Annotated in this window: 59 protein-coding genes, 1 pseudogene and 1 riboswitch (1 of these 61 running past the window's edge); of the genes and pseudogenes, 47 read left to right on the top strand and 13 right to left on the bottom strand. The window is 35.3% G+C overall.

All coding sequences use genetic code 11. The annotated features are described in order from the left end of the window. The 10 genes from Q0977_RS10845 to Q0977_RS10800 form a co-directional block, all read left to right on the top strand. Window positions 1-361: the 3' portion of a 3-hydroxyacyl-CoA dehydrogenase/enoyl-CoA hydratase family protein gene (locus Q0977_RS10845; RefSeq protein WP_299513637.1), read on the top strand. The gene continues 2027 nt to the left of window position 1, outside the view; only the last 361 of its 2388 coding nucleotides appear in the window; its start codon lies beyond the left edge, outside the window; the stop codon is at window positions 359-361. Between the two features lie 29 nt (window positions 362-390). After that, window positions 391-1563 carry an acetyl-CoA C-acetyltransferase gene (locus tag Q0977_RS10840; RefSeq protein ID WP_119416347.1) on the top strand — a complete coding sequence of 391 codons (1173 nt, stop codon included), beginning with the start codon at window positions 391-393 and terminating at the stop codon, window positions 1561-1563. A 57-nt stretch (window positions 1564-1620) separates the two neighbouring features. Further along, window positions 1621-3405: an acyl-CoA dehydrogenase family protein gene (locus Q0977_RS10835; protein ID WP_124217942.1), complete on the top strand. Its 1785-nt coding sequence runs from the start codon at window positions 1621-1623 to the stop codon at window positions 3403-3405. Window positions 3406-3545: 140 nt separating this feature from the next. After that, entirely contained in the window at window positions 3546-3902 is a 357-nt protein-coding gene (locus Q0977_RS10830; protein WP_119416349.1) for an arsenate reductase family protein, read from the top strand. 77 nt (window positions 3903-3979) lie between these two features. Next, a complete protein-coding gene (gene gcvH / locus Q0977_RS10825) occupies window positions 3980-4360 on the top strand; it encodes a glycine cleavage system protein GcvH (RefSeq protein WP_119416350.1) in 381 nt (126 codons plus the stop codon). A gap of 123 nt (window positions 4361-4483) precedes the next feature. Continuing rightward, window positions 4484-4825 (top strand): hypothetical protein, encoded by a 342-nt coding sequence (locus Q0977_RS10820; RefSeq protein ID WP_119416351.1) that lies wholly within the window; start codon window positions 4484-4486, stop codon window positions 4823-4825. A 12-nt stretch (window positions 4826-4837) separates the two neighbouring features. Further along, window positions 4838-5146: a thioredoxin family protein gene (locus Q0977_RS10815; protein WP_119416352.1), complete on the top strand. Its 309-nt coding sequence runs from the start codon at window positions 4838-4840 to the stop codon at window positions 5144-5146. A 57-nt stretch (window positions 5147-5203) separates the two neighbouring features. Further along, a riboswitch (SAM riboswitch) is annotated at window positions 5204-5307 on the top strand. 124 nt (window positions 5308-5431) lie between these two features. After that, window positions 5432-6457 (top strand): methionine ABC transporter ATP-binding protein, encoded by a 1026-nt coding sequence (locus tag Q0977_RS10810; RefSeq protein WP_299513629.1) that lies wholly within the window; start codon window positions 5432-5434, stop codon window positions 6455-6457. Continuing rightward, window positions 6450-7118 carry a methionine ABC transporter permease gene (locus tag Q0977_RS10805; protein ID WP_119416354.1) on the top strand — a complete coding sequence of 223 codons (669 nt, stop codon included), beginning with the start codon at window positions 6450-6452 and terminating at the stop codon, window positions 7116-7118. The genes Q0977_RS10810 and Q0977_RS10805 overlap by 8 nt, the downstream gene beginning before the upstream one ends. Before the next feature lie 53 nt (window positions 7119-7171). Further along, window positions 7172-8002, top strand: coding sequence for a MetQ/NlpA family ABC transporter substrate-binding protein (locus Q0977_RS10800; protein WP_119416355.1), 831 nt, complete (start codon window positions 7172-7174; stop codon window positions 8000-8002). Between the two features lie 122 nt (window positions 8003-8124). Here Q0977_RS10800 and Q0977_RS10795 read toward each other — a convergent pair whose 3' ends face one another. After that, window positions 8125-9027 carry a LysR family transcriptional regulator gene (locus Q0977_RS10795; protein ID WP_119416356.1) on the bottom strand — a complete coding sequence of 301 codons (903 nt, stop codon included), beginning with the start codon at window positions 9025-9027 and terminating at the stop codon, window positions 8125-8127. Window positions 9028-9150: 123 nt separating this feature from the next. Between Q0977_RS10795 and gltB the strand changes: the two genes are divergently transcribed. The 15 genes from gltB (at window position 9151) to Q0977_RS10720 (ending at window position 28356) form a co-directional block, all read left to right on the top strand. Then, the gene (gene gltB, locus Q0977_RS10790) at window positions 9151-13671 is read left to right on the top strand and encodes a glutamate synthase large subunit (protein WP_299513624.1); all 4521 of its coding nucleotides are present in this window, start codon (window positions 9151-9153) and stop codon (window positions 13669-13671) included. A gap of 13 nt (window positions 13672-13684) precedes the next feature. Further along, window positions 13685-15166: a glutamate synthase subunit beta gene (locus Q0977_RS10785; protein ID WP_299513621.1), complete on the top strand. Its 1482-nt coding sequence runs from the start codon at window positions 13685-13687 to the stop codon at window positions 15164-15166. 504 nt (window positions 15167-15670) lie between these two features. Further along, window positions 15671-16462, top strand: a complete 792-nt coding sequence (gene sufC, locus Q0977_RS10780; protein ID WP_299513711.1) for a Fe-S cluster assembly ATPase SufC — start codon at window positions 15671-15673, stop codon at window positions 16460-16462. 18 nt (window positions 16463-16480) lie between these two features. Continuing rightward, entirely contained in the window at window positions 16481-17788 is a 1308-nt protein-coding gene (gene sufD / locus Q0977_RS10775; protein ID WP_119416360.1) for a Fe-S cluster assembly protein SufD, read from the top strand. Then, the gene (locus tag Q0977_RS10770) at window positions 17788-19020 is read left to right on the top strand and encodes a cysteine desulfurase (protein ID WP_119416361.1); all 1233 of its coding nucleotides are present in this window, start codon (window positions 17788-17790) and stop codon (window positions 19018-19020) included. Before sufD ends, Q0977_RS10770 begins: the two co-directional genes overlap by 1 nt. Then, window positions 19007-19444, top strand: coding sequence for a Fe-S cluster assembly sulfur transfer protein SufU (sufU, locus tag Q0977_RS10765; protein ID WP_199670748.1), 438 nt, complete (start codon window positions 19007-19009; stop codon window positions 19442-19444). Before Q0977_RS10770 ends, sufU begins: the two co-directional genes overlap by 14 nt. A 32-nt stretch (window positions 19445-19476) precedes the next feature. Further along, window positions 19477-20874 carry a Fe-S cluster assembly protein SufB gene (gene sufB, locus Q0977_RS10760; RefSeq protein WP_119416362.1) on the top strand — a complete coding sequence of 466 codons (1398 nt, stop codon included), beginning with the start codon at window positions 19477-19479 and terminating at the stop codon, window positions 20872-20874. Between the two features lie 360 nt (window positions 20875-21234). Continuing rightward, window positions 21235-21606 (top strand): VOC family protein, encoded by a 372-nt coding sequence (locus Q0977_RS10755; RefSeq protein ID WP_119416363.1) that lies wholly within the window; start codon window positions 21235-21237, stop codon window positions 21604-21606. A 204-nt stretch (window positions 21607-21810) separates the two neighbouring features. Next, the gene (locus Q0977_RS10750; RefSeq protein WP_299513607.1) at window positions 21811-22659 is read left to right on the top strand and encodes a DUF72 domain-containing protein; all 849 of its coding nucleotides are present in this window, start codon (window positions 21811-21813) and stop codon (window positions 22657-22659) included. Between the two features lie 2 nt (window positions 22660-22661). Then, window positions 22662-23486 carry a sulfite exporter TauE/SafE family protein gene (locus Q0977_RS10745; protein ID WP_119416365.1) on the top strand — a complete coding sequence of 275 codons (825 nt, stop codon included), beginning with the start codon at window positions 22662-22664 and terminating at the stop codon, window positions 23484-23486. Window positions 23487-23504: 18 nt separating this feature from the next. After that, window positions 23505-24863 (top strand): bifunctional UDP-sugar hydrolase/5'-nucleotidase, encoded by a 1359-nt coding sequence (locus tag Q0977_RS10740; RefSeq protein WP_299513602.1) that lies wholly within the window; start codon window positions 23505-23507, stop codon window positions 24861-24863. Between the two features lie 44 nt (window positions 24864-24907). Further along, window positions 24908-26011 carry an HD-GYP domain-containing protein gene (locus tag Q0977_RS10735; RefSeq protein ID WP_119416367.1) on the top strand — a complete coding sequence of 368 codons (1104 nt, stop codon included), beginning with the start codon at window positions 24908-24910 and terminating at the stop codon, window positions 26009-26011. Between the two features lie 50 nt (window positions 26012-26061). Further along, complete coding sequence (gene yunB / locus Q0977_RS10730) at window positions 26062-26874, top strand: sporulation protein YunB (protein WP_119416374.1); 813 nt, start codon at window positions 26062-26064, stop codon at window positions 26872-26874. 110 nt (window positions 26875-26984) lie between these two features. Continuing rightward, window positions 26985-27902, top strand: a complete 918-nt coding sequence (gene lipA, locus Q0977_RS10725; RefSeq protein ID WP_119416368.1) for a lipoyl synthase — start codon at window positions 26985-26987, stop codon at window positions 27900-27902. A 28-nt stretch (window positions 27903-27930) separates the two neighbouring features. Continuing rightward, window positions 27931-28356, top strand: coding sequence for a YutD family protein (locus tag Q0977_RS10720; RefSeq protein ID WP_119416375.1), 426 nt, complete (start codon window positions 27931-27933; stop codon window positions 28354-28356). A gap of 94 nt (window positions 28357-28450) precedes the next feature. Here the strand turns inward: Q0977_RS10720 and Q0977_RS10715 are convergent, their stop codons facing one another. After that, window positions 28451-28717 (bottom strand): DUF3055 domain-containing protein, encoded by a 267-nt coding sequence (locus Q0977_RS10715; protein ID WP_119416369.1) that lies wholly within the window; start codon window positions 28715-28717, stop codon window positions 28451-28453. An 88-nt stretch (window positions 28718-28805) separates the two neighbouring features. On the opposite strand from Q0977_RS10715, the gene Q0977_RS10710 reads away from it, so the two are divergent. Together Q0977_RS10710 and Q0977_RS10705 are read left to right on the top strand one after the other, a co-directional pair. Continuing rightward, complete coding sequence (locus tag Q0977_RS10710) at window positions 28806-29255, top strand: type VII toxin-antitoxin system HepT family RNase toxin (RefSeq protein WP_119416370.1); 450 nt, start codon at window positions 28806-28808, stop codon at window positions 29253-29255. Continuing rightward, the gene (locus Q0977_RS10705; RefSeq protein ID WP_299513593.1) at window positions 29255-30019 is read left to right on the top strand and encodes a TIGR01457 family HAD-type hydrolase; all 765 of its coding nucleotides are present in this window, start codon (window positions 29255-29257) and stop codon (window positions 30017-30019) included. The genes Q0977_RS10710 and Q0977_RS10705 overlap by 1 nt, the downstream gene beginning before the upstream one ends. A gap of 48 nt (window positions 30020-30067) precedes the next feature. On the opposite strand, the gene Q0977_RS10700 is transcribed toward Q0977_RS10705, so the two are convergent. Continuing rightward, on the bottom strand, window positions 30068-30304 hold the full coding sequence (locus Q0977_RS10700) for a YuzB family protein (RefSeq protein WP_124217948.1): 237 nt from the start codon (window positions 30302-30304) through the stop codon (window positions 30068-30070). Between the two features lie 186 nt (window positions 30305-30490). Here Q0977_RS10700 and Q0977_RS10695 point away from each other — a divergent pair, with 186 nt between their 5' ends. From Q0977_RS10695 to Q0977_RS10680, 4 genes are all read left to right on the top strand, one after another. Further along, complete coding sequence (locus Q0977_RS10695; protein WP_299513583.1) at window positions 30491-31555, top strand: NAD(P)/FAD-dependent oxidoreductase; 1065 nt, start codon at window positions 30491-30493, stop codon at window positions 31553-31555. A 421-nt stretch (window positions 31556-31976) separates the two neighbouring features. Then, window positions 31977-32963: an aliphatic sulfonate ABC transporter substrate-binding protein gene (locus Q0977_RS10690; protein WP_299513580.1), complete on the top strand. Its 987-nt coding sequence runs from the start codon at window positions 31977-31979 to the stop codon at window positions 32961-32963. Between the two features lie 13 nt (window positions 32964-32976). Then, on the top strand, window positions 32977-33819 hold the full coding sequence (locus Q0977_RS10685) for an ABC transporter permease (protein ID WP_299513577.1): 843 nt from the start codon (window positions 32977-32979) through the stop codon (window positions 33817-33819). Window positions 33820-33822: 3 nt separating this feature from the next. Beyond that, entirely contained in the window at window positions 33823-34557 is a 735-nt protein-coding gene (locus Q0977_RS10680) for an ABC transporter ATP-binding protein (RefSeq protein ID WP_299513574.1), read from the top strand. A 34-nt stretch (window positions 34558-34591) separates the two neighbouring features. Here Q0977_RS10680 and Q0977_RS10675 read toward each other — a convergent pair whose 3' ends face one another. Then, the gene (locus Q0977_RS10675; RefSeq protein WP_119417427.1) at window positions 34592-34918 is read right to left on the bottom strand and encodes a YuzD family protein; all 327 of its coding nucleotides are present in this window, start codon (window positions 34916-34918) and stop codon (window positions 34592-34594) included. A 25-nt stretch (window positions 34919-34943) separates the two neighbouring features. Here Q0977_RS10675 and Q0977_RS10670 point away from each other — a divergent pair. Continuing rightward, window positions 34944-35242: pseudogene (locus tag Q0977_RS10670) on the top strand (NifU family protein). A gap of 106 nt (window positions 35243-35348) precedes the next feature. Here the strand turns inward: Q0977_RS10670 and Q0977_RS10665 are convergent. Beyond that, entirely contained in the window at window positions 35349-36032 is a 684-nt protein-coding gene (locus Q0977_RS10665) for a DUF2225 domain-containing protein (RefSeq protein ID WP_299513570.1), read from the bottom strand. Window positions 36033-36176: 144 nt separating this feature from the next. On the opposite strand from Q0977_RS10665, the gene Q0977_RS10660 reads away from it, so the two are divergent. The 4 genes from Q0977_RS10660 (at window position 36177) to Q0977_RS10645 (ending at window position 39093) form a co-directional block, all read left to right on the top strand. Next, window positions 36177-36539, top strand: coding sequence for an iron-sulfur cluster assembly accessory protein (locus tag Q0977_RS10660; RefSeq protein WP_119417430.1), 363 nt, complete (start codon window positions 36177-36179; stop codon window positions 36537-36539). Between the two features lie 264 nt (window positions 36540-36803). Next, window positions 36804-38024, top strand: coding sequence for an NAD(P)/FAD-dependent oxidoreductase (locus Q0977_RS10655; protein ID WP_299513567.1), 1221 nt, complete (start codon window positions 36804-36806; stop codon window positions 38022-38024). A gap of 145 nt (window positions 38025-38169) precedes the next feature. Further along, the gene (locus Q0977_RS10650) at window positions 38170-38661 is read left to right on the top strand and encodes an NUDIX domain-containing protein (protein ID WP_119416874.1); all 492 of its coding nucleotides are present in this window, start codon (window positions 38170-38172) and stop codon (window positions 38659-38661) included. A gap of 102 nt (window positions 38662-38763) precedes the next feature. Further along, window positions 38764-39093 carry a YuiB family protein gene (locus Q0977_RS10645; protein ID WP_119416875.1) on the top strand — a complete coding sequence of 110 codons (330 nt, stop codon included), beginning with the start codon at window positions 38764-38766 and terminating at the stop codon, window positions 39091-39093. Window positions 39094-39154: 61 nt separating this feature from the next. Here the strand turns inward: Q0977_RS10645 and Q0977_RS10640 are convergent, their stop codons facing one another. Continuing rightward, window positions 39155-39625 carry a divergent PAP2 family protein gene (locus tag Q0977_RS10640; protein WP_299513561.1) on the bottom strand — a complete coding sequence of 157 codons (471 nt, stop codon included), beginning with the start codon at window positions 39623-39625 and terminating at the stop codon, window positions 39155-39157. Window positions 39626-39960: 335 nt separating this feature from the next. Between Q0977_RS10640 and Q0977_RS10635 the strand changes: the two genes are divergently transcribed. From Q0977_RS10635 to Q0977_RS10625, 3 genes are all read left to right on the top strand, one after another. Then, entirely contained in the window at window positions 39961-41472 is a 1512-nt protein-coding gene (locus tag Q0977_RS10635) for a leucyl aminopeptidase (protein ID WP_299513559.1), read from the top strand. A 55-nt stretch (window positions 41473-41527) separates the two neighbouring features. Next, window positions 41528-41716 (top strand): hypothetical protein, encoded by a 189-nt coding sequence (locus tag Q0977_RS10630; protein WP_119416878.1) that lies wholly within the window; start codon window positions 41528-41530, stop codon window positions 41714-41716. Window positions 41717-41892: 176 nt separating this feature from the next. Beyond that, a complete protein-coding gene (locus Q0977_RS10625) occupies window positions 41893-42453 on the top strand; it encodes a DUF5366 family protein (RefSeq protein WP_124217956.1) in 561 nt (186 codons plus the stop codon). Between the two features lie 44 nt (window positions 42454-42497). Here the strand turns inward: Q0977_RS10625 and Q0977_RS10620 are convergent, their stop codons facing one another. After that, complete coding sequence (locus Q0977_RS10620) at window positions 42498-44354, bottom strand: transglycosylase domain-containing protein (RefSeq protein WP_299513553.1); 1857 nt, start codon at window positions 44352-44354, stop codon at window positions 42498-42500. A gap of 410 nt (window positions 44355-44764) precedes the next feature. Here Q0977_RS10620 and Q0977_RS10615 point away from each other — a divergent pair, with 410 nt between their 5' ends. Further along, window positions 44765-45355, top strand: coding sequence for a peptidylprolyl isomerase (locus Q0977_RS10615; RefSeq protein WP_119416881.1), 591 nt, complete (start codon window positions 44765-44767; stop codon window positions 45353-45355). A 15-nt stretch (window positions 45356-45370) separates the two neighbouring features. Then, entirely contained in the window at window positions 45371-45574 is a 204-nt protein-coding gene (locus tag Q0977_RS10610; RefSeq protein WP_124217958.1) for a hypothetical protein, read from the top strand. A gap of 172 nt (window positions 45575-45746) precedes the next feature. On the opposite strand, the gene Q0977_RS10605 is transcribed toward Q0977_RS10610, so the two are convergent. Next, window positions 45747-46928 carry a MalY/PatB family protein gene (locus Q0977_RS10605; protein WP_299513541.1) on the bottom strand — a complete coding sequence of 394 codons (1182 nt, stop codon included), beginning with the start codon at window positions 46926-46928 and terminating at the stop codon, window positions 45747-45749. Window positions 46929-47009: 81 nt separating this feature from the next. Between Q0977_RS10605 and Q0977_RS10600 the strand changes: the two genes are divergently transcribed. Further along, window positions 47010-47270, top strand: coding sequence for a DUF1871 family protein (locus tag Q0977_RS10600; RefSeq protein ID WP_119416884.1), 261 nt, complete (start codon window positions 47010-47012; stop codon window positions 47268-47270). Between the two features lie 172 nt (window positions 47271-47442). Here Q0977_RS10600 and Q0977_RS10595 read toward each other — a convergent pair whose 3' ends face one another. Continuing rightward, complete coding sequence (locus Q0977_RS10595) at window positions 47443-47682, bottom strand: helix-turn-helix domain-containing protein (RefSeq protein WP_367269470.1); 240 nt, start codon at window positions 47680-47682, stop codon at window positions 47443-47445. Window positions 47683-48026: 344 nt separating this feature from the next. Between Q0977_RS10595 and yugI the strand changes: the two genes are divergently transcribed. After that, the gene (yugI, locus tag Q0977_RS10590) at window positions 48027-48404 is read left to right on the top strand and encodes a S1 domain-containing post-transcriptional regulator GSP13 (RefSeq protein WP_119416885.1); all 378 of its coding nucleotides are present in this window, start codon (window positions 48027-48029) and stop codon (window positions 48402-48404) included. 44 nt (window positions 48405-48448) lie between these two features. Here yugI and Q0977_RS10585 read toward each other — a convergent pair whose 3' ends face one another. Next, window positions 48449-49756: a sigma 54-interacting transcriptional regulator gene (locus tag Q0977_RS10585; RefSeq protein WP_299513535.1), complete on the bottom strand. Its 1308-nt coding sequence runs from the start codon at window positions 49754-49756 to the stop codon at window positions 48449-48451. Window positions 49757-49893: 137 nt separating this feature from the next. Here Q0977_RS10585 and pruA point away from each other — a divergent pair, with 137 nt between their 5' ends. From pruA to Q0977_RS10570, 3 genes are all read left to right on the top strand, one after another. Then, window positions 49894-51438: an L-glutamate gamma-semialdehyde dehydrogenase gene (pruA, locus tag Q0977_RS10580; protein WP_119416887.1), complete on the top strand. Its 1545-nt coding sequence runs from the start codon at window positions 49894-49896 to the stop codon at window positions 51436-51438. 111 nt (window positions 51439-51549) lie between these two features. After that, window positions 51550-52743, top strand: coding sequence for an ornithine--oxo-acid transaminase (locus tag Q0977_RS10575; RefSeq protein ID WP_119416894.1), 1194 nt, complete (start codon window positions 51550-51552; stop codon window positions 52741-52743). 99 nt (window positions 52744-52842) lie between these two features. Then, window positions 52843-54087, top strand: a complete 1245-nt coding sequence (locus Q0977_RS10570) for a Glu/Leu/Phe/Val dehydrogenase (protein WP_119416888.1) — start codon at window positions 52843-52845, stop codon at window positions 54085-54087. Between the two features lie 156 nt (window positions 54088-54243). Here Q0977_RS10570 and Q0977_RS10565 read toward each other — a convergent pair whose 3' ends face one another. The 3 genes from Q0977_RS10565 to Q0977_RS10555 all read right to left on the bottom strand — a co-directional run bounded on the left by Q0977_RS10565 (window position 54244) and on the right by Q0977_RS10555 (window position 56328). Beyond that, window positions 54244-54489: a DUF378 domain-containing protein gene (locus tag Q0977_RS10565; protein WP_299513531.1), complete on the bottom strand. Its 246-nt coding sequence runs from the start codon at window positions 54487-54489 to the stop codon at window positions 54244-54246. A 121-nt stretch (window positions 54490-54610) separates the two neighbouring features. Continuing rightward, complete coding sequence (locus Q0977_RS10560; RefSeq protein ID WP_119416890.1) at window positions 54611-55591, bottom strand: cation diffusion facilitator family transporter; 981 nt, start codon at window positions 55589-55591, stop codon at window positions 54611-54613. A gap of 11 nt (window positions 55592-55602) precedes the next feature. Beyond that, on the bottom strand, window positions 55603-56328 hold the full coding sequence (locus tag Q0977_RS10555) for an MgtC/SapB family protein (protein ID WP_119416891.1): 726 nt from the start codon (window positions 56326-56328) through the stop codon (window positions 55603-55605). Window positions 56329-56458: 130 nt separating this feature from the next. Here Q0977_RS10555 and Q0977_RS10550 point away from each other — a divergent pair, with 130 nt between their 5' ends. Further along, on the top strand, window positions 56459-57358 hold the full coding sequence (locus Q0977_RS10550; protein ID WP_299513700.1) for a DMT family transporter: 900 nt from the start codon (window positions 56459-56461) through the stop codon (window positions 57356-57358). The last annotated feature ends 313 nt before the right edge of the window (window positions 57359-57671 follow it).

Genomic DNA, 57671 nt, shown 5'->3' with positions numbered 1-57671 from the left:
TAGTGTAAACCCTGACCATCAGTTATATGATGCAAAACAAGCAGTATTAGCATTATCAGCTGCTGGTTATAAACCACCAGTACGAGAAAAAGTTCCAGTAGTAGGTGAGCCAGGTTATGCAACATTGTTACTTGGTGCTCAAAACTTATTACAATCAGGATATATAAGCGAACATGATTTACACATTGCTAAAAAATTGGCATATGTCATTGCAGGTGGAAATGTTCCATACGGTACGTTAGTTGATGAACAGTATCTTTTAAATCTTGAAAGAGAAGCGTTCATTAGTCTTGTACAACATCCAAAATCACAAGCGAGAATGCAACACATGCTCATGAAAGGAAAACCGCTACGCAACTAATGGTTGTGTAGCGAAAGGGGGAAAATCATATGCGTGAAGCTGTAATCGTAGCAGGTGCTAGAACACCAGTGGGAAGAGCCAAAAAAGGTTCCTTAGCAACTGTGAGACCTGATGATTTAGGTGCATTAGTTGTGAAAGAAACATTAAAAAGATCAGGATATGAAGGGCCAATAGATGATTTAATCTTAGGTTGTGCAATGCCAGAAGCAGAACAAGGTATGAATGTTGCGCGTAATATCGGTGCATTAGCTGGTTTACCAGATACAACGCCGGCTATTACTGTCAATCGTTTTTGTTCATCAGGGTTACAATCGATTGCTTATGCAGCAGAGAGAGTAATGCTTGGACACTCAACAGCTATTATTGCTGGCGGTATTGAATCGATGAGTATGGTACCGATGATGGGAAATGTGATTCGTCCAAATGCGAAGCTTGCAGAAGAAGCTCCTCAATATTACATGAGTATGGGGCATACAGCGGAAGAAGTTGCTAAGAAATATGAAGTAAGTCGTGAAGAACAAGATGCTTTTGCTGTAAGATCCCATGAACGTGCTGCTAAAGCAATCGCTGAAGGGAAATTTGTAGATGAAATCGTTCCTGTGGAAGTTGAAAAACATTATGTTGATGAAAACAACAAACCACAAGTGAAAAAATTCACTTTTGCTATGGATGAGGGTGTTCGAGTTGGTACATCAACGGAAACACTGGCAAAATTACGTCCAGCCTTCGCTGTAAAAGGTAGTGTAACGGCAGGAAACGCTTCACAAACTTCAGATGGTGCAGGTGCAGTACTAGTAATGGACCGTGAAGAAGCTGAAAAGCAAGGCCTTCAACCAATGGCGAAATTCCTAGGTTTTGCAGTAGGTGGAGTACCTCCAGAAGTGATGGGGATTGGACCAATTGTAGCTGTTCCAAAAGCATTGAAAATCGCTGGATTATCAATTGAAGATATTGATCTATGGGAGATTAATGAGGCATTTGCTTCGCAATCTATTCAAGTAGTTCGTGAATTAGGTATAGATTTAGAAAAAGTAAACGTCAATGGTGGTGCAATTGCTTTAGGACATCCATTAGGTGCAACTGGTACCATCTTAACGTTAAAACTAATCCATGAGTTAAAACGTCAAGGCAAAAAATATGGTGTTGTAACAATGTGCATCGGTGGCGGTATGGGTGCTGCTGGCGTATTTGAGATTCTTTAAGAAGTATTATTCGTAAGTATTAGATGAAAAACCTATCAAACAAAGGGGAGAATTGATATGACAGAAAATACTTTAAAACTTATTAAAGGCGGTAGCTTTTTAACGGAAGATATTGACGCTGGACGCGTATTTACACCAGAGGATTTTACTGATGAGCAAAAAATGATTGCAAAAACAACTGAAGATTATGTACAAACTGAAGTATTACCAGTTGTCGATAATTTAGAAAATCATGAATTTGAACACTCTGTTCGACTATTGAAAAAAGCTGGTGAGCTTGGCTTACTAGCAGCTGATGTACCAGCAGAATATGATGGTCTTGGCTTAGATAAAATTTCTTCAGCATTAATAACTGAAAAAATGGCTTTAGCAGGGGGCTTTTCTATTACACATGGTGCGCATGTTGGCATTGGTTCATTACCAATCGTATTATTTGGTAATGACGATCAAAAGCAAAAGTACCTACCAAAACTAGCATCTGGCGAACTAATTGCAGCTTATGCTTTAACAGAGCCTAGTTCAGGGTCTGACGCATTAGGTGCTAAAACAACTGCAAAGCTAAATGCAGAAGGAACACACTATATTCTAAATGGTGAGAAACAATGGATTACAAACTCAGGTTTCGCAGATGTATTTGTAGTCTATGCGAAAATTGATGGCGATAAGTTTTCAGCATTTATCGTAGAACGTGGTTTCCCAGGTGTATCAACTGGTGCTGAAGAAAAGAAAATGGGTATTAAATCTTCTTCTACACGTACATTAATTTTAGAAGATGTGCCTGTACCTGTTGAAAACTTATTAGGTGAAGTAGGTCGCGGTCATGTCATCGCATTTAATATTCTTAACATCGGTCGTTATAAATTGGGTGTTGGGGCAATCGGGGCTTCAAAACGAGCACTTGAATTAGCAATTTCTTATTCAAATCAACGCCAACAATTTAATACACCTATTTCATCTTTCAACCTAACTAAAGAAAAACTATCTACAATGGCTGCTAAATTGTATGCATCTGAATCTTTAATCTATCGTACAGTTGGATATTTCGAAGATCGTATGAGTCAACTAAGTGAAGAAGAAAAGAATGATGGTAAAGCTGTTGCAGCTTCAATAGCAGAATATGCAATTGAATGCTCTATCAACAAAGTATTCGGCTCTGAAACACTTGACTATATCGCAGACGAAGCAGTTCAATTACATGGCGGATATGGCTATATGCAGGAATATGAAGTTGAGCGTATCTATCGTGATTCACGTATCAACCGTATTTTCGAAGGAACAAACGAAATTAACCGTCTAATTGTACCAGGAACTTTCGTGAAAAAGGCGATGAAAGGTGAGCTACCACTTCTTCAACAAGCACAAAGCCTACAATCTGAATTGCTATCAATGTTCCCTGAAGAAATCGGTGACGAACCATTAGCGCAAGAAAAACACTTAGTGAAGATGGCAAAGAAAATTGCATTATTAGCAGCAGGAACAGCAGTTCAACGTTTCGGTACAAAACTAGAGCAAGAACAAGAGATTTTAGTGAATATTGCTAATATCGCTAACCAATTATTCGCGATGGAATCAGTTGTTCTTCGTACTGAAAAAGCACTTGCTCGTGACGGATTCGATAAAGCTGCACAAAAAGTTTTATACACAGAAATTTTCGTTCAAGAAGCATTTGCTGAAATTGAAAAAGAAGCAAAAGAAACAATTATTGGTTCTGTAGAAGGTGACAATGCTCGCATGTTACTATCTGCTCTACGTAAACTTACACGATTCACTCCATATAATTTGATTGCTAAAAAACGTCAAGCTTCTGTAAAACTAATTGCTGCAGAGAAATATACAGTATAGTATTTGAAGAATTTGTATAACGTAGAGAAATCCGGTCATCCTAATAGAGTGATCGGATTTCTTTCTTGAATAAGAAAGTCATCATACAATACAATGAAGAGAAGGGATGTAGTTATAAAACATATAAAAGGAGCATTCTTATGACGATCAGATTAATTCAATACCCAAAATGTACAACATGTAAAAAAGCACAAGCTTGGTTAAAGGAAAATGGAATCGAGTTTGAATTACAACATATAGTTGAACAAACACCTACAAAAGAAGAATTAACAAATTTTTTGAAAATGAGTGGCCTGCCATTGAAAAAATTCTTTAATACTTCTGGGATGAAATATCGCGAACTACAATTAAAAGATCGCTTAAAGGAAATGTCTGAAGATGAGCAACTTGAATTGTTAGCATCAGATGGAATGCTCATTAAAAGACCGATTGTTACCGATGGTCAAAGAATCACATTAGGTTTTAAAATTGATGACTTTGAAAAGACATGGAAATAGTTATACATTTGCTTGTTTTTAAATACGGAATATGTCAAAATTGAAGTGAATTTAAATACATATTTGGAGGGTTAATGATGAGCATACCAACAGATTTACGTTATACAGAAGAACATGAATGGGTAAAAGCAGAAGATGGAAAAGTACGCATCGGAATTACAGAGTTCGCACAATCAGAACTAGGTGATATCGTATTCGTTGAACTTCCACAAGTAGGTGACGATCTAGTAGCAGATGAACCATTTGGTAGTGTTGAATCTGTAAAAACTGTATCTGAACTTTATGCACCTATTTCAGGTAAAGTTGTAGAAATTAATGAAGAACTAGAAGATAGCCCAGAATTTGTTAACGAATCTCCATATGAAAAAGCATGGATGGTTGTGATTGAACCTTCTGACGTATCACAAATTGAAGAATTACTTACACCAGAAAAATACCAAGAACTAATCGAAGAATAATCTTGCCAATAAAAGCGCCACACTTTTTGTGTTGGCGCTTTTACGTACATCAAGCAGTTCACACTATTAAGTTAAGGTTTTTACTGCACTCAATGCGGGATAAAACTGTAAGGAGGAATTAGCTTGTCTGATAAAGTGCTTATTGTAGAAGGTAGGCAGGATAAATTGCAAATTCACCCCATATTAGCAGAAGATATTCCAATTCTATGTACGAATGGAACGATTAGTGCGAGTAATTTAGAAGAACTTATCTATCCCTATGAAGAATATGATTTATATGCTTTTTTTGACGAAGATTATTCAGGCGATTGCCTTCGTGCTTTGATGAAGAGAGAATATCCTGAGACGTATTTTTTACGAACCCTTTCTTTATATAAACAAGTGGAAGTAACGCCAAGAAAATATTTAGCTAGAATATTATTGGCTGCTGATTTTAAAGTAAATCCAGCTTATCTTATAGAATAGGAATGACAAGTTATGCAAGAATGGTCAATTGAAGAATGGGAGAATATGAAGGAAAGTAAAGAACAATGTACTTTCTATTTATACACTTCAATGTGTGGAACGTGCCAAGTAGCTTCTAAAATGATGGAGATTATGGAAGCAACCTTTCCAGACATTCCAATGGGAAAGGCTAATATCAATTATGTGGAACAATTAGCCATAGACTATAAAATTGAAAGTGTCCCATGTTTGCTAATTACTGAAAATGGAAAAGTAAGAGATAAAATCTATGCATTTCAATCTGTTTCATACTTATTTGAAAAAATTCAGAAAAAAGATTGACGATGTTAACATAGAGTGGTAAAGTAACAAACATAAATTAAATAATTATTTACGTTACTCTTATTTAGAGAGGTGGAGGGAAGTGCCCTATGAAGCCCGGCAACCGTCACAATGTGACACGGTGCCAATTCACGCAAAGTGAGAACTTTGGAAGATGAGAGAACGGTTTTCGTATATTACGTGGACCCTTCTGTTAATCTTACAGAGGGGTCTTTTATATTATAAGCGAAAGAGGCTGTTCAGACCCGAGCGGTAATGACGTAAATATAAAAGGTGGTTTTGAGTATGATTCAACTAGAAAATGTCGTAAAAAAATACAAAACCGCTAATGGATCTCTAACTGCAGTTAATGATGTTAACCTATCAATAAATGATGGCGAGATTTTTGGCATTATCGGTTATAGTGGTGCTGGTAAAAGCACAATGATCCGTTTACTCAATGGCTTAGAAAAGCCTACATCAGGTAAAGTCACAGTAAATGGACAGAATATTTCATCGATTAAAGGGAAAGAACTTCGAAATGCACGCCATAAAATAAGTATGATTTTCCAACACTTCAACTTATTATGGTCGAGAACAGTCGAAGAGAATATAGCATTTCCATTAGAGATTGCTGGTATTAGTAAAGCAGAACGTCAGAAACGTGTACTTGAACTAGTAGAGTTAGTCGGCTTGAAAGGAAGAGAAAAAGCATATCCTTCCCAACTATCAGGTGGACAAAAGCAACGTGTAGGTATTGCTAGAGCGCTAGCAAATAATCCAGAAGTGTTACTTTGTGATGAAGCAACCTCAGCCCTTGACCCAGAAACAACGGATGCAATCTTAGATTTACTTGTAAGTATCAATGAAAAACTTGGACTAACAATTGTTTTAATCACACATGAGATGCATGTCATCCGAAAAATTTGTCATCGTGTAGCAGTGATGGAAGCTGGGAAAGTTGTTGAGCAAGGAAATGTTCTAGAAGTTTTCCAATCTCCAAAAGCAGCTGTAACAAAGAAATTCGTTTCTCAAGTTACTGAAACAGCTGGGCACAAAGAGTCCATTTCACAAATGTTGGATGATTACCCGAATGATCAGTTGATAAAGTTATTCTTTGTTGGTTCTAAAACTGAGCAACCTGTAATCTCTTATTTGATACGAGAGTTTGGTGTCGATGTGAATATTGTGCATGGCAATATATCTCCGACAAAGAGTGGTCCATATGGTACGTTAATCGTCCGAATTGTTGGAAATGATAGCGACGTATCAAATGCGATTCAATATTTAGATGAACAAGGTATTAAAACGGAGGTGATCAAGAATGCTTAATGATCTCTTTCCGAATGTCGATTGGGAAATCATGTGGGAAGCTACAAGAGAAACCATTTACATGACGGCTGTTTCAACAGTTCTTACATTCATAATTGGTTTAGTTCTTGGGATTCTGTTATTCCTTACAAGTCCAACACAACTTTGGGCGAACAAAGTTGTCAACTTACTAACGGGCTCTGTTGTGAATATTTTCCGATCAATTCCATTTATCATTTTAGTTATTCTTTTAATTCCATTTACAAACTTTTTACTAGGAACAATTCGTGGAGCTAATGCAGCGTTACCAGCTTTAATCATAGGAGCTGCGCCATTCTATGCTCGAATGGTTTTGATCGCTTTACGTGAAATTGATAAAGGTGTAATTGAAGCGGCACGTTCTATGGGAGCTAAAACTTGGACGATCATTTATAAAGTTTTAATCCCAGAGTCATTACCAGCTTTAATATCAGGTATTACCGTAACAGCAGTAGCATTAGTTGGTTACACTGCAATGGCAGGTGTAATCGGTGCTGGTGGTTTAGGAAACTTAGCGTTTATGGATGGCTTCCAACGAAGTCGTAACGATGTAACATTTGTCGCAACTGTATTAGTGTTAGTGATTGTATTTATCATTCAATTTATAGGTGATTTTATTACATCCAAAACAGATAAACGATAGTTTGGTGTATACGTATTAACGTTCACATATTTGAAAAGAAAAGGGGAAAAAACATGAAGAAACTTGTAGCAGGAATTCTAACAGCATCATTAGCGTTAAGCTTAGCAGCTTGCGGATCAGACGAAAAAGCATCATCTGGTGATTCAAAAGAAACAAAATTAGTAGTAGGTGCTTCTAATGTACCTCACGCAGAAATTTTAGAAAAGGCAAAACCAATTCTTGAAAAAGAAGGCGTAGAATTAGATATTCAAAAATATCAAGATTATGTATTGCCTAATAAGGATTTAGATTCCGGCGATTTAGATGCGAACTATTTCCAACACATTCCATACCTAGAACAACAAATCAAAGATAATGGTTACGACTTTGTAAACGCTGGTGGTATTCATATCGAACCAATCGGTATTTACTCTAAAAAATATAAAAAACTAGATCAACTTCCAAAAGGAGCGACAATTTTAATCAGTAACTCTGTAGCTGACCAAGGTCGTATTCTAACATTACTAGAAGCTAAAGGCTTAATCACATTAAAAGAAGGCATAGATAAAGCTTCAGCAGAAATCAAAGATATTGCGAAAAATCCAAAAAAATTAAAAATCGATGCAAAAACTGCTCCTGAAATGTTAGTGCAAATGTATAAAAACGAAGAAGGAGATGCAGTAGTTATCAATTCTAACTTTGCAATCGATGCAGGTTTAACACCAACAAAAGATGCAATTGCTCTTGAAGACAAAGATTCACCATATGTAAACGTTATTGCAGTGAAGAAAGAAAACAAAGACAATAAAGCTGTGAAAAAATTAGTGGATGTCCTACATTCAAAAGAAATTCAAGACTTCATCAATGAAGAATGGAAAGGTTCAGTAGTTCCTGTATCTGAATAATAAAGATGAAAAAAGACGTTAGAGCGAATTTCGTTCTAGCGTCTTTTTGTGTATATTGAAATAGTTTTCGATATTTAACTCCAAAATATAAAATTATCAATCTTATAATCTATTCTGAGAAATTATTTAAACTGCGTCAATCTAGAGAAGAAGTTACTTACAAAGTCTAAGAAAATTTGTTCCGAAGGTGCTAGCTCGCGGTTTATAGGATAAATAACACCGACATTACGTGTAAATGGAGGTTCCACCAATGCTAGTTTTTTTGTTCGACGAGGGGTAGCGTCATAGAACGCACTTTCAGGTAATAGGGTAACTCCGATACCTGCTGCTACTAATCCTTTTAATGCATCCATATCTTCACCTTCAGAACTAATCTTTGGTGTAAATCCAACTGATTTACATGCTTCTACCGCTACTTTGTTTAATATAAATCCTTCTGGAAATAATGCAAATCCTTCATTACGTAATTCTGTTAATTGGATCTGATCTTTTTTGGCTAGACGATGTGATGAAGGGACAAGTGCTGCGATATTTTCTGTAAACAGGATTTTTTGATCGATACTGTCATCCTTACCGGGGACAGGTCCTAAAAAGGCTAAATTCAGTTCACGTTCCTTTACAGCTTTAATAAGATATTTGTAAGAACCTTGTCTTAAATGAAACGAAACATTTGGATGTTCTTTTTTGAATGCAGAAATAACTGTTGGTAGAAGAAAGCTTGCTAGACTTGTTGGAAATCCAATTTTAATCGTTCCTTCTTCAGGGTTTAAATACTCATCAACCTGTCTTTTTGCAAAATCGATTGCTTGAAGAGCTGCAACTGTATGTTCAAGGAATGTTCTTCCAATTGGTGTAAGTTTTACGTTACGCCCTACACGTTCAAATAATTCAATACCCAACTCTTCTTCTAAATTGGCAATTTGACGGCTAACAGCTGATTGTGCGACATGTAAAACTTCTGCGGCTTCAGAGATATGTTCCCTTTCTGCAACTGCTACAAAATACCTCAGTTGTCTTAATTCCATATCATGTCATCTCCTACTTATCTATTTTTTAGATTAATCCTATCCAAATTATATATTGTTTATATGAATTTGAAAAACTAAAATATACTTAAGACCCGTTATATATATAAAGGAGGGAATCGTATGACATTTCACCAAATTCCAACAGCGCAAGGTTTATACTCTCCACAATTTGAGCATGATGCATGTGGTATTGGTCTTTACGCACAATTGCAAGGCAAGCCAACACATGACATTGTTTTGAAAGGCTTAGAAATGTTATGTAGATTAGATCATAGAGCCGGTCGCGGTAGTGATGGGAAAACAGGAGATGGATCAGGATTGATGGTCCAAATTCCAGATGCCTTCTTCCGCGAAGTTTGTATAGATTGGACATTACCTGCTGTAGGAAATTATGGAGTAGGAATGTTATTTTTTGATAAAGACAGTCAAGCGCAACAGGAAATCGAAAATAGATTAAATAATTTCATCGAAGCAGAAGGTCAAGAATTGATTGGTTGGCGTACAGTACCTACTAATCCAGAACCACTAAGTGAGATTGCTAAAAAAACAGCCCCGGTTGTTCGACAAGTGTTTATCAAAGCGAAAGACGTAAATGATTCTTTAGCTTTTGAAAGAAAATTATATTTGATTCGTAAACAAACAGAATTATGGGCTCGAAATAATGGCAAAGATTTTTACTGTGCAAGCATGTCAAGCAGAACAATGGTATTTAAAGGCTTGTTAGCACCTGAAGAAGTAGTAGAATTTTACCTAGACCTACAAGATGAACATTTCACATCAGCTTTTTCGATGGTTCATTCACGTTATAGTACGAATACATTTCCTTCTTGGGAACGCGCGCATCCAAACCGTTACATTATCCACAATGGTGAGATTAACACCCTACGAGGTAATATTAACTGGATGAAAGCGCGTGAGCAACAGTTTATCTCCGAGGCATTTGGGGAAGACCTCGATAAAGTGTTGCCGATTGTAGACCAAAACGGTAGTGACTCATCAATGCTAGATAATGCATTTGAATTTTTTGTTTTAGCGGGACGTACTCCTGCACAAACGGCGATCATGATGATTCCAGAACCTTGGTCAGAAAATCCGCATATCTCAGCTGAAAAGAAAGCTTTTTATAAATATCAAAGCTGTTTAATGGAACCTTGGGATGGACCAACAGCTATTTGTTTCACAGATGGAAAACAAATTGGCGCGATATTAGATCGTAATGGTTTACGACCTGCACGCTATTATGTCACAAAGGATGATTATATTATCTTCTCATCAGAAGTTGGTGTAGTTGATATTGAAGAGGAGAATATTGTTTATAAAGAACGACTAAGTCCGGGGAAAATGTTGCTTGTAGATTTAGAACAGGGACGGATTATTTCAGATGATGAGTTAAAATCTGAAGTTGCAAAGGCAAAACCATATGCTAAATGGTTAGAAGAAAACTTAGCAGTGGTGAAGCCAACAGAAGAAAAACCAGAAAAGATAGACGATCTTTTGTTTAGACAAAAAGTTTTTGGTTATACACATGAAGACGTACAGAAGTATATTGTACCGATGGTGGCAGGAGGAAAAGACCCGCTTGGTTCAATGGGGAATGATGCACCACTAGCAGTCTTATCTGATAAACCACAATCGTTATTTAATTATTTTAAACAATTATTTGCACAAGTTACTAACCCACCAATTGATTCCATTCGTGAGCATATCGTGACTTCGACGATGACTATTCTTGGTGCAGAAGGCGACTTATTACATCCAACTGCAGAAAATTGTCATCGACTCTATTTAGAAACACCTGTGTTGACGAATAGTCAATTCGTAGAGTTGCAAACACAGGACCAATTTGATATGGCTGTTATCGATCTTTCAATGTCAGAAGATTTAGAAAGAGATTTAGCGAGATTAGCAAAAGAAGCTGATGAAGCAATTGCAAATGGCGTTCAGTTGCTTGTTTTATCAGACAAAGCTCTAAATGTTGAAACACCAATGATTCCAATTTTACTTGCGGCTAGTAGCGTTCACCAACATCTTGTAAAAACAGGTCAACGTACAAAAGTAAGTATCATTGTTGAAACTGGTGAAACAAGAGAAGTCCACCATTTCGCTACATTAATCGGTTACGGTGTAGATGCTATATATCCATATCTAGCATTTGCTACTTTAGCAAAAGCAATTGAAGATGGGCATATCAATTATAGTTATGAAGAGGCAATTAGACGTTATGCAAAGGCAGCTTCAGAAGGTGTCGTAAAAGTAATGTCGAAGGTGGGAATTTCAACAGTCCAAAGTTATCGTGGAGCACAAATCTTCGAAGCTGTTGGTATTAGTAAAGAAGTAATTGAAAAATACTTCACTGGAACAGTATCAAAATTGGGTGGTATCGATTTACCGACAATTGCAAAAGAAGCATTGAAAAAACATCAAGAGGCAGTTCAATCGATTGATCGTGTATTACCAGCGGGTAGTGATTTCCAATGGAGAAGTTCGGGTGAACATCATGCCTTCAATCCAAAAACTATCCACACGTTGCAACAAGCAACTCGTAAAGGCGATTTTGGATTGTTCCATCAGTTCTCCGAAATGGCAAATGAAGAACAAATTGGTTTCTTAAGAAATTTATTATCGTTCAAAAAATCAGAATATAAAATATCTTTAGACGAAGTAGAGTCAGCTGAATCTATCGTAAAACGTTTTAAAACAGGGGCTATGTCTTACGGTTCAATTAGCCAAGAAGCGCATGAAACATTAGCAATCGCTATGAATCGAATTGGCGGTAAAAGTAATAGTGGTGAAGGTGGAGAACACCCAAGTCGCTATGTTTTAGATGAAAATGGAGATAACCGTAGAAGTTCGATTAAGCAAATTGCTTCTGGACGTTTTGGTGTTAAAAGTCACTATTTAGTAAATGCTTCTGAGTTACAAATAAAGATGGCTCAAGGTGCAAAACCTGGTGAAGGTGGTCAATTACCAGGCAATAAGGTTTACCCGTGGGTAGCGGATGTTCGTGGATCAACAACTGGTGTCGGACTTATTTCACCACCTCCACATCATGATATTTACTCAATTGAAGATATGGCGGAGTTAATACATGATTTGAAAAACGCTAACCGTGATGCGCGAATTAGTGTAAAACTTGTAGCGAAATCAGGGGTAGGTACTATTGCAGCTGGTGTAGCAAAAGGTGCAGCTGATGTAATCGTCATCAGTGGTTATGATGGAGGTACAGGAGCTTCACCAAAAACAAGTATTAAACACACAGGTCTTCCTTGGGAATTGGGATTGTCAGAAGCACATCAAACATTGATGTTAAATAGACTTCGAGATCGTGTAACACTTGAGACGGATGGTAAGTTAATGACTGGGAAAGACGTTGTAATGGCAGCGCTCTTAGGTGCAGAGGAATTTGGTTTTGCGACAGCACCTTTAATCGTACTTGGATGTGTCATGATGCGTGCTTGTCATTTAGATACGTGTCCAGTTGGTATTGCTACACAAAACCCTGAATTACGTAAAAAATTCATGGGAACAGCTGAGCATGTTGTGAATTTCATGATGTTTGTAGCAGAAGAAGTTCGAGAATATATGGCAATGCTTGGTTTCAGAACTTTTGATGAAATGGTTGGCCGCACAGATGTTTTAGAAGTAAGTGACCGCGCAAAAAATCACTGGAAAGCAGGTCAACTAGATTTAGAAGCAATCCTTCACCAAGTGGAAGGGCCAAGAACAAAAAAAGTTCAACAAAATCATAAATTAGATGAGTCACTTGATCTAAGAGAAATTTTAGATAAAGTCAAAGATTCTATTATAGAAGAAAAAGCGATTTCGTTGCATTATCCTATTAAAAATACCGACCGAGTAGTCGGCACAATCGTAGGTAGTGAAATTTCAAAACGTTATGGAGCGAGGGGTCTTGCGGACGATACGATAACATTAAACTTTACTGGATCAGCGGGGCAAAGCTTTGGTGCGTTTATACCAAAAGGTATGCTAATGCACGTTGAGGGCGATGCAAATGATTACTTCGGTAAAGGGTTGTCCGGGGGGAAAGTAGTTGTTAGCTCACCAGTACGAGGACAAGCAGAAACGAATGTTATTGCAGGAAACGTTTGTTTATATGGTGCAACAAGCGGAGAAGCATATATTAATGGTCGAGCAGGAGAACGATTCGCAGTACGTAATAGTGGCGCTAATGTAGTTGTTGAAGGTATTGGTGATCATGGTTGTGAATATATGACTGGTGGTCGTGTAGTAATCTTGGGCGATGTTGGTAAAAACTTCGGTGCAGGTATGTCTGGTGGTATTGCTTATGTATTACCACAGGATATCCAAGAATTTAAAACGAAATGTAACCAAGAAATGATTGGCTTTGAAGGTGTTCATTCAAAAGAAGATGAGGCCATTCTCCATCAACTATTAGAACAACATGTTCACTATACGGAAAGTACTAAAGCAAAACAGATATTAACAAACTGGTCAGACTATGTAGGGCGTTTTGTGAAAGTTGTTCCGACAGATTATAAAAAAATGTTAGATCGCATTGACGAATTTGAAGCTCAAGGTTTATCAGAAGAACAAGCAACGATGAAAGCATTTTTAGCAAATTCAATTAAAAAAAAGGATTTAGTGCTTTCCAATAAATAAGGAGGTGTTCTAGTTGGGGAAGAAAACAGGATTTATGGAATATAGTCGAGAAAAAGGGAAAGAACAGCCACCACTAGAGCGTATAAAAAATTGGAAAGAATATGCTTCACGGCTAACAGACGAAGCACTTCAAATCCAAGGTGCACGTTGTATGGATTGTGGTACACCGTTTTGTCATATGGGAATGGAAATCCGTGGCTCTGCTGCGGGTTGCCCAATTCATAATGTAATTCCTGAATGGAATGATTTAGTTTATCACGGGAAATGGAAAGAAGCTCTTGATCGCTTACTATTAACAAATAATTTCCCGGAATTTACAGGTAGAGTTTGTCCTGCTCCTTGTGAGGGATCTTGTACACTAGCTATTTCAGATCCTGCAGTTGCAATTAAAAGTATCGAACGCGCAATTATTGATAAAGGATTTGAAAATGGTTGGATTACACCTCGTATTCCTGTACATCGAACTGGCAAAAAGGTCGCTGTTGTTGGATCGGGTCCTGCAGGCTTAGCAGCTGCAGACCAACTAAATCAGCTAGGTCATTCTGTAACAGTATATGAAAGATCTGACCGTGCAGGCGGCTTACTTACTTACGGTATTCCGAACATGAAGTTAGACAAAGATGTTGTAGAAAGACGTGTACAATTACTTTCAGACGAAGGTGTTCACTTTATCTTAAACACAGAAATTGGAAAAGACGTAACTGCAGATGAACTTAAAAAAGAATTTGATGCTGTAATTCTTTGTACCGGAGCAACAAAACAAAGACATTTACGCATTGAAGGTAGCGATTCTGAAGGTGTTGTCTTGGCGATGGATTATTTAACTTCTACTACAAAAAGCTTACTAGATTCAAATTTTGAGGATGGTCAATATTTAGACATGAAAGGCAAGAATGTCATCGTTATTGGTGGTGGTGATACAGGTGCTGACTGTGTCGCAACAGCCATTCGCCAAAATTGTAAGTCAGTCTATCAATTTGGTAAACATCCACAGTTGCCAGAACATCGTGCAGTTGATAATCCTTGGCCAACTAATCCACAAGTGTATAAATTGGATTATGCCTATGCTGAAGCAGATGCAAAGTATGGTAGAGATCCTCGCGAATATTGTATTCAAACAAAGAAAATCGTTGCAGATAGCAATGGTCATATAAAAGAATTGCATACTATTCAAATGGAAAAAGTGATTAGTGATGAAGGGTATGTATATTTTAACGAACTTCCAGGGACTGAAAAAGTTTGGCCAGCAGACTATGTGTTTGTTGCAATAGGCTTTGAAGGTACCGATAGTGGTGTCGCTGAACAATTTGGTGTGAAAGTGACAAACAATCGTATTACCGCAAAAGTAACGAACTATGCTACAAATGTAGAAGGTATATTTGCAGCGGGTGATGCAAGACGTGGTCAAAGTTTAGTTGTATGGGCTATCAATGAAGGAAGAAATGTAGCAGAAAGTGTTAACTCATTTCTTCGCACCCAAGCAATAGCACAATAATAATTTCATTAAAATTAAGAAGAAAAGCTAACTCCGGTTTAAAATGTTGCCTTTAAGGAACATTTTAAATGAAGGGAGTTAGCTTTTTTAGTGATTTAATCTTGAAAAGATAATTTGTATCAACGGAAAAGTATCTTATATAAGGTGAGAAAATGTATTTCGTGATAGTAATTTAGCTATATACATTCGCTATATTTAAATGGATATATCAAAAGCCATGTTGTAGAAAAAGGTTATAAATCTACTGAGAATTTATGTTATTACGGTGTGCGTAGTGAAATCCATTCTCAATTAAAAACTGTTTATTGAAAATCAGTCTATTTTCAATAGACAGCTGGAATTGCTTGTCTAATAGGTTTCAGAATAGATATATACCAACCTTCTTAGATTAAATTGAGAAACATTTTCAAATGATTTGCAAAGCACTTTTTTTTAGGCTAAAATTAGAATGATATTAAATTAGAAATGCATTATACATTTCATTCATTGAGATTATATGGAGGTATTAGAATGTCAACATTAGTCATTAAAGATCTTCACGTCGCTATCGATGGTAAAGAGATTTTAAAGGGTGTTAACTTATCACTCAATACAAACGAAATTCATGCAATCATGGGGCCAAATGGTACAGGTAAATCTACTTTAGCTTCTGCTATTATGGGTCACCCAAAATATGAGGTTACTTCAGGTTCTATCACTTTAGATGGTGAAAATGTTCTTGAAATGGAAGTAGACGAACGTGCAAAAGCTGGTCTATTCCTAGCAATGCAATATCCATCAGAAATTTCAGGTGTTACAAATGCTGATTTCTTACGTTCAGCTATTAATGCACGTCGCGGTGAAGGTAACGAAGTTTCACTTATGAAATTCATCCGTGAATTAGATGAAAAAATGGACTTCTTAGAAATGCCTGAAGAAATGGGACAACGTTATTTAAACGAAGGTTTCTCTGGCGGTGAAAAGAAACGTAACGAAATTCTTCAATTAATGATGATTAAACCTAAATTTGCAATCCTAGATGAAATCGACTCTGGTCTTGATATCGATGCTCTAAAAGTCGTATCAAAAGGTATCAACGCTATGCGCGGTGAAGGTTTTGGTTGCGTAATGATCACTCACTATCAACGTTTACTTAACTATATTACTCCTGATCATATTCATATTATGATGCAAGGTAAAGTAGTTCGTTCTGGTGGTGCTGAATTAGCAGAAAAACTTGAAGCAGAAGGTTATGACTGGATCAAAAAAGAATTAGGTATCGAAGACGAAGAAGAAACAACAGGACAAGAAGCATAATAGGGAGGGCGAGCAAACATGACGGTTGAAACAAAATTATCAGTAACCGCTCAAGATGTACGCTCTTTCTCTGAAGCTAACAATGAACCTAGCTGGTTGACTGAGCTTCGTGAACGTGCATTAGCGGATGTAGAAACACTGCCAATGGTAAAACCAGATAAAACAAATGTTGAAAAATGGAACTTTACAGAATTTCCTACACATACAGTTGAAAGTACAACATATGCTAGTCTTGAAGAACTTCCAGAAGAAGTAAAGGCAATTGTTGATGCTGAAGGTCAACAAAATGTTTATATTCAACACAATAATACACCAGCTTATTTAAAAGTTTCTGAAGAATTAGCTTCAAAAGGTGTTATTTTAACAGATATTTTAACAGCAGCTCGCGAACATGGCGATCTAGTTCAAAAATATTTTATGACTGAAGGCGTAAAAATAGACCAACATAAGCTAACAGCTTTACATGCAGCTTTAGTAAATGGCGGTGTATTTGTATATGTTCCTAAAGATGTTATCGTAGAAGAACCTATCCAAGCTGTATTCCTTCATGATAATGCGGATGCATCATTATACAACCATGTATTAGTTGTGGCTGAAGCAAATAGTTCTATTACTTACGTAGAAAATTATCTTTCTACAGTAGAAGAAGCTAAAGGACAAGCAAATATTATTTCAGAAGTAATCGTAAATGATAATGCTTCTGTTACTTATGGTGCTGTTGATGTTCTTGCTAAAGGCTTTACTACTTATGTGAATCGTCGTGCTATTCTACATCGTGATGCAAAAGTGGATTGGGCTTTAGGCTTAATGAATGATAGTGATACAATTTCAGAAAATGTTACGTACCTAAAAGGTGACGGTTCATATGCTGATACTAAATCTGTAGTTGTCGGTCGTGGAGATCAAAGCCAAAACTTTACTACTGAAGTTAGACACTGGGGTAAAGCTTCAAATGGTTATATCCTAATTCATGGTGTTATGAAAGATTCTTCACGTGGTATTTTCAATGGTATTGGTAAAATTGAACACGGTGCTACTAAAGCTGATGCAGAACAAGAATCACGTGTCCTTATGTTAAACAAAGACGCACGTGGGGATGCAAACCCAATTCTATTAATCGATGAAGATGATGTAACAGCAGGTCACGCTGCTTCTGTAGGTCGCGTAGATCCCGTACAACTATATTATTTAATGAGTCGTGGGATTTCTAAAGCAGAAGCTGAACGTTTAGTAATCCACGGATTCCTTGCACCAGTTGTTAATAAGCTCCCTATTGACGGAGTAAAAAAACAACTGACGGAGGTTATTGAAAGGAAAGTTCGCTAATGATAAAAACTAATATTCGAGGCTATTTTCCAATTTTAGATCAAGAAGTCAATGGACACCCTCTAGTTTATCTAGATAGTGCAGCTACTACACAAAAACCTATTCAGGTTTTGGAAGCTGTAAAACATTACTACGAATTCGAAAATTCTAATGTTCACCGTGGCGTGCATACATTAGGAAATCGTGCAACAGATGCTTATGAAGGTGCACGTGAAAAAGTTCGTAAGTTTATCAATGCAAATTCAACTGAAGAAATTATTTTTACAAAAGGTACTACAAACTCATTGAATATGGTTGCTTTAAGTTACGGCCGTGCAAATGTTGGTGAAGGCGATGAAATCGTCATCACTTATATGGAACACCATTCAAACCTGATTCCATGGCAACAATTAGCGAAAGAAAAAAATGCAACTTTAAAATATATTGATATGAATCCAGATGGTACATTGTCAATGGACAAAGTCAAAGAGGCTATTACAGATCGTACAAAGATCGTCGCTATTGCATATGCATCAAATGTTCTTGGTACTCTTAACCCAGTAAAAGAAATTGCAGCAGTAGCACATGCACATGGTGCAGTGATGGTCGTTGATGGCGCACAAGGTGTACCACATTTTAAAACAGATGTTCAAGATTTAGATTGTGACTTCTTAGCATTTTCTGGTCATAAGATGTGCGGGCCAACAGGTATTGGTGTATTATATGGTAAAAAAGAGCACCTGGAAGCCATGAACCCAATCGATTTTGGTGGGGAAATGATTAGTATTGTTGGTTTGTATGAGTCAACTTGGGCTGACCTTCCATGGAAATTTGAAGGTGGTACCCCTAATATAGCTGGAGCTATTGGTTTAGGTGCTGCAATCGATTTCTTAGAAGAAATAGGTATGGACAACATCATTGAACACGAACAAAGATTAACTCGTTATGCAATTGAGCAACTTAGCGCAATCGAAGGAGTTTCTATCTATGGTCCACAAGATGCAGCAAAACGTTCTGGTCTTGTTACATTTAACTTAGATGGCGTACATCCACATGATGTTGCAACAGTACTTGATATGGAAGGTATTGCTGTTCGTGCAGGACACCACTGTGCTCAACCATTGATGAAATGGCTTGAATGTTCAGCAACAGCTCGTGCAAGCTTCTATATTTACAATACAGAAGCTGACATTGACCGACTTGTTGAAGGGTTGCGTAATGCGAAGGAGTATTTTGCTGATGTCAATGAATAAACTAGATCAACTATATCGTTCTGTTATTATGGATCATTATAAAAAACCTCGTAACAAAGGTGTAATTGATGATTCTAATGTATCAATCGATATGAATAACCCAACTTGTGGAGATCGCATACACTTATCTATAAAAGTAGAAGATGGTATTGTCGTAGATGCTAAATTTGAAGGAGAAGGTTGTTCAATTTCAATGTCTTCTGCTTCAATGATGACACAAGCGATTAAAGGTAAAACTACTGAAGAAGCTGTTAAATTAGCACAAGTCTTCTCAGAAATGATGTTAGGCCATGATCACGATGATTCACTAGACCTTGGTGATGTTGAAGCGTTATCTGGTGTATCACAATTCCCTGCACGTATTAAATGTGCAACACTTTCTTGGAAAGCTATGGAAAAGGGCATAAAAGAAGCGAACTTATAAAATAGATGAAATTACAGAACGGAGGAGAAAAAATGGCTAAAAAAATGCCTGAAATTGGCGATTACGAGTACGGCTTCCATGATAAAGACGTATCCATTTTCCGTACAGAACGTGGGCTAACTCCTGAAATCGTTAAAGAAATCTCTAAAATGAAAAATGAGCCACAATGGATGTTAGATTTCCGTCTAAAATCATTGGATGTGTTCTATTCAAAACCAATGCCACAATGGGGTGGCGATTTATCTGCACTAAACTTCGATGAAATTACGTACTATGTAAAACCATCTGAAGCTACTCAAAAATCTTGGGATGAAGTACCAGCAGAAATCAAAGCAACTTTCGATAAACTTGGTATTCCAGAAGCAGAACAAAAATACCTTGCAGGTGTATCTGCACAATATGAATCAGAAGTTGTTTACCACAATATGAAAGAAGAACTTGAAAGTATGGGTGTTATCTTCAAAGATACTGACTCAGCTCTTCGTGAAAACGAAGATATCTTCAAAGAATACTTTGGTAAAGCAATCCCACCTAACGATAACAAATTTGCAGCTCTAAACTCAGCTGTTTGGTCTGGTGGATCATTCATCTATGTACCAAAAGGCGTTGTTCTTGAAACACCGCTACAAGCTTACTTCCGTATTAACTCTGAAAATATGGGACAATTTGAACGTACTTTAATTATTGTTGATGAAGGTGCAAGTGTACATTATGTAGAAGGATGTACTGCACCAGTTTACACAACAAGCTCTCTTCATAGTGCTGTTGTAGAAATCTTCATCAAAAAAGATGCTTATTGCCGTTATACAACAATCCAAAACTGGGCAAACAACGTTTATAACTTAGTTACAAAACGTGCTACATGTGAAGAACATGCTACAATGGAATGGATTGATGGTAACATTGGTTCTAAACTTACGATGAAATATCCAGCTTGTATCTTAAAAGGTGAAGGCGCTCGTGGTATGACATTATCAATTGCTATCGCAGGTCGTGGTCAAAACCAAGATACAGGTGCCAAAATGATTCACTTAGCACCAAATACATCTTCAACTATTGTTTCTAAATCAATTTCAAAACATGGTGGTAACGTAACATACCGTGGTCAAGTGAAATTTGGTAAAAAGGCAACAAATGCACGTGCAAATGTTGAATGTGATACATTAATCATGGATAACCAATCTACTTCTGATACAATTCCATATAACGAAGTCATGAATGACCAAATTGCTCTAGAGCATGAAGCAAAAGTTTCTAAAGTGTCTGAAGAACAATTATTCTACTTGATGAGCCGTGGTGTTTCTGAACAAGAAGCAACAGAAATGATCGTTATGGGCTTCATCGAACCATTCACAAAAGAACTTCCAATGGAATACGCAGTAGAAATGAACCGTCTGATCAAATTCGAGATGGAAGGTTCAATCGGCTAATCCTTTAGTGTATAAGGTGTTTTAAAAGGAATTGAAATAATTCCCTGCACACGAAAATCGAATTTAGTATTAAATATGGGTAGAAATCATCTCATTCAATATGATTGAATGAGGTGATTTCTACTCTTTTTTATAAATTTTTGATCTAATTATGAGAAAAGTTACAGTAAAGTCAGAAGTAAAGTCATATCGTTCAAACCCTACTAAAAATAAGGATAACTCGTGTCTGCTGATTATAAGTTTTTTCATAAAAAATTGTATATTTAGCAAGAAAAACGTGATATGATGTAATAGTTGAAAAATGTTCTGATTATTCAGAACTAGATAACAAACTCTTTATAATGGGGTGTAGTATTTTTTATGCATTTACTTTCATCTGTAAGTGTACTACTCGTGTCTGATATTGAATTAGCAAGACTTTTTTATCAAACTGTATTAAGTTGTCATGAGGTCGATGGAATTCTTTTTCGCAGAGATTGTGGACTAGCTATAAAGTTAGTACAAGCTGAAAAAATAGAGGATGTAAAACCAAATCGAAATCTGTGGAATGTGTTTAGTTATGTCGAAGATGAAGAAAGATTAGATAAATTGTTTCATGAAGCAAAAGCTCATGGCGCTCTTTTTGCCTATTATCCAAAAATAAGAGAAATAGGGGACGAAAAACTAAAAGAGTTTGCTATTCGTGATTTAGATGGTTATTTAATTGGATTTGGGCTAGCGATTGAAAGATAAATATGTTGGAGAGATATACACAGCAATGTTAAATTTGCGGTTATATCTCTTTTTGTTTATCTCATAATCTGCATTATTATAAAAAATATTTAACAAGATGAAAGAAGAGCATTGTTACAATTAATATAATTTCAATGGATTTAATATGGTTTCTGATTGATGCTATGATATGATGAATATACTTAACCAATAGGAGGGAGACCTATGATACACATCGGATTAACTGGATGGGGCGATCATCCAAGTCTATATCGTTCTTTATCAAAAGATAAGTTATTTGATTATAGCGGTCATTTTCCAATAGTAGAATTAGATACTTCTTTCTATTCCATTCCTTCTATTGCAAATGTACAAAAATGGATTGCTGAAACGCCTAATCACTTTCAGTTTGTGGTGAAAGCCTATCAAGGAATGACCGGACATTTACGAGATGATAATCCCTATGGAACGGTAGATGAGATGTTTAATGTTTTTAAAGAATCTATACATAAATTCCAAGAAACCGGAAAATTGGCACTTGTACTTGTGCAATTTCCACCATGGTTTGATTGTCAACAAAAGAATGTTCAGTATATACGTTATATTAAACAGCAACTTAACGATTTCCCTATAGCTATAGAATTCCGAAATCGCACTTGGTATAGTGAGAAATTTATGGATGGAACATTGAGCTTTTTAAGGGGTCAGCAGCTCTTTCATACAGTTTGTGATGAGCCACAAGCTGGAGAAGGGTCAGTACCTTTAGTGCCGGTTGTGACAGGTGACAAGGTGTTACTTCGAATACATGGACGAAATGTACACGGATGGCGAAATCCAGGTAATAACGAACAATGGAGAAAAGTTCGATTTTTATATGATTATACAAACGAAGAACTAATATATTTAAAAGAAGTTGTAGAAAAATTGCAACAGCCTGCAAAAGAAGTGTATGTATTATTTAATAATAATTCAGGTCATCACGCAGCTTCAAACGCAAAGACATTACAGAAAATGCTTGGTGTTGAGTATCACAATCTATCCCCAAAACAATTAGATTTATTTGAAGGAGAGTAGTAATGGTATATATTTTACTAGCTGTAATAGGTGTGTGTTCAGGAATAATTGGTGCACTTGTTGGGCTTGGTGGTGGAGCCATTCTTGTACCGGCTACGTTATATATTGGTACTACACTTGGAATGATTCCTGATTTAACACCACAAAAAGTTGTAGGCCTATCTGTTATTATGATGATCGCGACAGGATTAGCTTCTACACTGTCGTATATGAAATCAAAATTGGTGGATTATAAGAGTGGGTTGATATTCTTTATAGGGAGTGCGCCAGGTACAATTTTAGGTGCCTATATTAATAAGGGAATAGATTTGCCTTCTTTTAACTTATACTTTGGTATATTACTTATTATTTTAGCAATCATACTACTTATTCGTGACTATCTAAAACCAATTGATTGGTTTGTAAACCGTGGAATGAAACAAACATTCTCGGATTTAAAAGACGATAAAGAGTATGTGTATGGGTATCCAATTTGGTTTGCTATACTATTAACATTTCTAATTGGGATGGCATCAGGCCTATTTGGTATCGGTGGTGGATCGATGATTGTACCAGCAATGATTATTTTGTTTGCATTTCCACCACATGTTGCAGTGGCAACGTCTATGTTCATGGTGTTTTTATCATCCATTATTAACTCAGCAAGTCATATTTACCTGGGACATGTACCTTGGTTATATACACTTCCAGTAGTGCCAGGTGCTTATATTGGAGCCAAGTTGGGTGCTGCTGTGAATAAAAAAATAAATTCAAATACATTAGTATTTGCTTTACGAATAATATTATTGTTACTTGGAATACGCTCTATTTATGAGGGATTGTTCTAAGCATAGAGAGGTGTCACCATGTTAGAAACGATTCATTTATATCATACGAATGATGTTCATAGCCATTTTGGATATTGGCCACGTATTCAAAAGTTACTAACGGATCGAAAAAAATGGCATAACGAAATGGAAGATAGTTGTTATATTTTTGATATCGGAGATTTTATTGACCGATCACATATTTATACAGAGGCAACTCTAGGAAAAGGAAATATTGAGCTATTAAATGATGGGCTATATGATGCAGTGACGATTGGAAATAATGAAGGAATTACATTGTCAAAAGCTGATTTAAACAAATTGTATGATGATGCAAAATTTGATGTGATAGTAGGTAATTTAAAAACGGAAAATAAAGTGCCGAAGTGGGCGAAACCGTTTAAAATCTTTAAGACTGCACAGGGGACAAAAATTGGTGTTATTGCTGCAACTGCAGAATTCCGAACTTATTATGAGCCATTAGGATGGACAATTGAAGACCCATTACCTGTATTGCAGGATATTGTAAATGAAATACACCCTTTAATCGATATCTTACTTTGTATGTCTCATTTAGGTATTCAAATGGATGAACAATTAGCTATACAATGTCCGCAAATAGATGTGATTTTCGGTTCTCATACTCATCATGTATTGCATGAAGGTAAAATAGTTGGAAATACATTATTAACAGGTGGAGGCAAATTTGGCTTTTTTGTAGGGCATACAGAAATTCAATTTGACGATGAATTGGATAAAATTGTTCAGAAAAAGACAGAGTTATATAGAACGTCAGATTTACCACCAGTTAAGGATGAGGAACAATTTGATCAATCGTTAATACAAAAAGGAAAGGAACTCTTAAATTATCCGGTATTTGAGGCAGATCATTATTTAAATAAAGAATGGTATCATCACTCAACATTATCTCGCTTTTTTGCCAAGGAATTATTACAATTTTCAAAAGCAGATTGTGCGATGTTCAATGCCGGAATATTTTTAAGGGATATTCCCAAAGGGACAGTTACAGCCTTTGACATCCATCAATGTCTACCTCATCCCATCAATGCTTGTGTCATTGAAATGACAGGTGAAAAACTTAAAGAAGTTTTAGAGCTTGCACAGAAATCATTAGATTGGCCAAGAACAGAGTTAAAAGGATTGGGCTTTAGAGGGGTAATTCTTGGCAAAATTTTGACATATGGATTTTCGCTTAATTCTGATGGAGAACTATTGGTAAATGGAAAGAAAACAAGTGATACTAACGTTTATAAGTTAGTGACGTTAGATATGTTTACTTTCGGTTATTTCTTCCCAGAGTTAAAAAAATTACCAAAAACCTACTTGTTACCAGAATTTCTACGTGATATTCTGATGTCATATAGAAATAAATCATAGTTGTTTTAATATACTGATTTTTGAGATGATTGGGGAAGAACAGCATGCGGTTGATATCAACGGAAGTATTACAAACGGGCATGGTAATAGGTAGGACAATTTGGAATGAGATTGGTAGACCATTATTACAAAAGGGTGTAAAAGTATCAGATCTGATTATCAAACGATTACAAGAATTGAATATACAATATGTATACATTGACGATAGTATATCAAAAGATATCGAAGTAAAAGAAGCCATACCTAGAACAGTAAGACAACATGCGGTACAGCAAATAACGTCATCTTTTAATCAGTTAAAAATGCTGAAAGGAAAAGATGTTACATATTGTCTGGACCGTCAATCGAAGCAATTTACATTAATTATTGATGATTTGTTGAATAATATTATGAATAACAAAGAAATTTTAACCATTCTAAGTGATGCTTTTCTTTATGATAACTATATCTATCAGCATTCCTTGCAAGTAGCGGTTTACTCGATTGCGATTGCAAAGGAAATGAAATATAATGCGGTTGAAATTCGTCAAATAGGAATAGGTGCTATACTACATGATATCGGAAAGATGATGATTCCTCAGGAAATACTTAAAAAACCAGGAAGATTAACAAACGAAGAATACGAAATCATGAAACAGCATACTAAGTACGGTTTTGACATTTTGAGAAATTTACATACGATTTCCCTATTATCTGCACATTGTGCATTTCAACATCATGAACGATTAGATGGCAGTGGTTATCCAAGAGGATTGCTGGATTTCGAAATCCATCCATATGCAAAAATTATTGCAGTAGCAGATGTATTTGATGCGGTTACTTCAAATCGAGTGTATCGAAATAAGATGCTTCCTTCACTAGGGATGGATATTATTAAAGAAGGCAGTGGTACATTATACGACGAAAAAGTAGTAAATGCTTTAAGACGTTGTGTAGCATATTATCCTAATGGAACTGTCCTATTATTATCTGATGGTCGTAGAGGGATTGTTTGTAAGCAAAATAAAGAAAACACAGAGAGACCATGGGTTCGGATATTCGAGGAAAATAACGAAATACTTAAAGCTACATATGAAATTTTATTAGCTGATGAAGTAGACCTATCCGTCAAAAAGGTTGAAGTTGAATATTTATCACAAGTCGAATAATGGCAACCTCCTATTCATATTATTGATTAGGAGGTATTTTTGTGCGATTGATGAAAAAGAGAAAGCAACTATTCAGGCGATCACGTCTATTCCCAATGGTATTGGTTAGTCTTTTAGGTTGCGTATTGCTATTTTTTTATTACATTAATGCTCAACTTATGCCCACATTTATGCGGTATGCTGAAGTTGAAACCAATAAAATCGCATCTTATGTAATTAGTAAGGCTATAACATCAAGAACTTCAAATGTACTTGATAGCAATGAAGTAATTGAAAGTGTAGGAGAAGGAGAAAATCAGGGGCTAGTCGATTCAAAGTTGAATACAGAAGTGATTACTCGAATTATGGCAGAAACACAAACATTAGTTCAATCACATTTAGAAGAAGCGGAAAAAGGAAATTTAGATCATTTACCAAAATATGAAGATATCGAATATGATGAGGAATCCATGCAGAGAGATGGCGGAATTGTATTTTACGTACCAATTGGACTTGCCACAGGTTTGCCGTTACTCGGAAATCTAGGTCCGAAAATCCCTATCCGTTTCCATGTGATAGGGAATGTTCAGGTTAATATGGAACAAGAAATTCAAGAGTTCGGTATTAACAACGCTGCTGTCAAATACAGTGTGCGTACAACAGTTAATGTCCAAATAATTGTTCCTTTTGATAGTATGTCAGCAACAGTGGAACAAAAAATACCTGTAGCAATCACTTTGTTAAAAGGGAATGTTCCGTATATTTATTCTAGTGATGCTTCATCAACCCAACCGGCTATTGAAGTGCCATTACCTGCTACACCACCAAATTCTTCAACAAATGCACCATCTCCAACAGCGCCACCTGCTTCAGATAATAATTAGAATAAATACCATTTAAGAGTAACCCAAGGTTGAGAGAAAACCTTTAATATGTTAAATTGACAACAGTAAGGGATTTTCACATTTACTTAATCGATGGGAGCTGACTTATCGTGACATCATGTAAACCAACAAAGGGAGAATATATTCGAAAACCAGATTGGCTCAAAATTAAACTAAATACAAACGAAGAATATAAAGGTTTAAAAAAGCTAATGAGGGAGAAAAATTTACATACGGTTTGTGAGGAGGCAAAGTGTCCTAACATTCACGAATGTTGGGGTGAACGCCGTACAGCCACATTTATGATTTTAGGTGATATATGTACGCGTGCATGTCGATTTTGTGCAGTTAAGACAGGTCTTCCTACTGAACTGGATTTAGCAGAACCTGAACGTGTAGCAGATTCCGTACAGCTTATGAATTTAAAGCATGTTGTCATTACTGTTGTGGCACGTGATGATTTAAAAGATGGAGGAGCAAGCGTCCTTGCTGAAACAGTTCGAGCAATCCGTCGCAAATGTCCGTTTACTTCCATCGAAGTATTGCCTTCTGATATGGGAGGAGTAAAAGAAAATTTACAAATATTAATGGATGCAAAACCAGATATTTTGAATCATAATATAGAGACAGTAAGACGGTTAACACCAAGAGTTCGTGCACGTGCAACATATGATCGTTCTTTAGAGTTTTTAAAGCGCGCGAAAGAAATGCAACCAGATATTCCTACAAAGTCATCTTTAATGATTGGTCTTGGGGAAACAGAAGAAGAAATTATTGAAGTAATGGATGACTTACGCGCAAATAATGTAGATATTATGACAATAGGTCAGTATCTTCAACCAACGAAAAAGCATTTACCAGTGAAGAAATACTATTCTCCATTGGAGTTTGGAAAGCTTCGTAAAATAGCCATGTCTAAAGGCTTTAGCCATTGTGAGGCAGGTCCTTTAGTTCGTAGTAGTTATCATGCAGATGAACAAGTAAATGAAGCTGCAAAACATAAACATGCGCTTGGAGAAAATGCGTAATCATCTTTAAAAAATGGATGGTGATAAAATGATTATTGCAGATCAATCAATGTATGAAATCATTGAAAATGTAAAAGAAGGATTTAAACAAGAAGATTTTAATGGCCGTTATAGTGATATTTTATCGAAGTATGATTATATTGTTGGAGACTGGGGCTATGGTCAACTTCGTTTAAAAGGCTTCTATGAAGATAAAAACCAAAAGGCTACTTTTGATACACGAATTAGCACGCTACAAGATTATTTATACGAATATTGTAATTTTGGCTGTTCCTATTTTGTATTAAAAAAAATAGGGAAAGCACCTCAATTGGTGGATTCATCTAAAGAGATGATTGAAGCAGTAGAGGAAGATATTATCTTGATCGAAGAAACAGATACACCTCAATTGGATGAAAGTAATTTAGAGAATGATTTAGAACAACAAAAAAACATCGAGCAAGGGCAATTTTAAACCCTCTCGATGTTTTTTTTATGCAGTTAAATAAAATTCAACTGATTTTTATGCTTACTTTTTGAACACACTATCCCTATAGAAAAAAGTCATCTTAACCAATTAGTTCATACAAATATTCTCGAATCTCCTGAGCTTCCTCTGGCGATCTTTTGTATACGTCTTCTAGGTAGCCTGGTTCGTCTAAATCATCAGATCCGATAATAGCAAATCGATTATGTTGCATATCTAAAACAAGAACTTTTCCATAGAAACGGTTGCTTTGCATTATTGCCAAATCATATCGTTGGTTTTCACCCATGAAGCTAACAAATCTTGTCTTATTCTCTTCTATATCATCATATAAAAAAAATCTTTCCATTTATTCATAACCCCTTCCGGTTCTAAAGTTATGTTACTATAGAAGAGAATAAGGTATCAACCTTTACTATTTGAATGGAGGAAGCAAAATGTATTTTGTTGATCGAAAAAAAATTACAAATAATCTTGAATATATGGATTCTATTATGAATACTTTTCAACAAACAGAAAATTGGTTAATGGATGATGTGCATAAACTAGCTGTAGAACGTATTGCAAACGTTTTAATTGAAGCTATTATAGATGTTGGAAACTCAATGATTGATGGTTTTATCATGAGAGATCCGGGCAGTTATGAAGACATCATCGATATTTTAGTAGACGAAAAAGTAATCACTGCTGATATGGAACAACCACTTAAAGCGTTAATTGGTCTTCGTAGAGGGCTTGTACGCGATATTTTAGAAGTAGATGACCAAGAAGTTATTAAAGTTCTAAATGAGCATTTAAATGTTATTAAAGCGTTTTCACCATGTGTAAATAAATACTTGATCAATGAGTTAGGACCAGTTACTGCATTTATCCCTGAGGAACAATAATGAGAAAGTATAAAGCTTATTGCTTTGATCTAGATGGAACGGTCTATAAAGGATCTGAACCTATATCAGAGGCAAAAGATTTTATAAATTATTTAAAGCAACAGGGAATTGAACCCTTCTTCGTTACAAATAATGCGAAAATGACTGGTGAACAACTACAAAGCAAATTACTCAATATGGGGATTGAAGCAAAAAAAGATCATATTATGACTTCTGCAATGGCTACTGCCAAGTATATTGCTAAGCATTTTCCTAATAAGACGGTCAAGGTTTTAGGTGGAGATGGGTTAAAGCAAGCTATTCTTGATACAGGTATGGAAGTTGTTTCGAATAATCCAGACGTTTTTGTGCAAGGTATGAATACGGAACTAACTTATCAAATGTTGGCAGAGGCTTGCTATGCTATACAAAATGGTGCAGTATTCATAGCAACAAATGGTGATGTGAAATTTTCAAGCGAGTATGGATTTGCACCTGGTAATGGCGCTATAGCAGAAATGATTCATAATGTAACAGATGTTGCACCTATTTATATTGGTAAACCAGCTACACATATGCTTGAAATTATTCGCCAAGAATTTAATTTACAAAAAGAAGATATGTTAATGATTGGGGACAACTATGATACGGATATCCTTGCAGGGATTCGTTTTGGAATTGACACATTACATGTCAATACAGGAGTAACGCGTACAGAAGATGTTCAAAATAAAGAAAAAACAGCAACATACACGGTTAAAACATTGTTAGAATGTATAGAATAGAAATGAAGGACCTATTAAATCATAAAAGACTTAGTAGGTCCCATTTCCTTAAAATAAAGGATTTTCCTCTATAAATTGATAAATTTTTTTCGTTAATTCCTCTGGTGTTTCGGCTTCAACCAATTCTCCATTGACAAGTGCATATAATTTTTCAGAACATCTTGTACAATAGCTTAGACAACCATATTCAAGCACATCTACATTTGGATCTTGTTCTAGCACTTCATATGTTTCTTGGGAGCCGTTAGCCAAATTGCTGACGCAAAATTCAACAAGTGGATTCATATAACACGTCACCTCACCCTTCGAATGCTACTATTATTTTTTTTATTCGTCAATTTTTCTACTTAGTTCGTTTTTCTACTTGAATTGTGAAAGTTATCACAAAGATATTGTGAAAGTTATCACAATCAGCTATACTCGTTAAGGACAGATTTAAATGTGACAAAATTGTTAATAAGGGAGATTATTATGAAACGATTAGTATTATTAGGCGGTGGCTATGGCAACATGCGTATTTTACTTCGCTTATTGCCAAATAATTTTCCAGAAGATGTACAAATTACTCTCGTAGATCGTGCACCATTCCATAGTTTAAAAACTGAATTTTATGCTTTGGCTGCAGGAACAACACCTGAAAAGGATATTCGAGTTAAGTTCCCAGAGAACAACAGACTTTCAGCTGTATACGGAGAAATTGAACGCATCGATTTAGAAAATAAAATAGTTCTTCTTGAAGATGGTAAAAAAGTTGAATATGACGATTTAGTTATTGGACTTGGTTGTGAAGATAATTATCATAATGTACCAGGAGCAGCAGAATATACTTACAGTATCCAAACTATGGCTAAGTCTCGTATTACGTACAATGCATTAGCAGGATTACCATCAGGTTCAACAGTTGCAATTGTTGGTGCTGGATTAAGTGGTATCGAATTAGCAAGTGAATTACGTGAGAGTCGTGCAGATCTTAAGATTAAACTATTTGACCGTGGACCACGTATTTTAAAAGACTTCCCAGAACGTTTAAGTAAATACGTGAAAAAATGGTTTGATAGCCATGACGTTGAAGTTATTGCAAAGTCAAATATAACAAAAGTGGAAGATAAAATTCTTTATAATCATGAAGAAAAAATTGAAGTGGATGCAGTCGTATGGACAGCTGGTATTCAACCAGTAAAAGTAGCACGCGATACAGGGCTAGAATTGAACCGTGGTCGTATTGAAGTTACACAATATATGAATGTTCCAAGCGATGAATCTGTGTATGTAGTTGGTGACTGTGCAGCTTCTCAATTCGGTCCAAGTGCTCAGCTTGCTGAAGAACAAGCAGAACATATTGTAAAAGTATTGAAATTACGTTGGAGCAACCAACCACTACCAGAAAAAATGCCTGAAATTAAGCTAAAAGGCTTTATGGGAGCTCTTGGTAAAAAACAAGGTTTCGTATATCTAGCAGATACAACTGTTACTGGACGTATAGCACGTCTGATGAAATCTGGATTGCTATGGATGTACAAACGTCATAATGGTTAATCAAGTGCCAGAAATGATAATTAGATTATCGTTTCTGGTTTTTTTATATCCAATTACTATCACAACGTCCTTGAAAAATGCTATTATCAAGGACTCGTTTTTTTAGAAGTCAAACATTAATCCTGCAAGTGTTGAAGCCCTAAAAGCATAAATAATAAAAATGATTGGATAAAAGAAACAATAAGTACTATCTAAAATGAGTCTCTACTTTTAAAGAACCGAACTAACAATTGGAGGTGCATTTCAAATGATAGTGCTTTTTTATTTATAAATAAGTGAATTAAATTTAGAGAATAGATCACATACATATAAAACATAGTTGACAAATAGGAATTATAACAATAATATTATGACTATATTAAAAATTTAGAAAAGTTAAAATTTTATATGAAAGTTGTTTTCAACTAAAGGAGGTAGAAGGATGAAGAAATCCGCTTTGTTCATGTTAATATTCTCATTATTGCTCGTAATAGGTGTGTTACAAGCATGTGGCAATAGTAAAGCATCTGGAAATGATGTATTAAAAACAGTTCGATTAGATTATGCATATTATTCCCCTACAAGTTTAGTTCTGAAGAAATTTGGTTGGTTAGAGGAAGAATTTAAAAAAGATGATGTGAAGGTAGAATGGACATTAAGTCAAGGAAGTAATAAGGCTTTAGAATTTTTAACAAGTAACAGTATCGATTTTGGCTCAGCGGCAGGGGCAGCAAGTTTAATCACAAAATCTAAGGAAGTTCCTATACAGAATGTCTATGTATTATCTCAACCAGAATGGACCGCTTTAGTATCATTAGATAATTCTATTAAGTCTATTAACGATTTAAAAGGAAAAAAAGTAGCTGCTACATATGGAACGGACCCTTATATTTTCTTACTTCGTGCATTAAATGAAGAAGGGTTAAGTGAAAAGGATATTAAATTTGTAAATTTACAACATAATGACGGTTATCAAGCATTAGTTAAAGGTGATGTAGCAGCATGGGCAGGTCTTGATCCGATTATGGCAACAGCAGAGCAAGAAGCAAATGCAAAATTATTCTATCGTAATACCGAGTTTAATACCTATAATTTTTTGAATGTAAGAGAAGATTTTGAAAAGGCATATCCTGAAGCAGTCGAAAAAGTCATTAAATCCTATGAGGAAGCACGTAAATGGATTATAACTCATCCTGATGAGGCTGCAGAAATCATTTCAAAGGAAGCAAAAATAGATTTGAATACTGCAAAAATTCAACTTGAACGTACAAATTTTGATCAACCAATTCCTGGTGAGCAACAAGTGACGGCTTTAAATGCTGCTGGAGAAGTATTACAGAAAGCAAAAGTTATCAAATCAAATGTAGATGTAGAAAAAACAACAAATAATCTTGTTGAACCATCTTTTGCAAAAAAAATTATTAAGTAAAGAGAGGGTTTGTATGGCGAAGAAAATTGCAGAGTTTCCATCATCCATAGAATATGGGAAAGAGCCGTCTGTAAATAAAATAAAAAGAGCTAAGGCTTCAAAGATAGTCCTTAGTTTATTTCTTCCATTGCTTCTTTTAGCTCTATGGATTTTTGTAACAGACACAGGAATATTATCTTCATATCAGCTACCATCTCCATTAGCTGTGATTTATACAATCCAAGGTTTAGCATTAGACGGGACGCTTTGGGGACATTTAGGAATAACAGTCTATCGCGTACTGGTTGGTTCATTAATTGGAACTTTCTTAGCCGTATTATTGGGTTTGATTGTTGGTTTTTACAATAAAGCAGAGCGTATTTTTGATCCAATGATTCAAGCATTTAAATCGATTCCATCACTAGCTTGGGTACCATTGTTTATCCTTTGGATGGGCATTGGTGAACCTTCAAAAATCAGCTTAATAGCTGTTGGGGTGTTCTTTCCAGTGTACTTAAATGTTGTAAGTGGCATTTTAAATGTGGATCGTAAACTAATAGAGGTTGGAAAAGTTGCAGGGTTTAGCCATTTTGAGTTAGTAAGGCGTATTATTTTTCCAGCGAGTTTGCCTTCTTTCTTTACAGGTGTTCGTAGTGGTTTAGGCTTAGGATGGATGTTTGTTGTGGCCGCTGAGCTTATGGGGGCAAGCCAAGGATTAGGATATCTCTTGGTGATTGGTCAAAATTCATCTTCACCTGATTTAATCATTGGTAGCATAATTCTGTTTGCTTTTGTTGGAAAGTTAACAGATTGGCTTATTAAACTTGTTGAGAATCGTATGTTGAAATGGCGAGACAACAGTATGATAGGAGGTTAACAAATGGTATTGGAAGTAAATCAATTAACCCGTATTTTTGATAACCAAAATGGCGTAAAAAACGTATCCTTTGATGCTCGAGAAGGGGAAACCATTGGATTATTAGGAAAGAGCGGTTCAGGGAAAAGTACAATATTACGTGCAATTGCAGGGTTAGACAATGGCTATACGGGAGAAGTCTTGATTTCAGGTGAAAGTATAGATGGACCACACCCTAAAGTAGGTGTAGTTTTTCAAGAAGCTAGATTATTTCCTTGGTTAACTGTTTTGGAAAATGTAACTTTTACGTTAAAAGGCAATGAAGAAACCAATAATAAGTTTGCAAGAAAACTTTTAAAACAAGTTGGACTTGAAGGTGCAGAAAATTTATATATAAAAGAATTATCTGGAGGGATGGCACAACGTGTATCGATAGCGCGTGCTATTGTAGCAAAACCAGGATTATTATTAATGGACGAACCGTTTAGTGCTCTTGATGCCTTCACAAAAATGCAACTTCAAGATTTAATGCTTGATATATGGCGTGCAGAAAAAGTGACATCTATTATTGTTACTCATGATATTGATGAGGCATTATATTTATGTAATCGAATCATAGTTTTATCAGGAAAACCTGGTGAAGTAGAACGTGAATTTATCATTAATGAACCATTTCCGCGCGACCGTGGGAGTGAGCGGTTAGCTCATATGAAAAAAGAAATTCTTCAAAGTCTTCAAATTGAATCAGTACGAATATAAATCGCTATTTAAAAATAAAAAAGGCTTCCCCAGTTTACGCTGGTAGGAAGCCTAATTTTTCGAGTTCTTGATAAATTGGTTTTAGTTGAATATAACCTTCTCCAATTACTTCGTTATTAATAAGTACTAGTGGATAAAAGAATTCATCATCCATTACTCGTTGTGCCCATTTTGCATGCCGGTCATTCTCAATTGGCTGCTCAATATCGATATAACTAATATTATAAGGGTTATTGGGATATTTACGATCAATTGCAGCTTTTAACCACTCGAATGTATCTTTTGAAGATGGCGCATTTACACAGCTTGCACACTGTACACTAGCTCCAAATATCTCAATTGAAATTGAATTATTGGTCATGATCAATTAACCTCGCATTTCAATAATGGATTTTTTATCTTATACACATTATAATGATTTTAAGGAAAGGAGTCGATAGTTATGACAGAACATGTTTCAGATATGAAAGAACAAGTACAAGAAGTATTAGATAAATTACGCCCATTCCTTCTTCGTGATGGAGGAGATTGCGATTTAGTAGATGTTGAAGATGGTGTTGTTAAATTACGTTTACTAGGTGCATGTGGTAGCTGCCCAAGTTCAACAATCACTCTAAAAGCTGGTATTGAACGTGCACTTTTAGAAGAAGTACCTGGAGTAGTAGAAGTAGAACAAGTCTTTTAATCTATAGAAAAGGGTTGACCTATAGTTGCTAAATAAGCAATTTTAAGGCCGACCTTTTTTTTCGATTGAAAAAAATGAAGCTAATAAATTTCTATTTAATAGTGGTCTACTGGTTAACATTTTCTTCTCGCATTTGTTTCCACTGATCTTTTGCCATTTCAATAATTTTCACTTCATTTGAATTTCGTTGCATTTCTATTACTTTTGAGAAGTAACGTATTGCTTTATCACGATCATCAATTCTACGAGATAATTCAGCGATTAAATAGATTACTCGAATTTCAGTCATTGAAGTTCCTGTATAATCTTCTGTGGAAAATGATTCAATATATTGATCTCGTGAAATTTCCATAAATCGCTTTTCTTGTACTTCGTTTTTGATGGAGCGATATAACCAGGCAGTGCGGAGTGCTAGACCAGCTAACGCAATATGTTTTTCCTTTTTTAAATTTCCACATACAAGTCCAAGTTGGTAAGCTTGTAAGGCATCTTCTATAGTTCTTTCACCTGAAAAATTATGTGCTTTCCAATGTGAAGATATTTTTTCATCTATTATTTCCTTTAATCCTGGAGCAAAGTATTTTGAAAAATCTTCTGTAAATGAAAAACCACAATGTTCACAAACAAATACATTATAAAACAAAGGATTTATATCATTTTCATAAATAGGATGGAAATCACTTTCAGTTTCTTTTACTTTGACAAAGTTTGCCCTTGTTTTCGTTGATTTAAATTTCTTTTTACAATGAATACATTCTATCTGCTTTTTATAGTAGGGGGTAATTTCCATTATAACAGCTCCATTTACTACAATAATTGTAGGTAAATTATATCATATTAATTTAATGATAAATTCGATATTTTTGTGAGCGTTTGTTATTTTACTCAGCATTGATAAATTTGATATGATGGATATAGGAAAGAGGTGACTCGGATGACACAAGTTGTTGATATTACAGAAGCAGCAGCATTTCATATAACAGAAATGATGCGTAATAATGGAGAAGAAGGCGCTTATTTGCGTGTTGCCGTAAAAGGTGGCGGTTGTAGCGGTCTTTCATATGCAATGGGTTTTGAACAAGAAAAAAAAGAGAATGATGAGCAATTTGAAGAACATGGTTTACAAATTATTGTTTCAAAAGAAGATGCTCCAATTCTTAAAGGAACAAAAATAGATTTTAAACAGTCCCTAATGGGCGGTGGCTTCACTATAGACAATCCGAATGCAATTGCCTCATGCGGTTGTGGAAGTTCTTTTAGAACAGCGAAGAATGCTGGTACACCGGAAGAATGTTAATTTAAAAAAACTAGGTGACAAAGAAATGTAAGCCCCTTTGTAAAGTCAATTTTAAAATCTGACTTTTTCAAAGGGGTTTTTTCTTTGAAAATTAATGTATTCAAAGATTAATTTGAACTAAAGCGATAAAAAAGATAGTATATAAATAGATAATTTTGTTGATTTATAGATTATTTCATAGGCGATGGAGAAAAAACATACATAATACTATAGGTTTAAAATATATTCTGCCTATTAAAAATTAAAAGGTGGTTTTGATTTTTTGTGATTAAGCCAAAAATTTTGATATTGGGTGCTGGGTACGGAGGTTTAATGACGGCTATAAATTTGCAGAAAAGACTTCGATCTAGGGATGCAGAAATTACGCTTGTCAATAAAAATTCCTATCATTATGAAACTACATGGTTACATGAAGCATCTGCCGGAAATTTAAAACCGGAACAAGTACGTTATGAAATAAAAGACGTTTTACATAAAAAAATAATATTCAAACAAGCAACTGTAGAAAAAATTGATATCCATTATAAAAGTGTTCAAACCAATCAAGGTGAATTATATTATGATTATTTAGTAGTAGCACTTGGCTTTGAAGGAGAAACGTTTGGAATCGATGGATTGGACAAATATACTTTTGGTATAACAAATGTTAATGATGCTCGTAAAATTCGGGATCATATTCATACACAATTTGCGGAATGGGCATCTCAAGAATTATTTGAAAAAGATGATGCTTTATTGACGATTGTTGTTGGTGGCGCCGGTTTTACCGGGATCGAATTTATAGGTGAACTAGCAAATAAAGTACCAGAATTATGTAGAGAATACGATGTTCCAAGAGAAAAAGTCCGTATTATTTGTGTGGAAGCAGCTCCTTCGATATTGCCAATGTTTTCAGAAACACTTGTAAATTACGCGGTAGATGTACTAACAAATAAAGGCATTGAATTTTCAGTGGGTACACCTGTTGTACAAGCGACAAAAGAGGGAGTCAAGATTAAGAAAGGCCCCAACCAATTTGATTTCATCAAGGCGGGTACTGTTGTATGGGCAGCTGGCGTAAGAGGACCAAGGGTTGTAGAAGAATCTGACTTACCTTCAAGGCGTGCTCGAGTCGCGGTTGAAGAAGATTTAAGTGTACCAGGTTATCAACACATATTTATGGTTGGGGATTGTGCATTTTTGGTCAATAGAGAGACAGAACGCCCATATCCGCCAACTGCTCAAATTGCAGTGCAACAAGCCAATACAGTCGCAAGAAATCTAGTAGCTTTACTTAAAGGCAAAGAAACAAAACCATTTATACCGGATTTAAAAGGAACTGTATGTTCACTAGGTGGTAGCGATGCAATTAGCAATGCATTTGGCAAAGAAATTACGGGTAAAACTGCTTATATTATGAAAAAAGTAATTGATAATCGTGCATTATATTTAATAGGCGGTTTAGGTTTAGTTTTAAAAAAGGGGAAATTGAATCCCTTTAAATAATTGTATGGTTTATATTTTCGTCGGATAGGATGACGTTGGAAAGGTTAAATGAGCAAGTTAAGAAAGCAGGTCAATCCTTAAAATTGACGTAGATTCTTTAACTTTCTTACTTTGTTGAAGGATGAACTGGTAAGAGGTGATGTATATGAACAGTAAAGATCGCTCACGAGTCTGGCTTGGTGTAGCTGGATTAGTTGAAAACGAAAATGGTGAATGGCTTGTTGTGATGAAGCGCTATGGCGGATTAGATGGAATGTGGTCATTACCAGCAGGGTTTGTAAAACCAGGCGAAACAATCGATCAAGCCTGCCATCGTGAATTACAAGAGGAAACGGGCATCAAGGCATCGATGCAAGGGTTAGTAGGATTACGAACAGGTGTTATTCATAATGATATAAGTGATACGATGGCTGTGTTTTATCTAACTGCTAATACACAAGAGCAACAGATTAAAGTGCAATTAGATGAATTATACGAAGCTTGTTGGATGACACCACAAGCTTTAAAGAATGATAAACGTACGTCACTTATGTTAATGCAAATAGTAGATTTTCCACTAAGAGCTTTACCTGCTACGATGGAAGGAATAGATAGAGAAAATGTATTTGGATATACTGACTACAAACTATTCTTCTAATTTACAGATTTTTGACAAAGTCATAGAAAAACATACCTAGTCATTGAAAGCCTTGTCTCAATCAGTTACACTAATGTGAGAGAATATGGAGGTTTCAAACATATGACAGGTGGATTTTCTATTATCCAATTAATCCTATCCATGCTAATTTTCTTAGTTATGTTCTTTGGAATTGGATTCTTATTAAATATGTTACTTCGATCAACTTGGTTTATGGCTATTCTATATCCAATCGTCGTAATTTTCATTGTGGATGATGTTAGTTTCTTAGATTATTTCTTTAAAGCTGGTACAGCATTTTCAGCTTTAGGACATAAACTAATTTCATTGCAACCTGCAGATATACTTATTCTTGCTAGCGGTCTAGTGGGAGCGATTATTTCTGGTATTGTAATGAAAATTTTACGTAGAATGGGTTATCAAATGTTTTAACATAAAGCAGTGGGCATTTATTTGGCTCACTGCTTTTTTCTTATGAGTAGGGAATAGGGTTTCAAACTGTATATATGATGATGGAAATTAGTATACCAGTTAAGCAACCAAAAAAAACTTCGATTGGACGATGACCAAGTAAAGTTTTTAAATCTTCAATCTTTTGAACGGGGTTTTTATCAAGGGATTCTTTAGATTTTATGATAAACGTTTGAAAGTCTTTACGCATTTGATTGATCACAACGGCTTGCTGACCTGCTTGGTAACGAATACCTGTTGCATCAAACATGACAATAACAGAAAAAATAACACATATAGCAAACAGTGGAGACGAAAGTCCATACTCAAAGCCAATGCTTGTTGTTAGCGCAGATACGGCTGCTGAATGAGAGCTTGGCATACCACCTGTTGAGGTAAAGAGTCCCCAATCCATTTCTTTAGTAGCGATAAAATGAATTGGGATTTTCACAAACTGTGCAATTAAAATACCGAATAGTGCAGCTAGCAAAGGGGTGTTGTGTAGAAGTTCCATAATATCAGCACCTTTCAGCTTTTACTTTTAAAACGATTAAGCAATTGTATTTACTATCAGAACTGTTACTTGCATTTAATATAGCACAGAGGTAATGATGGTTCATCTTTTAAATAATTTGTAATCATTTTTGAAGGTAGCAAAGTTTTAGTGAACTGAGTTACCCTGGAGAGAAAAACGAATTATATTTCAAAGAATAGATGATAATGATTAGGATTGAGGGGGAATTGTTCAAATCTATTTTAAGAAATCGTTGAATTTTCTAATAACAAATATTTCGAATGCCGAATTAGTTTGATATAATGTAAATAATAATGCGGGAAAGAGGTAAAAAAATGCTTATCGATAAAAGTGTCAAAAGTTTTGAATCTGCTGATGCAGAAGTATTAATTGTTGGTGTATCGAAAAATCAAAACAATATATCTAATTGGGATAAATTTGTTGAATTCTTTGGTCAACCAATTGAACAATGGATTAAAGATGGTGACATTCAAACAAGTGAAAAGGCGATTACCAAGATTCCGGTATTTACATCAAACACCAAAGTAAAACGTTTTATTTTCGTTGGTTTAGGAAATCGCAAAACATTAACACCTGAAGTATTACGTGAAGCATTTGGACATGTAGGGAAAGCACTAAGTAAATTGAAAGTAAGCTCTATGAATATCTGGGTGGATTCCTTCGAGACAGATGAAATCCCAGCTTCTGATGCAGTGATTATGGCAGCAGAAGGTATTCTAATGGGTTCTTATAAAGTAGAAAATTACAAAACAACATCCAATGCTGTAGATGTTGCTTTAGAAAATGTATCTTTCATCACTGACAAGGATATCGATGAAATTGTAGCAGGTTTTGAAGTTGGAGAAATTTATGCATCTGCAGTAAACGAAGCTCGTACATTGATCAATAAACCTGGAAATATGCTTAATTCTGCTAAATTAGCTGACTATGCTGTTGAACTTGCAGAGCAATACGGCTTTGAAGTTGAAATTTTGGATAAAGCACAGCTTGAAGAACTTGGAATGGGTGCTATTCTTGCTGTCAATAAGGGTTCTAAAGAAGAGCCACGTATGATTACGCTAAAATATAAAGCTACAGAAAAATGGGAAGATGTTATAGGATTTGTTGGGAAAGGAGTTACCTTTGATACTGGAGGTTATTCCATCAAATCTAAAGCTGGTTTAGTAGGTATGAAAGGTGATATGGGTGGAGCAGCTGCAGTTTTAGGTGCAATGCGTATCATTGGTGAATTACGACCAAACAAAAATGTAATTGGTGTAATAGGATCAACGGATAATATGATTTCTGGTGATGCATTTAAACCTGATGATGTGATCACAACATTTAGTGGAAAAACAGTTGAAATCTTAAATACTGATGCAGAAGGACGCTTAGTCCTCGCGGATGCTGTTGCTTATGCTAAACAACAAGGGGCAAATTATTTAATAGACTTGGCTACATTAACAGGTGGAGTTATTACAGCTCTTGGTTACGATAAAACTGGTGCTCTTACAAATAACAAAGCATTCTTTGATGCATTCTTAGAGGCGTCTATTGAAACGGGCGAGTTTGTATGGCAATTACCATTAACAGAAAACGACAAAAAACGTATACGTAAAAGTGATGTAGCTGATTTGAATAATTCCCCAGGTAGAGATGGGCATATGATTTTTGGTGGTGGATTTATCGGAGAATTTGCGGGAGATACTCCATGGATTCACTTGGATATTGCAGGTACTTCTGACGCTTTAAGTGAATACGACTTGGGACCAAAAGGTGGAACAGGGGTTATGGTACGTACACTTGCTACCTTTGTTGAACGTCTAGCACAAGAAGATTTGAAATAATAGGCAACGTCCTAGCTTTCTCGCCTATTCATACATAGGATAGAGCGAGAGGAGGATGACAATGTATCCATTTTATCCATATGGTGGAGGCTTCGGAGGTTTTGGTGGACCATTTTTTGGCGGCTTTTTAGGAGGATTAGTCGGATCAGCATTTCGTCCATACCCCCCTTATTATTATAATAGAGGGCCATTCTATCCACCATATTATAGAAGACCGTTCCGACCTTATAGACCTTACTGGTAATAAAAAAGCTTTTACCTACTCTCGCTTAGTGGGTAAGAGCTTTTTATTTTAGAGGTGATTATGTCATGAGATGAGCTATTTTACTAGAAATATTCCTTAGTTGCTCTTGATAGTTAGCCTAGTTTTTAGCTATTATGGTATAGGAATGAAATACATAAAAAAGAGGAAACAAAGCAATGAAAAATCCATATCTTTACGGATATTTGCCGCTCATCACAATTATTCTGTTTAGTTTAACATTTGGCCTATTTACCGTGACAGAGTCTATTGTGTTATTCAAATCTATCGGCGTATATTCAGGAATGCGAGAATTTTTATCTGAAATTCAAATGCGTATCTTTTTGTTAATAGTTTTTGCATTATGTTATTTTATGTTATTCTCAGCATTAAAATTAATAGGAGAGACTATTCATGAGTTAGCTATGCTATTTTTCTCAAAAGATTTAGAAGGAAAAACTGTTCATGAAGCTCGTGGTGGGAATGTCATCTTTTTCTTTGGAGCATTAGCTTCAGCGATTGGCATTCAGTCATTTTGGATCTTGCTAATAATTTTTATTGCTACAACGTTTATTTACTTTGTATATGTTATTTATAAACTAAGTAATTATATGACTTTTGGTGCTACAGTAGGTGTTATGCTATTCGAAATTGTCATATGGTTTGTCTTTTTAACGTTAATCATTTATGTCGTATTTAAATTGTATAACGGCATTGTATCGAGCTTACCATTTTCATAACAATAAAAAGCTATTCGAATTATTAGTTCGAATAGCTTTTTATATTAATCATTCATGATACTTGAAAAAATACGATGATGAATTTTTGCATTTTCAAGTCCTTGCATATTTTGTGGTCGGTCAAAACCAATCCAAACAGCAGATGTATAACGATCTGTTAATCCTGCTAACCAAAAGTCCCGATAGTCATTGGTTGTTCCTGTCTTAGCGCCAACATATGGTGCGTTAACGTGAATGCCAACACCTGTACCATGTTGAACAACATCAGACATTAAAAATCTAATATGTGAAACTGTACTAGGGGACCAAACTTGTCGAGAATGTTTACCCCATTTATAAAGAACGTTACCGTTTCTATCTTTTACGCTACGAATCGCGTGTGTAGGATAATAATCTCCATCGATAAAACTAGTATAAGCATCAGCTAATTCTGCTGATGTAACACCATGTGTTAATCCTCCAATTGCAGCAGCATAAGTACGATCTTGTTTTGTTAAAGAATCAAATTGGAATGGCTTTAAATAAGAGAAGGCTTTATTTAAGCCGATTGTATCAAATAATCGCATAGCAACCGTATTATAACTGTTACGGAAACCTTGTTGAATTGTTACATTTCCAAGAATTTGGCCACCATAGTTTTGAGGACAATAGGTTCCTTTGCAGAAAGGAGCACCACTAACATATGTATAGGGTGTAGCCTTTGTTTCTTCAAAATAAGGTGCATAGTCGATCAGTGGTTTAAAAGATGAGCCGGGCTGACGAGCTCCTTGGAACGATCGGTTATAATCATATTTTTTATAGCCTTTACCAGCATAGATGCTTATAATTTCACGCTTTTCATTATCAATGACAACAGCAGAAGCTTGCAAATTCCCTCTGTTTGCCAAAATACGATCGATATTTGATGTATCGATAGCTTGTTTAGTTGGTGACAATGCTGTTTCAATCGTAAGACCTTCACTTAGTAAAGTGTTAACTCGTTTTGTAAGTTTTGTATTAATAGCTTTTCTTAGTTGTGAAGTTTTTGCAGATTGCAACTGTCTAGTATAGCCTTCTTTTGATGCAACAAGTGAACGGAATTCGTTCATTACATATGTGCTATAAGCAGGGTACAGTTGTTTTTTCTTCTTCAATTTGATAACAATTTTTTCTTTTTTAATAGTCTCAGCTTCATTTTTTGATAAAACACTTTTTTCTACTAGTTTATCAATCAAACGCTCTTGTCTTTTTTTCGTATATTTGAAATGTCTCAATGGATCATAGAGTGATGGATTATTAGGAATGGCGGCTAAAAAGGCCATTTGTGCTTTAGATAATTGAGCAACTGGTTTGTTGAAATAATAAGTAGCAGCGCCATTTATACCATAAGTGCCATTACTAAAATACATTTCATTTAAATACATGTTCAAAATTTCATCTTTAGTAGTCTTACGCTCAAGTTCATAAGCATAAAAAATTTCAAGCATTTTACGTTCATATGTTTTTTCTGAAGATAGATATCGCATACGAACAAGTTGTTGCGTAATTGTACTACCACCTTGAGATGATTCTCCGCTTGCATTATTGGCCATAAATGCTCGAGCTATAGCAGTCAGGTCAAAACCAATATGTTGATAAAAATCTTCATCTTCACTATAGATAAATAATTTCTGAGCAAATTCAGGAATATCGGCAAGTTTTAATGGTTTTCTCCATTCTGTATATTCTTCAGAAAAGACTTTTCGATTGCGATCCTTAAGAATTGTTGGAACTAACACATTAGGAGCATCTAATTGAATGTTTGCTGTAAATTGTTTTTCAAAAGCTTTGGCGGTTTGTAATTCAGTTGAAATTTTTCCAAAAAGAAAAAATAGCAGAGGAAGACTACAAATTATAATAAGGCTACCTACTACTTTTCTCAAAAGTATCCTCCTCATTCATTTCTATGTATATTTCATCATCAACTAACAGAATAGCACATTTTTATTTGGATGGTGAGAAAAAAAGGAATTTTTAACAGCGAATGAGGTGATTTCAATTTAACGAGCATAACTGCCTTAAGTCTCGAAAATGAAAAAAGCTTTCGTTTATGTTAGACTAGGACGAGATGTAGTTATGAAAAGAATGGATATCTTGTTTAAATAACCTTCTGAAACCATATATCTTTACTTTTCGATACAATTAAGTTAATTTCATAACGCAATTTCACATTAATACCAAGCCTGTGGAAGCTGGCTGCAGCGAAACTTGAAATAATTCGTATTTTAAAATGAGAATTCTATTTATGAAATTAACTAAATTAAATAATATAAAATTTAAAGGAGATGTAATTATGTATCCACAATTATCATCTGAAGTAGCCGAAAATGAAGTATTAGTAGAAATGAAAACAACACTTGGTGCCATCAAAATCAAGTTATTCCCTGAACAAGCACCAAAAACAGTTGAAAACTTCTTAACACATGCAAAAAACGGCTATTATGAAGGAATCATTTTCCACCGTGTTATAAAAGATTTCATGATTCAAGGCGGCGACCCTACTGGTACTGGTATGGGCGGTGAAAGTATTTATGGTCATTCTTTTGAAGATGAATTTGCACCTGAATTGATGAATCTTCGCGGAGCACTATCTATGGCAAACGCTGGTCCAAATACAAATGGTAGTCAATTCTTTATCGTTCAAATGTCTGAAGTTCCTGCGAATATGATTGGACAAATGCAAGATGCAGGTTTCCCAGAAGAAGTGATTAATGCATATAAAGAACATGGTGGTACTCCATGGTTAGACGGAAAACACACTGTATTCGGTCAAGTAGTAGAAGGCATGGATACTGTTGATAAAATCGCTAATGTTGAAAAAGGTTTCCAAGATAAACCATTGGAAGATGTTGTTATTGAGTCTATTAAAGTTATTGAAAAATAAGGAGACGTATGAATTATGAATCTTTGGATTTTAAATGAATTCTTATACTTTCCGGACAATAAAGCAGAATATATTCCTGCAGTACTAGAAATGGCAATTATTCTTATTTTATGTATTCTTGTTTTTAATTTTTTTAGAAAGAAAGCAAAAAGAGATTTAGAAAAAACAAGAGAAATTGAAGAAAAAATCTTTAAAGAAAAAAATTCTTCTCATAAGTGAATCTATTCCATCGATCTAATTCTGTTTAGAATATTTTCTTCCATTAACATTTAAAAAAACTAAAATGAAAAGCCATGAGATTTTACAATCAGTAAAATTTTCATGGCTTTGTTTTTTCTCTACTTGTAGCAGATGATGTTCGGCTTAAACAATTTTTTAAAGTCACATTCTACTATGCTTTGAACGATTTTATAAAACGACTTATTCCATCTTCTACGATTGAACGGGCACATCCAACGTTCATACGTAAAAATCCCTTGCCTTGTTCACCATATTTGGTGCCGGGCTCAAGTGCTAATTTCCCGATTGTAAGTAATCGATTCATCGCTTCTTCTTCCGTTAGACCAGTATTTCGATAGTCTATCCACAATAAATATGTCGCTTGTGGCTTTTGAATTTTAATGCCTGGAATTGCTGCGGTTAAACTTTGAATGACTAAATCCATATTCGATGAGATATATTCCAAAAGTTGATCTAGCCATTGTTCACCTTCATCTGAATAGACAGCTTCTACTGCAGTTGCTGCAAAGATTGACAATCCCATTCTTGCATGTTTAGCTGCATTTTTTTTCAATTGTAGCCTTTTTTGTTGATCTGGAACAATTATCATAGCAGCCTGAATTCCCGCAATATTAAATGTCTTAGTAGGAGCGCAACAAGTAATGATGTGATTTTGCAATTCTCCTGCAACTTTTGCAAGGGGGGTATGTTTTTGACCATCAAGCATTAAATCTGCATGGATTTCATCAGATAAAATAAGGACATCATTTTTGACACAGATTTGGATTATTTTTTTTAGAGTATGTTCTGACCACTCAATGCCACCAGGATTGTGAGGATGGCATAAGATGAATAGTTTTACATCTGCCTCTTGTGTGATTTTCTCAAATTTTTCAAAATCAAAAGAATATTCCCCCTCTTTTTCTAGCAAAGGACATTCTTTTACAATACGATTTAACCTTTTAGGCACCGTGAAGAAAGGAGGGTAAATAGGTGGTGTTACTAGAATAGCATCACTTTCCATAGTAAAGGTTTCAATGATGGAAGCAATTGCTGGTACGACTCCTTCATGATATAAAACCCATTTTGGTTCTACATGCAGATTATGACGCTTTTCCATCCAATTAGTGAATGCATTTGTACAAGATTTACTTTCAAAGGAGTAGCCAAATACAGGATGATCTAATCGTTTTTTAAGCGCATTAATAAGTACTGGTGGAGCGGCAAAGTCCATATCCGCAACCCACATGGGGAGTACATTAGTTGCATCTTCTAGGTGGAAAACAGTCGAAATTTTATCCCATTTAATAGAATTTGTCTTTAATCTATTTTCTACATGATCAAAATTATTCAATCGAATCCCTCTTTTCTTTTTTATCTTTTTCAATTATGTTATCATAACGAATATAATAGGAAAGCAAATAAGGTGAATTCGATGGAAAATATTGAGATGAATAGAAATGCCATACGCACTTTAGAAAATTGGAATCCTTTTAATTTAACTGATTTTAGTTATGATACAGAAGCGGCAGACGTAGTAGCAGCGTTACAGTATATAGATGATCCTTCAGAATTGGGTAAATTCATACAAAATATATATGAACAATCTTTTGATCAATGGATACCTATTGAAAAATGCATAGATATATCTTATAAATTATTAGCTATCAAGTTCGAAGCTAAATGCATATTGTAATATAAATAATTTTTATAGAATATTTTGCGTATTTAGAATTGTCTTTATTTCTGTATCAAACTATCAAATTAAATAAAAGAAGCGATAGGCATCTTCAGTTCGTACCAAGGTGCTTATCGCCGAGATATTATATTAGGGTAATATGAAATTTAATAGAAACATCAATACATAGTTAGACTATATCGTGATGATTACCTGCCTTTTTTGGAATTCCATCTATTAAATTTGAAACTGGCACTTCAAGGGCATTTGAAAGCTTTAATAATGTTTGTTCTGAAGGTATATCTTCGCCTGTTTCGTAGCGGGCCAGTTTTTCTACCCCTACACGAGCTTTTAATGATAACTCATCTAAAGTAAGATTACGCTCTTTTCGTAGCATCTTTAGTTGAGTCTGAAGATTCTCTTTCATCATAATAAAGCACCCCTTTAATTTAATGATTAATGTATTTTCATACATAAGAAGCACGGTACACCGCTTTAAAATAAGTAGTATTGTGAAGTACATTATATCATGTTTTAGAACAGAAAAATTAAGTACTAGTGACAAAAATTAGAATATTTTTATTATTTTACTTATAAACGATTTGTTGTTGAGGTGAATGCTTGATTAAATTTTTAAAATTTTCTAATTATTTATAGAGCTATTTCTGTTATTCATTATATTTTATATTCCGGAATTTTTGCCCGTAGTATGGGACTATGCTATAATTACCGTGAAAACACGTATATAGTAGCAATGGAAAGTAGGAAGGGCAAATGGTAAAAAAATTCGAAGTAGGAGATGTCCTTACTGGAAAAGTAACTGGTATCCAGCCATATGGCGCGTTTGTTGCATTAGATGAGAACATTCAAGGTCTAGTGCATATTTCTGAAATTACGTATGGTTTTGTAAAGAACATCACTGATTTTATGAAGATTGGCGATGAAGTTCAAGTGAAGGTGCTTGAAGTAGATGAAGACGCTAAAAAAATAAGTTTATCAATTCGTGCTTTACAAGAACGCCCGCCAATGAAAAGAAAAGATTTACCACCTCGAAAATCCCTGCAAGATCGTGTAGATGAAAAAGATTCTGTTGGATTTAATTCTTTGAAAATCAAGTTGCGCGATTGGATTGAAGAATCAGGTATTAAGTAAAAACAAAAGCTATTTCGCAAATCTGAGCGAAATAGCTTTTGTTTTTATTTTCTTATTTTTCTAATCCGATATTGTAAGTTTTGTCGGCTCATGCCAAGTGCTTCTGCAGCCTTTGTGACGTTATGATTGTACTTATCAAGAACTTTATTTAAATAATATTCTTCTGCTTCTCTTAAATAGTCATCGAGTGGCAACAGTTCCTTATGACTCTGAAAAACAAAATCTTCAGGGCTTTTTGTAGAAGATTTATATGATTGCATTTTCCATTTAAAATGTATTGGTAATAGTTCATATGTTATTTGTTCTTCATTTGTCACCATAGACATAATATCATCCAGTAAAATTTCTAATTCCTTTAAATTTCCTGGCCATTCATAATTCATAAATAATTGCTTAACTTCCTTTGATAATCCCTCTAATCTTATCCCAAAACGATGTGCATATCGTGTTAAATAATCATCTATAAATGGCTGTATATCTTCTTTCCGATTGCGAAGTGGTGGAACATTTATTGAAACAGAAGCGAAGAAATAGTATAGCTCTTTCAATAATTCTCCAGAGGCTATTAAGTCAATTGGATCTCCGCCGATACTTGCGATAAAAAGATGTGAACTTTGTCGATGTTCTTCCAGTAATGCTAGACAATCTTTTTGCAGTTCAAGTGACAAATACTCTATTCTTTCACAAAAGATTGTACTGTTGTCATTTACATTCAATTGTCCTTTTAATCGTTCAATGATAGCTTTATCTGAGCGATGGCAAAAGAATGTCTTAAAGTTTTCAGTATTGGAAGTTGTAAAGTAATGCATAGCCTCTGCGATTAAATCTTTTCCAGTACCGGATTCACCTATTAGTAGTACAGGTAGTCTAGTAGTTGCAGCCTTTTTTGCTGTTTCGATTACTTCTTGCATTGCTTCGGAAACTGCAGTGATTACATTAAATGTAATAGGTTCTCCATAGCGTCTAAGAGGTTGGTATAAAAGTTTTTCTAATGTAGTAATATCACGCGCTATTTCTACCGCACCAATTAGTTGATAGTCTTTTATTATGGGATAAGTGTCATTAATCGTTGTAATCTCTTGTCCATTATGATTCCAATAGGTTTGTTTAATATTGAAAATTGGTTTCATTGTTTGCAATACTTTCAGTAAAGTACTGTCTTCCTTTTCAAATTGAAAAATTTCCAAAATTGAACGATCTCGAATATCTGTTAGATGAAGTCCTTCGATTTCCTTCATTTTTTTATTGTAAATAATGGTTTTACCCATTGTATCGATAGCATGTATTCCAACAGATGCATGTTCAGTAGCAAATTTGTAAAAGGTCAATAATTCCTCTTTGTTTTTATCCATTTTATCACCTGAAAAAATTTAGATTATTTTGATAAATATTACTTGAAAAACGCAATAATATTTTGCATTATTATAAGTGTAAACTACAAAGTAATGCAAATATTTTTTGCACCTTTATTCACAAAGGAGGATATGAAATGATTCCGTACACAACAGAACCATTAACTGATTTTTCCGTTGAGGAAAATCGACAAGCGTACCAAGAGGCATTAAAAAAAGTACAAAGTGAGCTTGGTAAAGACTATCCTTTAATCATCGGTGGGGAACGCATAACAACAGAGGATAAAATTGTATCTTATAATCCTGCAAAGAAAAATCAGGTTGTAGGAAACGTGTCGAAAGCAAACCAGGAGCTTGCTGAAAAAGCCATGAAGGTGGCTGATGAGGCATTTAAAACATGGAGTAAAGTAGAACCAGAAGTACGTGCAGATATTCTTTTCAAAGCAGCTGCTATTACGAAACGTCGACGTCATGAAATGTCAGCGTGGATGACAATTGAAGCTGGAAAACCATGGACTGAAGCAGACGCAGATACAGCAGAAGCTATTGATTTTATGGAATACTATGGTCGTCAAATGCTGGAACTTAAAGATGGGAAACCAGTTCAAAGTCGTCCTGGTGAATATAATAAGTATAGATATATACCATTAGGGGTAGGCGTAGTTATTTCACCTTGGAATTTTCCTTTTGCAATTATGGCTGGTACGACTGTAGCAGCTTTGGTAACGGGAAATACGGTTTTATTGAAACCGGCATCTACAACACCAATTATTGCGTATAAATTTATGAAAATTCTCGAAGAAGCAGGGTTACCGACGGGGGTTGTAAACTACATACCAGGTTCCGGTTCGGAAGTGGGGGATTATTTAGTAGACCATCCTCGTACACGTTTTATCAGTTTTACAGGATCGCGGGATGTAGGTCTTCGTATTAACGAACGTGCAGCTGTTCAAAACAAAGGGCAACTATGGATAAAACGAGTAATTGCTGAAATGGGTGGAAAAGATACGATTGTTGTAGATAAAGAGGCAGATCTTGAATTAGCTGCTCAATCTATTGTTAAATCTGCTTTTGGCTTTAGTGGTCAAAAATGTTCAGCATGTTCCCGTGCAGTAATTGTAGAGGATGTTTATGATCAGGTTGTTGAGCGTGTAGTCGAATTGACAAATGCATTAAAAGTTGGAGACCCAACAGATTATAATCACTTCATGGCAACAGTCATTGATGAGGCTGCATATAAAAAGGTAACGAGCTACTTTGAAGTTGCCAATGAGGAAGGGCGTATTGTAGCAGGGGGGACTGCTGATGATTCAGTGGGCTACTTCGTCAATCCAACTGTAGTGATAGATGTTGCACCTAATGCAAGGTTGATGCAAGAGGAGATTTTTGGACCAATTGTAGCCATTTCTAAAGTAAAAGATTTCGATGAAGCAATTGAAGTTGCAAATAATACAGAGTACGGTTTAACAGGTGCTGTAATTTCCACAAATCGTAATCATATTGAGAAAGCACGTGAGGAATTCTTTGTTGGAAATCTTTATATTAATAGAGGTTGCACAGGGGCCATTGTAGGGTATCAACCATTTGGTGGTTACAATATGTCGGGGACTTGCTCAAAAGCAGGTGGACCAGATTTCTTAACTTTACACATGCAGGCTAAATCAGTATCGGAAACACTTTAATAGACTAGCATTTTAATTAGCGGGCAACTAGATTCTTATTTTGCCTGCTTTAATATAGAAGATTATGAATGTAATAGTTTGTCACTGCATAAGGGGGGATATGAAATGACAATCACTAGTTCAGAAAAAATTATTGATCAGACAAATAAGTATGGTGCCAAAAACTATTTACCACTTCCGATTGTTATATCTGAAGCAGAAGGGGTTTGGGTAAAAGATCCACAAGGTCATAAATATATGGATATGTTAGCGGCTTATTCAGCCGTTAACCAAGGCCATCGTCATCCGAAAATTATTCAAGCATTAAAGGAGCAAGCAGATCGAGTAACATTAACTTCTAGAGCTTTTCATAACGATCAACTTGGTCCGTGGTACGAATTAGTAAGTGAATTTACTGGTAAAGATATGGTGCTCCCTATGAATACCGGAGCAGAAGCTGTTGAAACAGCATTTAAAGCAGCACGTCGTTGGGCATATGATATTAAAGGAGTAGAAGAGGATAAGGCAGAAATAATCGCATGTAATGGGAACTTCCATGGCAGAACTATGTTAGCGGTATCATTAACGTCTGATCCAGAATATCGTCGTGGTTTTGGCCCGCTACTACCGGGGATTAAACTTGTCGACTTTGGCGATTTAGAAGCATTAAGAGCAGCAATTACACCAAATACAGCAGCCTTTCTTGTTGAACCAATTCAAGGGGAAGCGGGTATCATTATTCCACCTGCTGGATACCTAAAAGCGGCCTATGAGCTTTGTAAAGAACATAATGTATTATTTATTGCTGATGAAATTCAAGTGGGTCTTGGTAGAACTGGTAAAATGTTTGCATGTGAATGGGAAGATGTAAATCCTGATATGTACATTTTAGGTAAAGCGTTAGGTGGAGGTGTATTCCCAATTTCTTGTGTTGTATCAAGTGCAGAAATTTTGGGGGTATTTAATCCGGGATCACATGGTTCAACATTTGGTGGAAACCCTATGGCCTGTGCGGTTTCTATTGCTGCATTAAATGTTTTGCGTGATGAAAAACTTGCAGAGCGCTCACTAGAACTAGGACAATATTTTGTTGAAGAGTTAAAGAAAATTGATAATGATGTGATTAAGGAAGTTAGAGGGCGAGGCTTATTTATAGGGATGGAACTTAATACAGAAGCACGTCCATATTGCGAAAAATTAATGGATTATGGCTTGTTATGTAAAGAAACTCACGATACAGTTATTCGCTTTGCTCCACCATTAGTCATTGAAAAAAAAGAGTTGGAATGGGCCTTAGATAAAATACGTGAAGTATTTAAAAAATAATTATAAATAGTCAACATAGCTTTAGAACTATGTTACAATGAAGCCAAACTAATTGCTATTTACGACAATAATTAAGAATAAAAGAGGCGAAAAAATCAAATGGCAGAAAATCTAAACCTGTTTACATCTACACAGTTTGTTATAAAAGAAGCTCTTCAAAAACTTGGTTATGATGAAGCTATGTATGAACTTTTAAAAGAGCCACTTCGAATGTTAGAAGTTCGAATCCCAGTGAAAATGGACGATGGTTCTGTGAAAGTATTTACAGGTTATCGTGCACAACATAATGATGCTGTGGGTCCTACTAAAGGTGGCGTTCGCTTTCACCCTCAAGTTACTGTGGATGAAGTAAAAGCTTTATCTATGTGGATGACTTTAAAAGCAGGTATCGTTGATCTACCTTATGGTGGTGGTAAAGGCGGTGTCATTTGTGATCCACGTCAAATGTCCATGGGAGAAGTAGAACGATTAAGTAGGGGTTATGTTCGTGCTACAAGTCAAATTGTTGGTCCGACAAAAGACATTCCTGCTCCTGATGTATTTACGAACTCTCAAATTATGGCTTGGATGATGGATGAATATAGTAGAATTGATGAATTCAATTCACCTGGTTTTATCACAGGAAAACCAATTGTGTTGGGAGGTTCGCAAGGCCGTGATCGTGCGACAGCACAAGGGGTTACAATTATTATTGAAGAAGCAGCAAAACATCGTAATATTGATATCAAAGGTGCACGCGTTGTAATTCAAGGGTTTGGAAATGCAGGTAGCTTTTTAGCTAAATTTATGAATGATTTGGGTGCAAAAGTCATTGGTATTTCTGATGCATATGGTGCTCTATATGATCCAGATGGACTGGATATTGACTACCTACTAGACCGTCGTGATAGTTTTGGTACTGTGTCTACTTTGTTTGAAAATACAATTTCTAACCAAGAGTTACTTGAATTAGACTGTGATATTCTTGTACCAGCTGCAATCGAAAATCAAATTACAGCGGAAAATGCGCATAATATTCAAGCTAAAATTGTAGTAGAAGCTGCAAACGGTCCAACTACAACTGAAGCAACTAAAATTCTAAATGATCGTGGTATTTTGTTGGTTCCAGATGTATTAGCAAGTGCTGGTGGGGTGACAGTATCTTACTTTGAATGGGTACAAAATAACCAAGGATACTATTGGTCTGAAGATGAAGTTAACGTAAAATTGAAGAAGAAAATGGTTGAGGCATTTGAAAATGTTTATAATATAGCATCTACTCGTCGTATCGATATGCGCCTAGCGGCATATATGGTAGGAGTTCGCAAAACTGCAGAAGCCTCAAGATTTAGAGGTTGGGTCTAATAGTAAAATTGTAAAGGGCCGGAGAACAGAAAGTGTTCTTCGGCCTTTTTTGAATGGTTATTAATACGTTAAGTAAAGAGGATATAATAGGAGAATTCTAAAACCTATTAATCCGATTAACCGTGAATAGGGATAGAGAAACTGCATTGCTATGCTTTATACACTTTTTAATGGACGAACATTATCTTTTACAACGCGGTGTGTTCTGTTTGGCATAAATAATGCACCTAAACTCAATAGACCACCAATAGCTATTATTGTATAAATTGCACGTGCTGCAAAGCTAGCCTGTCCGTCTCTAAAAAGAGTTGCAACAACATCAAATTGGAATATTCCAATAAGCCCCCAATTAAGTGCGCCAATAATAGTGAGGAAGAGAGCAATCCTTTGTAAACCGTTCATTAAATCACCTCCATAACTATTTTGTGGTATTTATCTAAAAATCATTCAATTGCAGAAAATAAAAATGCGAAGAGTTATTAAAATACTCTTCGCATAAGAATTGTTTGAAAAGGGATTAAGTTTAATTTAGCTCTTCGGGTCTGTCACTTATATGTTTCCATTCTTGAATGCCATTATCTTCGTCAAATGAGATATGAACAGTTGAAACATTTTTTTGTGAAAGTATTATTTCTACTAGGTGATCCCGGATATCGTCTACGTAAGCAAAACTTAAAGTAGATTCAACTTCTGCGATTAATTCGACATGAAGAAATTCGCCTTCTTTAAGGACGACCAATTTTTTTATATCATGGATATTCGGATCATCTAATACTAAATGAGCGATGTGGTTAAGCATTTCTTCGTCTGTTTCGCCAATTACACCACGTGCGTTTTCTAAAAATACTACGCCTACTACATAGAACATCATTATACCGATTATAATTGATGCAATACCTTCAGCTTGTAAAAAGCCTGTAAAATGAGAAATGATTACGGCTAAGAATGCAAGAACACCGCCAGATGTAGCCACTAAATCTTCCATAAATACTAATTTGGTAGCAGGTTTTGCACTACTTAAATGAGTAAATGCTTTTGGAATAGCTGATATGGCATTAACTTTTATCCCGGCATCATGGGCAATTTCTTTTGATGCTTTCATTAAAACGGATCCTTCCATGATAATGCCAATTCCTAATACTAATAAACTAATCCACATTTTAGATGATTCAGCTGGATGTTGAATTTGATGCCAACCTTCTAAAACTGTTTCGTAAGATAATATCCCAACTATTAATACAGCTCCTAAGCAAACTAAATTCACTACACGGCCAAAACCTTTTGGAAACTGACGTGTTGGAGCTTTTTTTGATAATGCAGAACCGATGTATACGAAGAATTGGTTTGCTGAATCTCCAAGTGAATGCATCATTTCTGCGAACATTGCGACATTTCCAGTAAAGAAATAAGCAACCGCTTTTATAAGTCCTAAAAATAGATTAACAAATGCTGCGAGTAGGGAAGGTTTATTCCCATGCTTTAAAAGTTTCCAAATATCTTTCATCGTCTAACCCCTTAAGATAAAATTTCTATTTCTATTTCTTCTGTATAAGGAAGTTTTTTTATTTCATTGTATAAAGAGATGGTATCAAGATTTGTTGACAATGTTGAAAATTTTAAATTGATTTGGTGTTGTATTTCATTGTTTGATAATCGGACATCCTTTATACGAATATTATCCACTTCCATATTATTGTTATTTAGATATTTTAATATACTTTGAATATCGTTTGCGTCTTTTAAATAGAGAAGGAGAGCGACATCCTTTGTACGTATTCGCTTTGGTCCAATTATAAAGAAAAGAGGAGCAATAATTTCTACGCCAATGAGAACTAGTACAACAGCAGTAATTGCTTGCAGGTAAAAACCTGCTCCGACAGCGATTCCTATAGCAGCTGATCCCCATATCATTGCAGCAGTTGTTAAACCGCTTATACTATCGTTTCCTTTTCTAAGAATAACACCTGCACCTAGGAAACCAATTCCGCTAACAATTTGAGCTGCTAATCGAAGCGGGTCCATTGAAATAGTAATGCCTGTAACGGGTTTTGTGTTTAAAACAGATTCTATAGATATTATTGTTAAAAGGCAACTAAAAGTGGCGATAACAAGACTAGTTTTTAAACCAACAGGCTTTCTTTTTAATTCTCTTTCAATGCCAATCCCTAAACTTAAGGTAGCTGCAATAATCAGTTTTAAAATCGTTTCATATGTAAGTGAATTTTCGACCAGTGAATTCAATTAATTATTTCCTCCTTTCAATATTCATCTTGCTTTAAAATATTTATAGCTTAAAATGATAGGCAGGATATACTCTTAATTGTATAACTCGAATGGCGAAAAACGCTATATGTTTTTGGGGGTGATTTAGATAGACAAGCCAAAAGTTCACCCGTTAATCGCAATTTTAATAGGTGTGTTTTCTGTATCAACATCTGCAATATTAGTAAAACTAGCTGATGCAGACTCCGGTGTAATCGCCTTTTACAGAATGTTATTTTCAGTGCTCATAATGGCTCCAGCTTTTTTAACCCATTATAAAAATGAAGTTTTAAATATTCAGAAGCGAGATTGGCTTTTTTCAATTATTGCGGGGGTGTTTTTAGCCTTTCATTTTATATTATGGTTTGAATCTTTACACTATACATCTATAGCTAGTTCGACAGTCCTTGTCACTTTACAACCGTTATTCGCTATAGGAGGTACATATTTTTTCTTTAAAGAACCAATAGTGTTCAAGACGATTATCTCAGGATTAATCGCAATAGCAGGTAGTGTGTTGATTAGTTGGGGAGATTTTAAAGTTGGCGGCTTGGCGTTTTATGGAGATATGTTGGCGTTAATAGCTTGTGCGTTAGTAACTGGCTATATGTTATTTGGCCAAGATGTTAGAAAAAGGGTTTCACTCACTACTTATACAATCATTGTATATAGTACGAGTACCTTTACTTTATTCTTTTATGTTCTTTTTAAAGGGGAATCATTTGGTCCTTATCCAACAATGGATTGGATTTGGTTTATTTTATTAGCAATTGTGCCAAACTTACTTGGACATAATCTCTTTAATTGGGCTATAAAATGGGTTTCAGCAAATGTCATTTCAATCGCTATTTTATTTGAACCAGTAGGTGCATCGATTCTTGCATACTTCATTTTCAATGAATATTTAGTAGCCACTCAAGTTTTTGGCGGTATAATTGTCATTGTTGGTATAACTCTATTTGTAATTGATGAATCTAAAATCAAAAAATTATTTCAAAAAAACTATTGATTTATGCATAAAGATGAGGTATATTAATACATGTCGTTAAGACATGAAAGAAAATTAAATATCTCATCTTTTTATCTTGAAAAAACTTTTTCAAAAAAGTAATTGACAATAAGATGTTAAAATGATAAGATGTTTAAGTCGTCGAAACAACGACAAGATATGAACCTTGAAAACTGAACAAGCAAGATGTTAATCAATAAACTTTGTTTTTAACTTTTGTTAAAAATGAGGACAAACAATAGATATCATCATATGATGATACGCTAGCAAAGCTAATGAGCTTTCAAACTTTACTTTTATGGAGAGTTTGATC

It is taken from the genome of uncultured Rummeliibacillus sp., from assembly GCF_934216135.1.
Taxonomy (GTDB): Bacteria; Bacillota; Bacilli; order Bacillales_A; family Planococcaceae; genus Rummeliibacillus.
This window is presented reverse-complemented; position numbering and strand designations above follow the sequence as displayed.

Bases quoted from the DNA above. Each gene is read 5' to 3' on its own strand.
- Q0977_RS10840 (WP_119416347.1), top strand. From the start codon at position 391: ATGCGTGAAGCTGTAATCGTAGCAGGTGCTAGAACACCAGTGGGAAGA.
- Q0977_RS10835 (WP_124217942.1), top strand. From the start codon at position 1,621: ATGACAGAAAATACTTTAAAACTTATTAAAGGCGGTAGCTTTTTAACG.
- Q0977_RS10830 (WP_119416349.1), top strand. From the start codon at position 3,546: ATGACGATCAGATTAATTCAATACCCAAAATGTACAACATGTAAAAAA.
- gcvH (WP_119416350.1), top strand. From the start codon at position 3,980: ATGAGCATACCAACAGATTTACGTTATACAGAAGAACATGAATGGGTA.
- Q0977_RS10815 (WP_119416352.1), top strand. From the start codon at position 4,838: ATGCAAGAATGGTCAATTGAAGAATGGGAGAATATGAAGGAAAGTAAA.
- Q0977_RS10810 (WP_299513629.1), top strand. From the start codon at position 5,432: ATGATTCAACTAGAAAATGTCGTAAAAAAATACAAAACCGCTAATGGA.
- Q0977_RS10805 (WP_119416354.1), top strand. From the start codon at position 6,450: ATGCTTAATGATCTCTTTCCGAATGTCGATTGGGAAATCATGTGGGAA.
- Q0977_RS10800 (WP_119416355.1), top strand. From the start codon at position 7,172: ATGAAGAAACTTGTAGCAGGAATTCTAACAGCATCATTAGCGTTAAGC.
- Q0977_RS10795 (WP_119416356.1), bottom strand. From the start codon at position 9,027: ATGGAATTAAGACAACTGAGGTATTTTGTAGCAGTTGCAGAAAGGGAA.
- gltB (WP_299513624.1), top strand. From the start codon at position 9,151: ATGACATTTCACCAAATTCCAACAGCGCAAGGTTTATACTCTCCACAA.
- sufD (WP_119416360.1), top strand. From the start codon at position 16,481: ATGACGGTTGAAACAAAATTATCAGTAACCGCTCAAGATGTACGCTCT.
- Q0977_RS10770 (WP_119416361.1), top strand. From the start codon at position 17,788: ATGATAAAAACTAATATTCGAGGCTATTTTCCAATTTTAGATCAAGAA.
- sufU (WP_199670748.1), top strand. From the start codon at position 19,007: ATGTCAATGAATAAACTAGATCAACTATATCGTTCTGTTATTATGGAT.
- sufB (WP_119416362.1), top strand. From the start codon at position 19,477: ATGGCTAAAAAAATGCCTGAAATTGGCGATTACGAGTACGGCTTCCAT.
- Q0977_RS10755 (WP_119416363.1), top strand. From the start codon at position 21,235: ATGCATTTACTTTCATCTGTAAGTGTACTACTCGTGTCTGATATTGAA.
- Q0977_RS10750 (WP_299513607.1), top strand. From the start codon at position 21,811: ATGATACACATCGGATTAACTGGATGGGGCGATCATCCAAGTCTATAT.
- Q0977_RS10745 (WP_119416365.1), top strand. From the start codon at position 22,662: ATGGTATATATTTTACTAGCTGTAATAGGTGTGTGTTCAGGAATAATT.
- Q0977_RS10740 (WP_299513602.1), top strand. From the start codon at position 23,505: ATGTTAGAAACGATTCATTTATATCATACGAATGATGTTCATAGCCAT.
- Q0977_RS10735 (WP_119416367.1), top strand. From the start codon at position 24,908: ATGCGGTTGATATCAACGGAAGTATTACAAACGGGCATGGTAATAGGT.
- yunB (WP_119416374.1), top strand. From the start codon at position 26,062: ATGAAAAAGAGAAAGCAACTATTCAGGCGATCACGTCTATTCCCAATG.
- Q0977_RS10720 (WP_119416375.1), top strand. From the start codon at position 27,931: ATGATTATTGCAGATCAATCAATGTATGAAATCATTGAAAATGTAAAA.
- Q0977_RS10715 (WP_119416369.1), bottom strand. From the start codon at position 28,717: ATGGAAAGATTTTTTTTATATGATGATATAGAAGAGAATAAGACAAGA.
- Q0977_RS10710 (WP_119416370.1), top strand. From the start codon at position 28,806: ATGTATTTTGTTGATCGAAAAAAAATTACAAATAATCTTGAATATATG.
- Q0977_RS10705 (WP_299513593.1), top strand. From the start codon at position 29,255: ATGAGAAAGTATAAAGCTTATTGCTTTGATCTAGATGGAACGGTCTAT.
- Q0977_RS10700 (WP_124217948.1), bottom strand. From the start codon at position 30,304: ATGAATCCACTTGTTGAATTTTGCGTCAGCAATTTGGCTAACGGCTCC.
- Q0977_RS10695 (WP_299513583.1), top strand. From the start codon at position 30,491: ATGAAACGATTAGTATTATTAGGCGGTGGCTATGGCAACATGCGTATT.
- Q0977_RS10690 (WP_299513580.1), top strand. From the start codon at position 31,977: ATGAAGAAATCCGCTTTGTTCATGTTAATATTCTCATTATTGCTCGTA.
- Q0977_RS10685 (WP_299513577.1), top strand. From the start codon at position 32,977: ATGGCGAAGAAAATTGCAGAGTTTCCATCATCCATAGAATATGGGAAA.
- Q0977_RS10680 (WP_299513574.1), top strand. From the start codon at position 33,823: ATGGTATTGGAAGTAAATCAATTAACCCGTATTTTTGATAACCAAAAT.
- Q0977_RS10675 (WP_119417427.1), bottom strand. From the start codon at position 34,918: ATGACCAATAATTCAATTTCAATTGAGATATTTGGAGCTAGTGTACAG.
- Q0977_RS10665 (WP_299513570.1), bottom strand. From the start codon at position 36,032: ATGGAAATTACCCCCTACTATAAAAAGCAGATAGAATGTATTCATTGT.
- Q0977_RS10660 (WP_119417430.1), top strand. From the start codon at position 36,177: ATGACACAAGTTGTTGATATTACAGAAGCAGCAGCATTTCATATAACA.
- Q0977_RS10650 (WP_119416874.1), top strand. From the start codon at position 38,170: ATGAACAGTAAAGATCGCTCACGAGTCTGGCTTGGTGTAGCTGGATTA.
- Q0977_RS10645 (WP_119416875.1), top strand. From the start codon at position 38,764: ATGACAGGTGGATTTTCTATTATCCAATTAATCCTATCCATGCTAATT.
- Q0977_RS10640 (WP_299513561.1), bottom strand. From the start codon at position 39,625: ATGGAACTTCTACACAACACCCCTTTGCTAGCTGCACTATTCGGTATT.
- Q0977_RS10635 (WP_299513559.1), top strand. From the start codon at position 39,961: ATGCTTATCGATAAAAGTGTCAAAAGTTTTGAATCTGCTGATGCAGAA.
- Q0977_RS10630 (WP_119416878.1), top strand. From the start codon at position 41,528: ATGACAATGTATCCATTTTATCCATATGGTGGAGGCTTCGGAGGTTTT.
- Q0977_RS10625 (WP_124217956.1), top strand. From the start codon at position 41,893: ATGAAAAATCCATATCTTTACGGATATTTGCCGCTCATCACAATTATT.
- Q0977_RS10615 (WP_119416881.1), top strand. From the start codon at position 44,765: ATGTATCCACAATTATCATCTGAAGTAGCCGAAAATGAAGTATTAGTA.
- Q0977_RS10610 (WP_124217958.1), top strand. From the start codon at position 45,371: ATGAATCTTTGGATTTTAAATGAATTCTTATACTTTCCGGACAATAAA.
- Q0977_RS10600 (WP_119416884.1), top strand. From the start codon at position 47,010: ATGGAAAATATTGAGATGAATAGAAATGCCATACGCACTTTAGAAAAT.
- Q0977_RS10595 (WP_367269470.1), bottom strand. From the start codon at position 47,682: ATGATGAAAGAGAATCTTCAGACTCAACTAAAGATGCTACGAAAAGAG.
- yugI (WP_119416885.1), top strand. From the start codon at position 48,027: ATGGTAAAAAAATTCGAAGTAGGAGATGTCCTTACTGGAAAAGTAACT.
- Q0977_RS10585 (WP_299513535.1), bottom strand. From the start codon at position 49,756: ATGGATAAAAACAAAGAGGAATTATTGACCTTTTACAAATTTGCTACT.
- pruA (WP_119416887.1), top strand. From the start codon at position 49,894: ATGATTCCGTACACAACAGAACCATTAACTGATTTTTCCGTTGAGGAA.
- Q0977_RS10570 (WP_119416888.1), top strand. From the start codon at position 52,843: ATGGCAGAAAATCTAAACCTGTTTACATCTACACAGTTTGTTATAAAA.
- Q0977_RS10565 (WP_299513531.1), bottom strand. From the start codon at position 54,489: ATGAACGGTTTACAAAGGATTGCTCTCTTCCTCACTATTATTGGCGCA.
- Q0977_RS10560 (WP_119416890.1), bottom strand. From the start codon at position 55,591: ATGAAAGATATTTGGAAACTTTTAAAGCATGGGAATAAACCTTCCCTA.